The sequence below is a fragment of the Haliscomenobacter sp. genome, from assembly GCF_033763495.1.
GTDB lineage: Bacteria > Bacteroidota > Bacteroidia > Chitinophagales > Saprospiraceae > Haliscomenobacter.
In genome coordinates this window covers 1-47,487 of the sequence record NZ_JANRKL010000191.1, presented here as the reverse complement: position 1 = coordinate 47,487, position 47,487 = coordinate 1, and the positions used below count along the sequence as shown (strand labels likewise).

The 47,487-nt window shown below is 46.5% G+C and carries 39 protein-coding genes and 1 tRNA gene; 14 read left to right on the top strand and 26 right to left on the bottom strand.

The genetic code is table 11. The annotated features are described in order from the left end of the window. Window positions 1–188 precede the first annotated feature (188 nt). Window positions 189–2,324, bottom strand: coding sequence for an alpha-amylase family glycosyl hydrolase (locus tag SFV55_RS21865; protein ID WP_320031686.1), 2,136 nt, complete (start codon window positions 2,322–2,324; stop codon window positions 189–191). A gap of 213 nt (window positions 2,325–2,537) precedes the next feature. On the opposite strand from SFV55_RS21865, the gene SFV55_RS21860 reads away from it, so the two are divergent. Both SFV55_RS21860 and SFV55_RS21855 read left to right on the top strand, forming a co-directional pair. Then, on the top strand, window positions 2,538–3,551 hold the full coding sequence (locus SFV55_RS21860) for an agmatine deiminase family protein (RefSeq protein WP_320031685.1): 1,014 nt from the start codon (window positions 2,538–2,540) through the stop codon (window positions 3,549–3,551). 102 nt (window positions 3,552–3,653) lie between these two features. Continuing rightward, a tRNA-Ser gene (locus tag SFV55_RS21855) sits at window positions 3,654–3,740 on the top strand. 54 nt (window positions 3,741–3,794) lie between these two features. Here the strand turns inward: SFV55_RS21855 and SFV55_RS21850 are convergent. Next, entirely contained in the window at window positions 3,795–4,016 is a 222-nt protein-coding gene (locus tag SFV55_RS21850; protein ID WP_320031684.1) for a hypothetical protein, read from the bottom strand. 141 nt (window positions 4,017–4,157) lie between these two features. Here SFV55_RS21850 and SFV55_RS21845 point away from each other — a divergent pair, with 141 nt between their 5' ends. Then, window positions 4,158–5,516: an amidohydrolase family protein gene (locus tag SFV55_RS21845; RefSeq protein WP_320031683.1), complete on the top strand. Its 1,359-nt coding sequence runs from the start codon at window positions 4,158–4,160 to the stop codon at window positions 5,514–5,516. Window positions 5,517–5,581: 65 nt separating this feature from the next. Here the strand turns inward: SFV55_RS21845 and def are convergent, their stop codons facing one another. Both def and ruvX read right to left on the bottom strand, forming a co-directional pair. Next, window positions 5,582–6,133, bottom strand: a complete 552-nt coding sequence (gene def, locus SFV55_RS21840; RefSeq protein WP_320031682.1) for a peptide deformylase — start codon at window positions 6,131–6,133, stop codon at window positions 5,582–5,584. A 4-nt stretch (window positions 6,134–6,137) separates the two neighbouring features. Next, window positions 6,138–6,557 carry a Holliday junction resolvase RuvX gene (gene ruvX / locus SFV55_RS21835; RefSeq protein WP_320031681.1) on the bottom strand — a complete coding sequence of 140 codons (420 nt, stop codon included), beginning with the start codon at window positions 6,555–6,557 and terminating at the stop codon, window positions 6,138–6,140. Window positions 6,558–6,842: 285 nt separating this feature from the next. On the opposite strand from ruvX, the gene SFV55_RS21830 reads away from it, so the two are divergent. From SFV55_RS21830 to rluF, 5 genes are all read left to right on the top strand, one after another. Beyond that, window positions 6,843–7,637: a class I SAM-dependent methyltransferase gene (locus tag SFV55_RS21830; protein WP_320031680.1), complete on the top strand. Its 795-nt coding sequence runs from the start codon at window positions 6,843–6,845 to the stop codon at window positions 7,635–7,637. A 7-nt stretch (window positions 7,638–7,644) separates the two neighbouring features. Further along, window positions 7,645–8,850 carry a mannose-6-phosphate isomerase, class I gene (manA, locus tag SFV55_RS21825; protein ID WP_320031679.1) on the top strand — a complete coding sequence of 402 codons (1,206 nt, stop codon included), beginning with the start codon at window positions 7,645–7,647 and terminating at the stop codon, window positions 8,848–8,850. Between the two features lie 9 nt (window positions 8,851–8,859). Continuing rightward, entirely contained in the window at window positions 8,860–9,348 is a 489-nt protein-coding gene (locus tag SFV55_RS21820; protein ID WP_320031678.1) for a TlpA family protein disulfide reductase, read from the top strand. Between the two features lie 83 nt (window positions 9,349–9,431). Continuing rightward, window positions 9,432–10,049 carry a thioredoxin family protein gene (locus SFV55_RS21815; RefSeq protein ID WP_320031677.1) on the top strand — a complete coding sequence of 206 codons (618 nt, stop codon included), beginning with the start codon at window positions 9,432–9,434 and terminating at the stop codon, window positions 10,047–10,049. Between the two features lie 72 nt (window positions 10,050–10,121). After that, on the top strand, window positions 10,122–10,841 hold the full coding sequence (gene rluF / locus SFV55_RS21810) for a 23S rRNA pseudouridine(2604) synthase RluF (protein ID WP_320031676.1): 720 nt from the start codon (window positions 10,122–10,124) through the stop codon (window positions 10,839–10,841). A 122-nt stretch (window positions 10,842–10,963) separates the two neighbouring features. On the opposite strand, the gene SFV55_RS21805 is transcribed toward rluF, so the two are convergent. Together SFV55_RS21805 and SFV55_RS21800 are read right to left on the bottom strand one after the other, a co-directional pair. After that, entirely contained in the window at window positions 10,964–11,122 is a 159-nt protein-coding gene (locus SFV55_RS21805; RefSeq protein ID WP_320031675.1) for a hypothetical protein, read from the bottom strand. Between the two features lie 83 nt (window positions 11,123–11,205). Beyond that, a complete protein-coding gene (locus tag SFV55_RS21800) occupies window positions 11,206–14,364 on the bottom strand; it encodes a VPS10 domain-containing protein (RefSeq protein ID WP_320031674.1) in 3,159 nt (1,052 codons plus the stop codon). Window positions 14,365–14,771: 407 nt separating this feature from the next. On the opposite strand from SFV55_RS21800, the gene SFV55_RS21795 reads away from it, so the two are divergent. Beyond that, entirely contained in the window at window positions 14,772–16,931 is a 2,160-nt protein-coding gene (locus SFV55_RS21795; protein WP_320031673.1) for a histidine kinase dimerization/phosphoacceptor domain -containing protein, read from the top strand. Beyond that, a complete protein-coding gene (locus SFV55_RS21790) occupies window positions 16,928–17,542 on the top strand; it encodes a response regulator transcription factor (RefSeq protein WP_320031672.1) in 615 nt (204 codons plus the stop codon). Before SFV55_RS21795 ends, SFV55_RS21790 begins: the two co-directional genes overlap by 4 nt. A gap of 87 nt (window positions 17,543–17,629) precedes the next feature. Here the strand turns inward: SFV55_RS21790 and SFV55_RS21785 are convergent, their stop codons facing one another. The 5 genes from SFV55_RS21785 to SFV55_RS21765 all read right to left on the bottom strand — a co-directional run bounded on the left by SFV55_RS21785 (window position 17,630) and on the right by SFV55_RS21765 (window position 24,308). Beyond that, window positions 17,630–18,817 carry a DUF1343 domain-containing protein gene (locus SFV55_RS21785; protein ID WP_320031671.1) on the bottom strand — a complete coding sequence of 396 codons (1,188 nt, stop codon included), beginning with the start codon at window positions 18,815–18,817 and terminating at the stop codon, window positions 17,630–17,632. A gap of 59 nt (window positions 18,818–18,876) precedes the next feature. Next, the gene (locus tag SFV55_RS21780) at window positions 18,877–19,920 is read right to left on the bottom strand and encodes an adenylate/guanylate cyclase domain-containing protein (protein ID WP_320031670.1); all 1,044 of its coding nucleotides are present in this window, start codon (window positions 19,918–19,920) and stop codon (window positions 18,877–18,879) included. A gap of 41 nt (window positions 19,921–19,961) precedes the next feature. Beyond that, complete coding sequence (locus SFV55_RS21775; protein WP_320031669.1) at window positions 19,962–22,112, bottom strand: ATP-binding protein; 2,151 nt, start codon at window positions 22,110–22,112, stop codon at window positions 19,962–19,964. Between the two features lie 213 nt (window positions 22,113–22,325). After that, window positions 22,326–23,618, bottom strand: a complete 1,293-nt coding sequence (locus SFV55_RS21770) for an aminotransferase class V-fold PLP-dependent enzyme (protein WP_320031668.1) — start codon at window positions 23,616–23,618, stop codon at window positions 22,326–22,328. A 144-nt stretch (window positions 23,619–23,762) separates the two neighbouring features. Then, window positions 23,763–24,308, bottom strand: a complete 546-nt coding sequence (locus tag SFV55_RS21765) for a hypothetical protein (RefSeq protein WP_320031667.1) — start codon at window positions 24,306–24,308, stop codon at window positions 23,763–23,765. Window positions 24,309–24,457: 149 nt separating this feature from the next. Here SFV55_RS21765 and SFV55_RS21760 point away from each other — a divergent pair, with 149 nt between their 5' ends. After that, a complete protein-coding gene (locus SFV55_RS21760; protein WP_320031666.1) occupies window positions 24,458–24,808 on the top strand; it encodes an iron-sulfur cluster assembly accessory protein in 351 nt (116 codons plus the stop codon). A gap of 162 nt (window positions 24,809–24,970) precedes the next feature. Here SFV55_RS21760 and SFV55_RS21755 read toward each other — a convergent pair whose 3' ends face one another. From SFV55_RS21755 to SFV55_RS21740, 4 genes are all read right to left on the bottom strand, one after another. Next, window positions 24,971–25,846 carry a hypothetical protein gene (locus SFV55_RS21755; RefSeq protein ID WP_320031665.1) on the bottom strand — a complete coding sequence of 292 codons (876 nt, stop codon included), beginning with the start codon at window positions 25,844–25,846 and terminating at the stop codon, window positions 24,971–24,973. 46 nt (window positions 25,847–25,892) lie between these two features. Then, window positions 25,893–26,330, bottom strand: coding sequence for a MarR family transcriptional regulator (locus SFV55_RS21750; RefSeq protein ID WP_320031664.1), 438 nt, complete (start codon window positions 26,328–26,330; stop codon window positions 25,893–25,895). Between the two features lie 65 nt (window positions 26,331–26,395). Continuing rightward, window positions 26,396–27,661 carry a YeiH family protein gene (locus SFV55_RS21745; protein WP_320031663.1) on the bottom strand — a complete coding sequence of 422 codons (1,266 nt, stop codon included), beginning with the start codon at window positions 27,659–27,661 and terminating at the stop codon, window positions 26,396–26,398. Between the two features lie 204 nt (window positions 27,662–27,865). Next, complete coding sequence (locus SFV55_RS21740; RefSeq protein WP_320031662.1) at window positions 27,866–30,964, bottom strand: VPS10 domain-containing protein; 3,099 nt, start codon at window positions 30,962–30,964, stop codon at window positions 27,866–27,868. A 122-nt stretch (window positions 30,965–31,086) separates the two neighbouring features. On the opposite strand from SFV55_RS21740, the gene SFV55_RS21735 reads away from it, so the two are divergent. Both SFV55_RS21735 and SFV55_RS21730 read left to right on the top strand, forming a co-directional pair. Continuing rightward, window positions 31,087–31,656, top strand: a complete 570-nt coding sequence (locus tag SFV55_RS21735) for a Uma2 family endonuclease (protein WP_320031661.1) — start codon at window positions 31,087–31,089, stop codon at window positions 31,654–31,656. A gap of 119 nt (window positions 31,657–31,775) precedes the next feature. Further along, window positions 31,776–32,066, top strand: coding sequence for a hypothetical protein (locus tag SFV55_RS21730; RefSeq protein WP_320031660.1), 291 nt, complete (start codon window positions 31,776–31,778; stop codon window positions 32,064–32,066). A gap of 597 nt (window positions 32,067–32,663) precedes the next feature. Here SFV55_RS21730 and kbl read toward each other — a convergent pair. From kbl to tilS, 5 genes are all read right to left on the bottom strand, one after another. After that, complete coding sequence (kbl, locus tag SFV55_RS21725) at window positions 32,664–33,851, bottom strand: glycine C-acetyltransferase (RefSeq protein WP_320031659.1); 1,188 nt, start codon at window positions 33,849–33,851, stop codon at window positions 32,664–32,666. Window positions 33,852–33,979: 128 nt separating this feature from the next. Continuing rightward, window positions 33,980–34,939 (bottom strand): NAD-dependent epimerase/dehydratase family protein, encoded by a 960-nt coding sequence (locus SFV55_RS21720; protein WP_320031658.1) that lies wholly within the window; start codon window positions 34,937–34,939, stop codon window positions 33,980–33,982. 151 nt (window positions 34,940–35,090) lie between these two features. Continuing rightward, the gene (locus SFV55_RS21715; protein ID WP_320031657.1) at window positions 35,091–35,522 is read right to left on the bottom strand and encodes a type I restriction enzyme HsdR N-terminal domain-containing protein; all 432 of its coding nucleotides are present in this window, start codon (window positions 35,520–35,522) and stop codon (window positions 35,091–35,093) included. A 196-nt stretch (window positions 35,523–35,718) separates the two neighbouring features. Beyond that, complete coding sequence (locus tag SFV55_RS21710) at window positions 35,719–36,786, bottom strand: T9SS type A sorting domain-containing protein (protein ID WP_320031656.1); 1,068 nt, start codon at window positions 36,784–36,786, stop codon at window positions 35,719–35,721. Between the two features lie 36 nt (window positions 36,787–36,822). Continuing rightward, a complete protein-coding gene (gene tilS, locus SFV55_RS21705) occupies window positions 36,823–38,181 on the bottom strand; it encodes a tRNA lysidine(34) synthetase TilS (protein WP_320031655.1) in 1,359 nt (452 codons plus the stop codon). Window positions 38,182–38,322: 141 nt separating this feature from the next. Here tilS and SFV55_RS21700 point away from each other — a divergent pair, with 141 nt between their 5' ends. Further along, on the top strand, window positions 38,323–39,648 hold the full coding sequence (locus tag SFV55_RS21700; protein WP_320031654.1) for a DASH family cryptochrome: 1,326 nt from the start codon (window positions 38,323–38,325) through the stop codon (window positions 39,646–39,648). Window positions 39,649–39,660: 12 nt separating this feature from the next. Here SFV55_RS21700 and SFV55_RS21695 read toward each other — a convergent pair whose 3' ends face one another. From SFV55_RS21695 to SFV55_RS21670, 6 genes are all read right to left on the bottom strand, one after another. After that, window positions 39,661–40,641, bottom strand: coding sequence for an MlaD family protein (locus SFV55_RS21695; protein WP_320031653.1), 981 nt, complete (start codon window positions 40,639–40,641; stop codon window positions 39,661–39,663). 3 nt (window positions 40,642–40,644) lie between these two features. Then, the gene (locus SFV55_RS21690; protein WP_320031652.1) at window positions 40,645–41,424 is read right to left on the bottom strand and encodes an ABC transporter ATP-binding protein; all 780 of its coding nucleotides are present in this window, start codon (window positions 41,422–41,424) and stop codon (window positions 40,645–40,647) included. 3 nt (window positions 41,425–41,427) lie between these two features. Further along, on the bottom strand, window positions 41,428–42,222 hold the full coding sequence (locus tag SFV55_RS21685) for an ABC transporter permease (protein ID WP_320031651.1): 795 nt from the start codon (window positions 42,220–42,222) through the stop codon (window positions 41,428–41,430). Between the two features lie 149 nt (window positions 42,223–42,371). Beyond that, window positions 42,372–43,913: a M20/M25/M40 family metallo-hydrolase gene (locus tag SFV55_RS21680; protein WP_320031650.1), complete on the bottom strand. Its 1,542-nt coding sequence runs from the start codon at window positions 43,911–43,913 to the stop codon at window positions 42,372–42,374. A 3-nt stretch (window positions 43,914–43,916) separates the two neighbouring features. Continuing rightward, window positions 43,917–45,290, bottom strand: coding sequence for a T9SS type A sorting domain-containing protein (locus tag SFV55_RS21675; RefSeq protein ID WP_320031649.1), 1,374 nt, complete (start codon window positions 45,288–45,290; stop codon window positions 43,917–43,919). A 117-nt stretch (window positions 45,291–45,407) separates the two neighbouring features. Then, window positions 45,408–47,487: serine hydrolase (locus SFV55_RS21670; RefSeq protein WP_320031648.1), on the bottom strand; the 2,080-nt coding region annotated here is incomplete at its 5' end.

The following is a 47,487-nucleotide window of genomic DNA, read 5'->3' as shown; positions in this document are numbered from 1 at the left end:
CCACCATCGGGCAGTTCAATCCAGTCCTCGTCTGGAATGGGGTCACAATACCATCCCGAACGGCCAACGGCGTATAAGCTCTTGTCCTCAAAAACGTTCCCTTCAGTATCCGCGTATAGCACGTATGGCGAGTGCTTGAGTGTCATGTTGTGTTGTTTGAAGGGGCAAAGATAGGAAAAACTGGCAAATCATGGCATCACCTCCCGATCTTCCTCGGCCCACATCACCACTTTTCCATTCCGTACCCGTACCCATTTCCAGGCAAAACCCTGCCCTTTTAGGACCTCAAACCGTACCTTCCAATTCGGATAATCCTTTGGATCGGCGGTCAGCCCTTTGCTCCAATCCCAATTGCCCAACTCGGGTAAACTACCTGTTACGTAAATTTCTTCGCCGTATTCGGCGGGAACGTACATGTTCAGTTCTACCGCGATGGTTTTATTGGATTCCAGTTGCAGTGCTGGCCGCAACCAATACACCCCATAAGGCTCAATCAACAAATGATCGTTGACAAAACTCATCCCTTGTTGGCGCAAGGCATCGAAGTAGATGCCATTTTGCCATTCGGCGGGTAGTCCGGAAATGCTCATGCGTTGGGGGTTCCGGCTCAAGTTGGCGACTAGGAGCATTTTTTGCCCTTCGTAATTGCGTTCACAAACGAAGAGGGAATCATTGTCGACGATGATGATTTGATCACGAGAGCGACCATGCAAGGCCGGGCTTTGCCGCCGGGTTTCGATGTAGCGACGGTGCATTGAAAACACCCGTTCTTCCGGTGTACCAGCCTCGTGAATGCGGGCAGCTTTGGCCCAGTTCATTGGGGGGCGGTGCACCCAGCGGTTGTCGCCCGCTTTGAGGGGGTCGAGCAAATAGTTGTAATCATTCAGTTGAGCCACCTCGTCACCAGAGAAGATCAAAGGAATTCCTTTCATAAAAAAGATCACCCCGTTCAGTACCTCCAGGCGTTTGATGGCCAGGTCGATTTTGACGGGATCGGCTTCTACCAGGGCTTTTTGCAAACCCGTCAAAGCAGCGGCTGTACCCGAAGTACGTGCTTCACCGGTTTGGCGATCGCGTTGAAAAACATAACCTTCAGAATAACTCTGAGGCAGTACCCCTGCATAAAAGTCGGTGCAAAAATTACGGGTTCCCCGGCCACTTTGGCCTACTGCAGCGGCATTTTCATCCGAAATTCCCCAACCAATGTCATCATGGCAACGGATGTAGTTGATCCAGGTGGCTTCTTTGGGGATTGGGGGGAGTTGTGACAAGGTATTGCGCAACAATTGCGTGTTCTCAGATGCCAGGGCATGCCAAAGGTGATTCATCATGGTGGCGTTGTAGCCGATTTCACAGGCTTTACCTTCCAGTCCGCCACTACCTAGGTAACGAATGATGTCGTCAGGAGCAACAATGGCTTCCGATTTGAACAGCATGCCCGGTGCAACCATGCGCACCAGTGCCCGGTAAGCAGCGAGAATATGAATGGCTTCCTGCTGGTTTTGGCAATTGGTACCCATGTTTTTCCACAAAAACGGCACCGCATCTAGCCGCAGAACGTCTACACCCACATTTGCCAGGAAGAGCATTTCCTCCAGCATGGCCTCAAACACGTTGGGGTTTCGGTAGTTGAGGTCCAATTGAAAATCGTAGAAAGTAGTCCAGGCCCATTTCTGGATTTCGGGCTGCCAGGTGAAGTTGCCGGGCGCAAAATCTGGAAAGACCTCAGGAAGGGTTTTTTCATATGCATCCGGCAAGGTGCGATCTTCAAAAAGTAGATAAAAATCCTGGAAAAATGGATCACCTTGCAAGGCTGCCTGCGCCCACTGGTGCTCGCGGGCGGTATGGTTCATCACGTAATCGATCACCAGGATCATGCCTTCATCGTGCAGGCGGGAGGCCAATTCGCGGAGTTGGGCCATGGTGCCGAGGCGGGAGTTGACTTCCCGGTAATTGGCCACAGCGTAGCCCCCGTCATTGGGACCAGAGCGCGGCTGGAGCAGAGGCATCAGGTGCAAATAAGTAATGCCCAATTCCTTAAAGTAATCGATGCGGTCGATCAAACTCTGAAGGTTGCCTGCAAACAAGTCGACATATAGCATCATGCCGACGTGCTGCGGCTGCTGAAACCAATCGGCTTTCCATTCCCTATTTGCGTCAATTTGTTGGAGTGCGGCAGGGCGTTCCTTGTCCACTTGGGCAAGGATGTCCATCAGGCGTTTAATTTGTGCTTGACTGGCGTCAGGATACAATACGCGATAGCTACTCAGGAAATCGTCCATATACAGGCGAGTCCTGCGCTCAAGTGTTTTTGCTTGTTTCATACATTATTACAATACCACCGATAAAAGTCAACAAAATTAAGAAGTGGACCGGGTTGAGAAAATTTTTTTAATTATTTGTGCACAGAATTTTCTTCGGCATAGAAGAAAATTTGTTGATGGATCGGTTTTTTATTCCTGGAATAGTTTTTATGCGGATAAATATTTTCCAAGACCTTAGCTTTGCAGCCTTATTCATCTTTTAGCCACTACCACATGAATCGTCGTTTACCCGCTGAATGGGAACCCCAAAGCGCTGTACAGTTTACTTTCCCCCACGCTGAAACGGATTGGGCGGATATTTTAGAGGAGGTTTTGCCCTGTTTCATCGAAGCCATTGAAATCATCAGCCGCTACGAAAAAGTATTGGTGGTATGCCGGGATCAAAACGAAGTTCGACCATTGTTGAAAAATGCGGTGCAGGACAATTTGATTCTGGTGGACGTTCCCAGCAATGACACCTGGGCTCGCGATCATGGGGGCATCACGGTTTTTGAAGAGGGCAAACCCCTGATTCTGGATTTTGTATTTACGGGCTGGGGTTTGAAATTTCCCGCTTTTTTGGACAACCTCATTACGGGGCGATTGCAGCAGCAGGGCGTTTTTAAGGCAGCTCTTCAGCTCGGCGGATTGGCTCTGGAAGGAGGAGGAATCGAAAGTGATGGTCAGGGCACCCTGCTTACAACCTCGGAATGTTTGTTGTCACCCAACCGCAATCCCCATTTGGATCAAGCGGCTACTGAAGCCAAACTGAAAGAACTTTTCGGGTTAAAAAGGGTCCTCTGGTTGCACCACGGATACCTGGCTGGAGATGATACCGATTCCCACATCGATACCCTGGCGCGTTTTTGCAGCGCAGATACCATTGTCTACGTGCAATGCCTGGATACCCAAGATGAGCATTATGAGGCATTACAAGCTATGGAGAAGGAATTGCAAGCATTCACTACCCTTGAAGGCAAACCCTACCAATTGATTCCACTGCCCATGGCCACGGCCTGTTTTGCTGCTGATGGCCATCGTTTGCCTGCTACCTATGCTAATTTTTTGATCATCAACCAGGCGGTACTGATGCCTACTTATCAGGTGCCTGAAGATGAACAGGCCTTGGTTCAAATCAAAAAGGCTTTCCCGCAGCATGAAGTGATTGGCATCAATTGCCGGGCTTTAATTGAGCAGCATGGATCCTTGCATTGTATTACTATGCAATATCCAGAAGGGTGCATTTGAGGAAAAAAGTATGGTCGTTGGAACCATTTTGGGGCTCCTCTAGTTTTTTCCCAGAAAAAGCTGCTAAAACTAAGTCCCAATGTTTATTTTTGTTGCCCATTTGGAGATGTGCCAGAGTGGTTGATCGGGCTTGACTCGAAATCAAGTGTACTCGCGAGGGTACCGGGGGTTCGAATCCCTCCATCTCCGCAACTTTTAGTCGCAATGATTTGATTTCGAAATCATTGCGATTTTTTGTTACCCTCAATTTCCCCCATTTTTATACAACTCCACCTTGGTTCTGCCTCCGGTGATGCTGCAAGCGAAAACAAGTTCATTTACTGCTGGTTGGTAGTCATATTCTACCTCTTTGCACTGTTCCCCATCCGTGCAGATGTAGCGAAACCAATTATCGCCTACATTATCAGGCATATTTTCGAAAAGATAATAGCCCGTTACCAGGTTTTCATAAGCCGAGATGTCCATCTTGGTCTGTTTTAAGGATTGAAAGTGTATAAAAATTGCTTTAAGTTAGCCTTTTTACACTTCCCTAGCATGTGTCTGCTCACTTTTTTGGTGCATATCATTACATTTACCTACAACAATCACCTGTAAAACCTATGTGCCATGCGGACGATTTATACCCTGTTTCTGATCGGTTCAAACCTGTGTTTTTGTGCTGCCCAAGCCAAAATTAGCGCCATCACGCATGTTAACGTGCTGCCGATGACCTCCGAGGAGGTACTCAAAGACTACACGGTGCTGCTTAAAGATGGTAAAGTATTCAAAATGGGTCCTTCCAACAAATTGAAAGCCAAAAAAAAGAACCAGGTAATCGACGGAACGGGCAAATACTTGATGCCTGGTTTGACCGAAATGCATGCACATATCCCAACCCCCGAAAACGGCGACGATACCTGGGTACGCCAAGTGTTGTTTCTTTATGTTGCCAATGGGGTAACTACAATCCGAGGGATGTTGGGGGATCCTTATCATTTGACTTTGCGGAAAAACGTGGACAATGAACTCCTCATTGGCCCCCGCATTTTTACGTCCAGCCCTTCGATGAATGGCAACACCATCAAAACACCCGCTGAGGCACGGGAAAAGGTCATTCAGTATAAAAAAGATGGTTTCGACTTTTTAAAGGTGCACCCGGGAGTGAAACGGGAAGTGTTTGATACCATGGCCAAAATAGCCCAAAGCCTGAATTTGCCTTTTTCCGGGCATGTTCCGGTTGAAGTGGGCATCCGCCATGCTTTGGCCTCCCGTTATGCTTCGGTAGACCATCTGGATGGCTACCTGGAAGGGACAGTGCCTGCTGATGTACTAGCCCAAAACCCCAATGCTGGCTTTTTTGGGTCCAACTATATTCCCAATGCAGATGAAAAGCTACTGGATGTTTTGGCTGCGGAAACCAAAAAGCAAGGCGTGTGGGTGGTGCCTACCCAAAGTTTGTTCACCCGCTGGTTTTCTCCTACTGATGCCGCAGCCCTGGCCAATGAACCAGAGATGCAGTACATGCCCTCCAAAACCTTGTATCAATGGCGGCAAAACAAGAGCAACCTGACCGGAGCCAATTACAGCGAGGTACTATGGCAGCGCTTTATTTTATTTCGCCACAAAATTTTGCAGAGCTTGCACAAAGCCGATGTCGACCTGTTACTGGGATCGGATGCTCCCCAGGTGTTCAACGTCCCAGGTTTTTCACTGCGGCATGAAATGAAAAGTTTGGCCGAGGCCAATTTGCCTCCCTATGCCATATTGCGAAGTGGTACAGCTAACCCGGCACGCTTTTTTGGGCGGAGTGGAGCATTTGGAACCATCGTTCCCGGAGCATCGGCTGACTTTATATTGTTGGAAGCCAACCCATTGGAGAATGTAAGCAACACCTCCAAACAGGTCGGAGTCATGTTGAGGGGAAAGTGGTTGTCGAAAGAATTTATTGAAGCAGAATTGGAAAAGATTGCGGATAAGAATAAATAAATCCCCAAAACGGAAAACAAGATGAAGCGTTGTAGAAGGGCAGAATGAATACGTTTTTTCGCTCCTTATGCAAACTTCATCTTGTAATCCACCTTTACTTTGCCTTTGCGGATGTTCTCTAGGCGACCACGGATCATGGCTTTTTTTACTGGTTTTAGGTATTCTAAAAACAGAATACCTTCAGTATGGTCGTATTCATGCTGGATGACGCGGGCATTTATGCCATTGAAAGTTTCGGTGTGCTCTTCAAAATTTTCGTCCATGTAACGAAGTGTGAGGGTATCCAAGCGATCAACATCCCCGCGGATGTCGGGAATACTCAGGCAACCTTCTTCATAAGCCCATATTTTCCCTTTTTCTTCCACCTTTTGTGCATTGATGAAGACTTTTTTGAAACCAACTACATCTTTCCCTTTTTCTTCCAATTGCACGGTGTCAATCACAAAAAGGCGAATGGCACGGCCTACCTGGGGTGCAGCTAGACCTACGCCCTCGGCATGGTACATGGTTTCCCACATGTTTGCGATGAATTGACTTAACTCGGGGTAGTCAGGAGTTATTTCTTCGGCCTTTTTGCGCAAAACGGGCTGCCCATAGGCATAAATAGGTAACAACATGGTATTATGAATATTTGTATTTTTCTAAGTATTCCTGCAAAATGATGATGGCGCTAACTTTATCGATCAAACCTTTATCCCGCCGTTTTTGTCGGCTGGGTACACTTTGAACGATGGAACGGCTCGCGTCTTTGGATGTAAAGCGCTCGTCACGCAGAATAACTGTTTTTTCTGGAAAAAGGTTGCCCAATTGTTTGACAAAACCCATCACCAAATGATGAATCTGGGCTGGGGAATCATCCAGATTTTTGGGTTCACCAACCACAAATAGTTCGACCTCTTCTTCCTGGCAGTATTGGCGCAGAAAATCAAGCAATTTTGCTGTAGGAACAGTATCTAAACCAGTTGCTATGATTTGTAAGGGATCACTTACTGCGATACCTGTCCGTTTTGTCCCGTAATCGATTGCCATTATTCTTGCCAAAGGTGCACATTTTGAGCATCAAAGAAAAAATTCTTTCATGCCTGGGCGGCAAAGATAGGTAGGATTTGACAAAAAAAAAAGTTGTCAGGGATGAGCACGAATTCCGGGCTTGCTCCTGACAACCGTTCCCCTTTATTTACTAGAACGCTGTTTAAAGAAACAAAAAAACGAAACATATGACACAGATGCAAATTTTTGGAAAAATAATTTAGAAATAAATGCGTTGCCATAGCGTTTGAGTACCTTCACCGGACCAAACCTTGTTTAATTTGGAGACTTACTGCTATGTTTGAATTTCACCAGGACAAACGCGTCTATTTTGATTATCAATACCGTACAGCCAAGGAATACATTTTGCCTTACGTACGTCGACATCACCCTTTGCCCACAGACTCCAAAGTGCTGGAGATTGGTTGTGGCGAAGCAGGAGTGCTCAAGGCTTTTTTGGAAGAAAACTGCCGTTGTGTTGGGATTGAATTGCACGAAAGCCGGATTGAAACGGCCAAGTCCTTCATGCCTGAACCCGTAGCTAGTGGGCAACTGCAACTTATCGCCCGGAACATTTACGACATTGACCCTGAAAAAGAGCTGGATTTTCGCTTTGATTTGATCATCCTAAAAGATGTGATCGAGCACATCCCGAACCAGGATCGTTTCATGCACTTTCTGCAAGCTTTTTTAGCTCCAGGAGGGGTAGTGTTTTTTGCCTTTCCACCCTGGTACATGCCTTTTGGCGGGCACCAGCAAATTTGCCGCAACAAGTGGTTGTCAAAATTGCCCTACTATCACCTTTTGCCAACCCCTCTTTACCATCAGGTTTTGCGTTGGGGCGGAGAATCGGCACAAACAATCCAGGAATTGCGGGAAATCAAGGATACTGGAATCTCCATCGAACGATTTGAACAGATCGTACACAAGCGCAATTACAAGGTCCTTCAACGCCAGATTTTTTTGATCAACCCGATTTATCAATTCAAGTTTGGCTGGGCCCCACGCACTCAAAATACCATCCTGAGCAAGTTGCCTTATGTGCGTGACTTCTTGTCTACGGCGGTATACTTTTTGGTGACTAAAAAATAATCTCGATATGAATCTTACTGTGCCCTTTTTGCTGGAAGGTGTGGTGCAACACTATGCCTGGGGAGGATTGCATTACATTCCCGAATTGTTGGATCAAGGCAACCCTGAAGGAGAGCCCTGTGCCGAATTGTGGTTGGGAGCCCACCCACGAGGAATGGCCATGGTACAAAGAAATGGGGAGGCAGCCCGCTCTTTGCAAAACCTGATTGAAGAAGACCCAACATCGATTTTGGGTCAGGCCACTGCTCAGCGTTTTGCCAACCAGATTCCCTATTTGTTGAAAATATTGGATGTGGACAAAATGCTTTCCATTCAGGCTCACCCCAATAAGGCTGAGGCTGAACAGGGTTTTGCGGCAGAAAATGCAGCAGGCATTCCACTCGATGCCTTCAACCGAAATTTTAAAGACGACAACCACAAGCCTGAAATGATGATGGCTTTGACGGACTTTTGGTTGTTACATGGTTTTGCATCCCTGGATAAAATTCGGCAAAACCTTCAGCAAACACCAGAATTGCATAGCTTACTGGACTATTTTGATGGTGAGTCCATTCGGCCTTTGTATGCAAAGGTTATGAGCATGCCGCAACTGGAGATTGATCAGGTGTTGGCGCCTTTGGCGGAGCGACTCCTGCCTATGCTGGCTACCGACCAATTGCCCAAAGCCTCTGCTGATTATTGGGCTGCCAGGGCTTTGCGCGATTTTAGAATTCCTGGTGGTCGTTACGATCGGGGTGTCATTTCCATCTACCTGATGAATGTGGTCAATGTAAAGCCGGGACAGGGGATTTTTCAGGATGCTGGGGTGTTGCACGCTTACCTGGAAGGTGTCAATGTCGAATTGATGGCCAATTCTGACAATGTGTTCCGTGGCGGCCTCACCGATAAACATGTAGATGCTGACACTTTGATTCAGCACCTTTCCTTTGAGCCGATTGAACCGAAAGTTTTTGGAGGAGAAGCAATCAGTGATACCATGACCCAGTTCAAAACCCCTGCACCAGATTTTGAGCTGAGTTTGATTCGATTGAGTACAGGAAAAAGCCACATCCAGACTGCTGCGGCTGGCCCGGAAATTTTGTTGGTATTGGAAGGAGAAGTGCTGGTCAATGACAATTTGCAGCTTGGTAAAGGACAAAGTTTATTTTTTCCTGCCGGAAGCCATTATACTTTGAGTGGAAATGCTGAAATTTACAAAGCAGGCATGCCCTAATTGAAACATATGAGAAAACTGACATTACTGACTGCGCTCATGTTGATGCTCAGCATGGGTAAGGCCCAAACAATTTATGAATCGTTTGAGGATTTTGCACCATTGTTGGCGCAAACGGGAAATGATACGACTTATGTGATCAATTTTTGGGCCACCTGGTGTGCCCCCTGTGTAAAAGAGTTACCCTATTTTGAAAAGTTACATCAGGGAATGGTTGTTCAAAAAATCAAGGTCATTCTGGTTAGTTTGGATTTTCGTAAAGATTTGGAAACCAAATTGAAACCTTTTTTGGCGCAAAGACAATTTTCTGCTTCTATCGCAGCGTTAGTAGACAGTAGACAAAACCTGTGGATCGATAAAATTGATCCCAGTTGGAGCGGCGCTGTTCCTGCTACCTTGGTATATCGTGGGAGCCAAAGACAGTTCAAAGAAGGGGAATTTGAAAGTTTTGAGGACCTACAGCAGTTTGTACTTCATTTTTTTGACCCCAAAAACTAATTCATGCGTCACAATTATAAACTGCTTTTAAGTTTTTCAGCATTGATGGTTTAGCTGCACTCAAAATATGAAATTCGACTGCGATGAAAACAAAAACAGGTTTTGGAATTGGTTTTTTTGCCAGTGTTTTTTTCCTCCTGACCCTTTTCCCGTTTGGGCCAATTAATCCTGGCCTGAAAGTAGGGGACATTGCCCCCGACTTTCAACTAAAAAGCACTTCAGGAAAAATGGTGTCCTTGAAGGACTACAAAAATGTCAAAGGGTACATTGTCGTATTTACATGTAATACTTGTCCTTATGCTCAGGCTTACGAACAACGGATCATCGATTTGCACAATAAAATGGCCCCTATGGGATGGCCAGTGGTGGCCATTATGCCCAATGACCCCAGCGTACAGCCTGGTGATGGTTTTGACAAAATGCTTGAGCGCGCAAAAGTGAAAAAATATCCTTTTGAATACCTCCTGGATGAGGGTCAAAAAGTATTCCCTATCTATGGCGCGGTTCGAACTCCTCATGTCTTTTTGCTGGATAAAGACCGCAAGGTGCGCTACATTGGTGGGGTGGACGACAACAGCGAAGATGAAACCCTGATCACCCGCCGCTATGTGGAAGAAGCCATTGCCGCGGTAGAAAAGGGGGGCGAACCTGACCCAAGTTTGACTAAGGCAGTGGGTTGTATGATTAAAGTGAAAAAATAAACGCCCAGCCTGTGTATGAATTTGTGTTAAATTTGCCCACCAATTCATACACAGGCCAAGTCGTTGTACCGCATGGATTCTATTAGCTTAAACAAATACATCTCGGACACGGGGATTTGCTCGCGCCGAGAAGCAGACAAATTTATTGAAACCGGACGGGTGCTGCTCAATGGAGTAGTGGCCATCAAAGGCAATCGGGTAGTGGAGGGGGATGAAGTTCTGCTCGACGGAAAACCTCTACGCCAAAATCCCCAACGCATTTACATTGCTTTTCATAAGCCCCGTGGTCTAACTTGTACCACCGATTTGCGCGACAAGACGAACGTCATCAGTTACATTAACCACCCACAACGGATTTTTCCGATCGGCCGCCTAGATAAAGACTCTGAAGGCTTGATCTTTTTGACCAATGATGGCGACATTGTCAACAAAATCCTGCGTTCCCGCAACGGCCACGAAAAAGAATACATTGTGGTGGTGGATAAACCCCTGGCACCCGATTTTGTGCGCAAGATGAGCAATGGTGTTCCCATTTTGGGCACTACGACTAAAAAATGTAAGGTGGAGCAAAAAGGCCGTTCCATTTTTAAAATTGTCCTGACCCAGGGCTTGAATCGCCAAATCCGGCGCATGTGTGAATATCTCGGCTACGATGTGGTCAAGTTGAAGCGTACTAGAATTATGTCCATCAAATTGGATGATCTGGCACCAGGGAAATGGCGCTATTTCAGCGAAGCTGAGATGTTGGAGATTGAGACCTTGTTGGAGGAGAGTACGAATAGTTATGAGTGAATAAAAGCGAAAAGCGAAAAGCAACACACCAGTTGTTTTTCAACGGTTTGCTGTCTTTTTTTTTATGAAAATTTGGAGCATTTGTAATTGCCCCATAATTTTTCGCTTTTCGCTTTTCGCTTTTACATCATCTTTATTGCCCGTACAAAATAAGTCAGGACAAAAGGCAGCGCCAGCCAGAACCATTCGTCGGCAACGGCAAAGAGGATGATCATTGCTACCAAAGAGATCAAAAAGAGCAACCAGTCTTTGGTTGTGGAGGTATTTGTAGCTTCTTCCATTTTTCAATGTTTTAATATGCGAGGCGAAGGTAAAAAAAGCTTCGGAAACTTTTACACCCACCCCCACACTTTCACACTCAAACCTAGTACGTATTGGTTGGCGGGGCAAAAAACGGCGCCATGTCCTTCTCCTTAAAACTGCTCATAAAGCTCTGCATAGCCTGGTTGATGGCCTCATTGGCTGGTTTCTTGCGGTTCCAGATTTTACGGATGTCGTTAAAACGGTCGGTAACACCTTGGGTGAGGCGTGGATCAAGCGCGTCGGCGCGCATTTTGAGGTCGAGCAATTCGGCATGCAAGCCATGTTTGTACACAATGGCGTCCTGGGTGCCCTGATGCGCAGGTTGCGTAAGCCCTTGTTCCCAGTTGTTGATTTTGGCAATGATGTCCCGGGCAGTCCCAACCATTTCACTATGCTCGCTGGAGTTTTCATACAAATCGAGAAGGCCGTTCAACCAGTTGCGCCATTCCCTGCGGTTGCTAATGGTTCGATGCATTTCCCGAATCACATTTTCCATTTCCTCCAGCTTCAGGCTCTGCAAGGTGTAATCCTCTGCTGATCCTACTATTTTAGGGTTGGCCATCACCATCGCTTTGGCCATCACCGTATCTTTGGTACCGTACAATAAGATCGTATATTCCCCCGGAGGAACCATGCTCCCCCGAAGGTCACCCATAATGAAGAGTTCTGGAATGCCCGGCAACATATTGCGCCGCAAATCCCAAACCAATCGATTTAACCCTTTTTGATTTGGTAAACTAGGCTGCCCCAATGCCACATTGGTTTGTTCGTGCATTTCATCCACCCAACTGGTGTACTTACGCATCGCTTTACCATGGGCGTTGCGGATTTCCAGGCTCAGACTATCGATTTCTTCAGGCAAAATAAAACTGATGGTCATCCCTTCCGCAGAATTGCCTACACTGGACGCCAGGGTGGGGTCATCTTGTTGCTCTCCGGCAAATCTGTAGGCGGTTTTGGGTGGGCAGAGGGCAATTCCCGTTTTGCCCATGATGGTTTGGTTGTAGTGAAAACAGGCCAAATCATCCAGAACCCAGATACCACGACCAGCCGTAGAAGCAATCAAATCGTTGTCGTGAATCTGGAGATCGGTAATGGCACAAACTGGCATGTTGAGCTGGAATGGATGCCAATGTTCACCGCCATTGATGGAGATGAAAAACCCAGATTCGGTACCCGCGTACAACAAATCCTTTTGCCGGGGGTCTTCCCTCACTACCCGCACAAAATCATTGATACCAAACCCAGCGGTGATTTGTGTCCAGTTGCGCCCATTGTCGGTACTGCGGAAAACGTATGGTTTGCGGTCACCAAAACGGTAACGACAAGCTACAATGTAAACGGTATTGGGATCATTTGGAGATACTTCAATGGAGTTGATCAAACTCTCTGGCAGGTTTTTTGGGGTACGCTCTTCCCATGATTTGCCATCGTTCCGCGTGAAATGAACCCGTCCATCGTCGGTACCTACCCAAATTACACCTTCTTTATGAGGTGAAGGTGCAATGTAACTGATGGTATTGTAGTTTTCAGCCCCAGCCCCTTCATTCAAAAAGGGGCCGCCACCTTCCATTTGGTGGCTTGTATCGTTGCGGGTAAGATCAGGGCTGATTTCAGTCCAACTGATGCCTCCATTTTCAGTTCTAAGCAACAGTTGTGCACCATGGTACAGTACCTTAGGGTTTTGAGGAGAAACCACCAATGGGGCATTCCAGTTGAAACGGTATTTCAAATCGCGAGGCCGGGAAGCCAGCGCGATTTCTGGATAGGCCATAATGTCTTTGCTCGTCTCGGTGGGACGATGCCAGGCACTGACGTTTCCCTGATAGTTGGTACCGTAAACCCATTCAGGATGATTGGGGTCGAGGGCCAAAAATGCACTTTCGCCACCAGCAACCTGGTACCAGTTGTTGCCCAAAACTTCCGAGCCACTTACCCTACTGGGAATACCCATAGCCCCATAATCTTGTTGAGCAGTATAAATGTGGTAAGGAAAACCATTATCGCAGGCAATCCGGTAAAATTGACCAGTAGCTTGATTGTTTTGTGAAGTCCAGGATTTGCCGCCGTTAAAAGAAATGCAAGCTCCCCCATCGTTGGCAAGGATCATGGTTTGGGGATTGGTAGGATTGATCCACAAATCGTGCTGATCAGCATGGGGACTAGGCAGGCTACTAAAGGTTTTGCCCCCATCCATCGATTTGAGCAGGGGAATATTGAGCACGTAAATAAGGTCTTGATTTTTTGGGTCAGCCACTACCTTGTTGAAATACCAGGCCCTGGCGTAGGTTTGGCGGTCATTGCTGACCTGCAGCCAGGAATTACCACCATCGTCGGAGCGAAAAATTCCGCCATTGTCTGCTTCAACTACGGCATACAAACGATCCGTATTACTGGGCGCGACACAAATTCCAATTTTTCCCATTGAACCTGGAAATCCTTGGTCCAGTTTTTTCCAACTTTCACCGGCATCTGTTGATTTATACAGCCCTGAGCCCGCACCACCACTACGTATGTACCAAGGGCTCCGTTGGTGATCCCACATTGAAGCATACAAAATACGGGGATTTTGGGGGTCCATGACCAGGTCAGCTGCACCAGTACTAGGGTTGATGGATAAAATGTTTTTCCAGGTTTTTCCACCATCTGAGGTTTGGTACACTCCTCTTTCCTTGCTGTTTTTGTACAAAGCACCTTGCACGGCTACATAAACCAAATCGGGGTTGTTGGGATGAATACAGATGTCGGCAATGTGTTCAGATTGTACCAGTCCAGTGTGCTCCCAGGTTTTTCCACCATCAACTGACTTGTAAACGCCATCACCAGTGGAAGTCATGACGCCTCTTACCGCATGTTCACCCATACCAACGTACAATACGTTAGGATCGGAAGGAGCAATGGCAATGGCACCAACGGAGCCACTTTGAAAAAATCCGTCTGAAATGTTGAACCAACTCCAGCCTGCGTCTTCGGTTTTCCAAAGACCTCCACCAGTTGAGCCAAAATAATAGACCATTGGATTGTTAGGAAGCCCTACAGCAACAACACTGCGCCCACCCTGGTAAGGGCCGATACTGCGCCATTTGAGGGCCTGATAAAATGCGGCATGGAAGGGGCGGTTTAATCCTCCTAAGCCTTGGTACTTGTTTTGAGCCGACGCAACTTGGGAATAAAGTACAACGTATACTATTGCGATGCCGGCTACGAGTAATTTTCTCATAGTTGTCGCTTTGCCTTCCCTGTTCATGGGGGGAATGATTCAAGGTTTGATTACAGTGTGAAAAATTTAGGTTTTGGGAACAAATAACCCTGAACAGATACGATTTGTATTAGCTTGAACGATAAATAAGTACAGTTGCCTAGAGGGGAATAAAAAATCGATTGTCAAAAGTAGGTAAAGTTTTACAAAAAACCTAGCATTCAACTCCATGAAAAGCAATATTTTGATGAGTTGCTATTATTTAACGGTAGTTTTTAGAGCGCAAACGGAAGTGGTGTTTTAAACAGGTTTTTTCAATGTGAACTGGAAATGAACTTGTAGCACCTAAATTCCACCTGGATTCATATACGTAAAACTTAGATTTTTGATACACGAACGGATGATTTATTTTTGTTAAAGTTTTTCTCATGATTAACAATATGGCTAAATACTTCCTTTTTTTGATTTGCTGCATCGGATTTTTTGGTTTGCCCGCCCAATCCAGGTTGGATCCACTATTGAATTTAGATCCCATTTTTTCAGTCGCTTTCGACAGTTTGAATGCTGGGCGCCACCAAGCCACCATCAGCTTGTTAAACCAGGCAAAAAAGCAATATAAAGAGCAGACCCAACTCCTCAAATACACGGGTGCCTTGATAATGTTAGGAAAAGTTTATGCTGATCTTCAACAATTTGACAGCACACTGATCTTTCTCAACGAGGCACTGCGCATCACCCAAAACATTGGGCATGAAAAAATTGCAGCAAACATTGAAGAAGGCCTGGCGAGGGTATATCTACAGAAAAAAAATTATCCCTTAGCGAAAAAGCATTATTACCATTTTGCGGCTTGGTGTTTTAGAGAAGGGAAACCCAAGGCTAAGGTACAAACCTGTTTACAACTGGTCCAGATTTACACCCGGGCGGTTGAACCCGATAGCACCCTTAAATATTTGCGAAAAGGCTTAAGCTTTGCGAAAGGTCACGATTTTCCAGTTTTACAATACAAATTGAATCAGATGTCTGGATTGTCCCACAACAATCAGAACCATGCTGATTCAGCCTTGTACTATTTTCATCAGAGTTTGGCGCTATTGGAAAAAAGTGGCCATACTGAACGCAGTGTAAATGTCTACTTAAACATCACACATGTTTTTTTAGAGCATCACAATACCCAAAGAGCCCGAAAATACCTGGACATGGCGCGTAGAAACGCTCAAGGTAACTCCCCAGGATTTATTGCTGCCATGATCAAACACTATGAAGGCCGCGTTCTTGCCGCAGAAAAGAAGTATCCTGAGGCCATCAATGCCATGAATAAAGCCCATGCAGCATTTGAAAAACTGCCTGATGCCCATAAACACCCCCTCATGCAAGCCCGATGCCTCAAGGCATTGGCGGAGGTTTACCACGAGATGGGCGAGGATGAAAAAGCGCTGGAAAAGCTTCGTTTGTCCAAAGCAATGGACGTAAAAGTGTTCAAACGGTATAATGAAATGCAAACTGAGCTTCTGGAAGCCGCCATTCTTAGTGAGCAGGATGCCATTGATGCCTCTGATGATTTGTTGATGGAAAATTTGATCTGGGCGCAAAAATCCGAAAACTTCAGTACTCAAATCAAGTTGTACGAAACGCTGGCAGCTAATGCACGCAAAAAGAAAAACACCGAGCAAGCATTGGCTTATTTGGAAAAAGTTCGATTGTTGGAAGACCAATTAGACCCCGTTCTGCAAGCCAATAAACTCAATGAATTGGAAAGTAAAACCCAGGATGAATCCATTAAAAGCCTGCAGGTGACTAACATTCAGAATACTCGACAACTTAAATCTACACGAATAAAGGCAATATTATTGATCAGCGTATTGTTGTTGTTCGCTTCCATTGCATTGTGGCTTTATCGACGCAAAAAGCAACAAGCAGCACAAATCCAATTGGAAAAACAACAAATCGAAACTTCCCTACAAGAAAAAGAACTACTGCTCAAAGAAATTCACCACCGCGTGAAAAACAACATGCAGGTTATCTCTTCTTTGCTCAATTTGCAATCCAAGGGGGTTCAGGACCCCGTGGCCCTCAAAGTGATGCGGGATGGTCGGGACCGGGTACGCTCCATGGCTTTGATCCACCAAACCTTATACCAAAACAACGATTTCAGCAACGTTGCCACCGCCGACTACTTCCACAAACTGGCCGAAAACCTCTTCCATACCTATAACATTGATCAACAACGGGTGCAATTGGTGTCCCAAATTCAACCCCTGAAGTTCAATGTCGACATCATGATTGCCCTGGGACTCATCCTCAACGAGCTGATCAGCAACACCCTGAAATATGCCTTCCCGAATGAACAAAGTGGGGAGGTGCGAATATCCCTTTCTGCCAACGCAGACCAGGTAGAGTTAAAAGTGGAGGACAATGGCATTGGTTTTCCGGCCAACTTTGCTCCGGATACTTCACGTTCCATCGGCTTTTCCCTGATTAATGCATTTACCCAAAAATTGGGTGGCTCTTTGCAACTGAACAATGCAGAAGGTGGGGCCAGGGCCAGTCTGATTTTTCCAATCAATAATGCTACTTTAGCGGCATGAGTAAGTTTTCTGTTTTAATAGTCGAAGATGAACCAATGATTGCGCACGACCTGGAAGCTGCGCTCAACAACCTGGATTATTCCGTGTGTGGGATCGCCTACAACCCCAACATGGCCCTGGACAAACTGGCCCAACGCCAGGCTGATTTGGTCATTCTGGATGTACACCTCGGCAGCGGCCAGGCCGATGGCATTTCCATCGGGCAAGTCATCCACGATAAATACCACCTGCCCTTCATTTACCTGACTTCTTTTACCGACCGTGCCACCTTGGATCGCGCCAAACAAACTTACCCTATGGCCTATTTGGTCAAACCCTTTGAAGAAGACGAACTTTTCCGCACGCTCGAAATCGCCCTGCATACCTACAGCCGCCTCAATCCCAGCACCAGCAGCGACCTGCAACGTTTCAACGCCCAACTCAACGACCCACTAAGCAACAAAGAAATGGAAGTATTGGCCGACCTACTGGCCTGCATGACCAATCGGCAAATTGCAGAAAAGCATTTTTTGAGCGTGAATACAATTGGCACCCACGTGAAGAATATTTTTGGAAAATGTGGGGTGAATGGACGGATGGAGCTGATGAAAAGGGTGGGAGGGGAGTTATAATGACGAATTATTCGAATGACGAATGACGAATGCTGGGCTGCCCCAATTCGTCATTCGTCATTCGAATAATTCGTCATTTATCATCATTCACTCATACAACAAATACTTTTTCCGCATCTCTTTATACCTCGAAAGCCCTGGCTCCCAGCTCTTGCGGATTTCCTTTTCCTTTTTCCCCGCCATGATCTGCTCTTTGAATTTTTTGGTGCCTGCCAAAAAATCGATGTTGCCCATTTGGCGGCTTTGACTACGGTCGAAGAATTTTTCCTTGATCGGATAGGCCTTATACAGGTCGATCATCCAGCGGATGTTGATGCGGCCTTTTTTGCGGAAGGAGTCCAGTTTGTATTCCCGCAAGTCGAGGCCATAGCACTCCTGATCCTGGTGCAGCGGCGTTTCAGACATGCCTTTGATGCTTTTCGGCGTAAAGGAAAAATCGAAATTGCCCTTCAGTGCCGGGGCACCCAATATTGTAAAAGGCATATAAGTACCCCGGCCCTGGCTCACAATGGTGCCTTCAAACAAACAAAGAGAAGGATAGAGCAGGATCGACTGTTGGGTATTCAAGTTGGGTGAAGGTGCCACGGGCAAGGTGTAATCCCTACCGTGGGTATAATTTTTGAGCGGGATAATTTTGAGCTTACACTGCTGCTTGTTGGCGATCCAGCCTTCTCCGTTGATCATTTGGGCGAATTCGCCAATGGTCATTCCGTGGGTGATGGGGATCGGGAAACGGCCAATTCCGGATTCCAGCGCCATATCCAGAATGGGCCCGTCCACATAATCGTTGGGATTGGGCCGATCCAATATGATCATTTCTTTGCCCGCTTCGGCACAAGAGCGCATTGCGTCGCGCAGGGTATTGATGTAGGTATAAAAACGGCAACCAACATCCTGGATGTCAAAAACAAGCACATCGATTTGGGCCATTTCCTCCGGGGTAGGGCGGCTTTTTTTACCGTACAGGGAAACGATTTTGATGCCCGTTTTGGGATCTACTTCGTCAGCTACGTGATCACCATTGCTGGCGTTGTTGCGAAAACCGTGTTCGGGACCGAAGATGAGTTTGATGTCTACATCCAAGGCTTGCAAGGTATCTACACTCAGTTTTTTGCCAATGATAGAAGTTTGATTCACCAACATGCCCACTTTTTTACCTTTTAAGTAGGGCAAATAGGCCTCAATTTGCTCTGCGCCGGTTAGGATTGGTTCGTCAGGGCCTGGTTGATATACAATACTGCACAGGAGTAAAAACGGCAACCAAAGCAATTTCATGAGTGGGAGGTTTGACGGTTAGGAAAAAACTTTAATGGTCAAATGTAGGAAAAAATGCTTTATTCAACTACCTCGTACATGGAGACAGGCTGTGTTTTGTTCTTCACCTGAACATCCTCTTTTCGCTTGCAAACAAAGGCTTGTTTGATCAGTTGATAAGTATTTTCTCCCACCAATACTTCTCCAGGCCCTCCACTGGATTGGATGCGTTGGGCGGTGTTGACCACGTCACCGATGACGGTATAATCCAGGCGTTTAAGGGAAACTGAGCCAATGTTTCCGGACACCATTTCTCCACTGTTGATACCAACCGATACATTCGGACTATAATTAACCCCCACATTTTCTTCCTTTTGAATGGCACAAATTTTTTTTACCACCGCCAGGGAAGCCTCAACCGCTTTGTCTGCGTGAAATTCACCCCGGAACACGGCCATCACTGCGTCGCCCATAAACTTATCCACATAGCCTCCGTGATGGGTAACTTCTGTAACAATCAGATCGAAGTATTTATTCAAAATTTTAACCACCACGTCCGGTGCTTCGTTTTCGGCGATGGTGGTGAAACCACAAATGTCAATAAAAACGACACTTGCCTCAATGGTTTCGTTGGAAAAAAGACTACGTTCAAAATCACAGCAGGCCATAAAATTTAAAACGGTGGGGTCGACATACATCTTCAGGATGTTGTTCTCCCGCAGCGCCTGAACGGTGTTTTGCAATTGACTAACGTAGCCCAGGGTTTTGTCAATCGTAGTTTCGAGGTCATCAAAGTTGATGGGTTTACACAAAAAATCAAAGGCGCCCCGGTTCATGGCAAGGCGAATATTGTCCATGTCGCCGTAGGCAGAAACAATGACCGTTTTTATCAAAGGATTGATTTCGTGCAATTTGAGCAAAAGGCTGAGTCCATCCAGCTTAGGCATGTTGATGTCACTCAGAATGGTGTGAATAGTGGGGTCGTTGTTGATGATGTTGAGTGCCTCCAAACCATCACTGGCGAAGAAAAACTCGTATTTGCCCTCGCGAATTTGGCGACGTAATTTTTGTTTGATCAGGATTTCCAAATCTTGTTCATCATCAACCACCAGGACTTTATTCATAACGTTTTCTTTTAGCTTATCAATAATTGGTTATTTGTAACTCAGACAAGAGGTAGTTGAATGATAAAAGTAGTTCCCTGACCCTCTTGAGATTCAACCAGGAGGTTTCCCTGATGCCCTTTGGTAATGATGTCGTAACTGAGCGATAAACCCAACCCTGTTCCCTCTCCGCTCGGTTTGGTAGTAAAAAAGGGCTGGAAAATTTTGCCTTGCAAAGCAATGGGAATCCCCGAACCATTGTCGCTGATCCTGATTTCAATGCCCTGTTCATTTAGATGGCTACTGGCAATTACCTTGGGCTGGTAATCTTTGTCTCCACCTCGTTTAAACCGTTGATCAACACTATAAAAAGCATTGTTGAACAAGTTGAGTAAAACCCGGCCAATGTCTTGAGGGACCAAAGTTATTAAAGGCAACTGATCGGAAAGCTCCAAAGCGAAATCAGCCTGGAAACCTTTGCTTTGGGCCCGCAAACCATGGTAACTCAATCGCATACACTCATCAATGAGGGCATTGAGATCGGTGGCTTCTTTTTTGCCCGTGCTGGTACGCGAGTGGTCCAGCATGTTTTTGACGATGCTGCTGGCCCGTTTACCGTGATGATTGATTTTATCCAGATTTTGTTTCAGGTCGGTGGCAATACTTTGTACTTCTTCCGTATTGCCCTGATTGAGCTCTGTTTGCAACTCATCGATCATTTCACTGCTGACTTCGGCAAAGTTGTTGACAAAGTTGAGCGGATTTTGGATTTCGTGGGCGATGCCCGCCGTGAGCTCACCCAAGGAGGCCATTTTTTCGCGTTGAATGAGCTGGGTTTGGGTACTCCGTAAGGTTTCGAGGGATTGTTGGAGCTCGGTGGTGCGTTCAGCTACCTGACGCTCAAGGGTTTCGTTTTGGGCGGCGAGTAGTGCTTGTTTTTCCTGTTCCTGAGCCAAGTTTCGTTGGGAGAGCAGCTCCACTTCCTTTAACTTTTTAGCTAAGGATTGGCTGGCGAAAGAGGACTCTAAGGCAAGGTAAATGGAAACTGCTACCGGTATGCTGATAAACCCAAGGTTGATCGCAAGACTACCCCAAATCCAATTGGGGCCGGCTGGGATATAGCCCCAAGCAAACATATAGAAAAGGAATAAAAAGACCCAATAACCAATTGAACCTACAAGGATGATCTTTGCCCCTCTTTGTTTCTTTCGGGTAGCCACCCAAGCGATGCGGCCAATTTCGAAAACAACCAGTGTGCTTGCCAGCATAAAGCCCAGGTCATAACCATGGTGGTAGTTACCATACAGGATGAACACACTTGCACATAAGTAAAGCGACAAAAACCAGTAAATCAGACCTTTTGGGGTGGTAAAAATAGAATAGGTTCCTTGTAAAAAGAAAAACCAATTGAGTCCATATGAAATGCTCACGGTGCTTAGAAAAAACATTTTGGTACTAGCCAAGTCGACGTGTCGATACACTACTGAGATGATAAAAAGCAATAAAAGGTTAATCAGCGCAAACAAGAAGAAATATAAGTTAGCCTTTTCTTTTTTGTTAAAGTAGAATAAAGCAAAATGAATCACTGCCATAATGAGGTAAAGGCCAAAACGACTAAATTCAAAGTATGGGGTAAGGTCATTGAGTAAATACCTGCCCAAATTATGGATTTCGAATAAACGCAAAGAAAGGGCAACATTTCGCCGGCCTGCAAAAACAATGTACGGCAGATTTTTTTGCACCGCAAAACGAACTGCCAATACCTGTGCTCCAGATTGGTAAAGGGGAAGCCCCAACGCAGTCCCATTCCTGGGCGTGAAGGCCACTACCTTACCATCTTGATCGCCTATTTTTCCAAAGCTTCCGATCATTTTACCATTCAAAAATATTTCCGAAGCCCCGGTTTGGGCCACGATACAAGCCAATGTTTTTTGCGTAAAACTGCTGTCAATAGTGAATTTGAGCCGAAACCATACTGTTCTGGATTTCCAGAGTTCAGGGATGTTTTTAAAATCTTGAGTAGGATCAATGGCTTTCCATTGGGAATCATCGTAGTCCGTTTTCGTCCATTCCGGATCGTCGCCCACCTGCATTTTCCAGCCCTGATTGAGCACAAGACCATTAGTTGGGATGCTATCAATAGACAATAAATCCTGCTTTTGAGCAAAAGAAGAAAAGGAACACAACAATAAAAATAAGGTAAAATATCTCATGCTCAGGCATTGGTGCTTGGAAGATTCCATTCAAAGATAATTATAAATCTTCCGGGAATTATAGGATTATTCTCCCAATGGATAGAATTGGTTTCCGAATGAATAGAAATACACTCCGAATAGATTAGCATTTAAAGTGGGTTTAAGGTTTATTGAAAAAACAGCACGCCACAAAGGTATGACATACTGTTTTTTCTATGGTAAATCCTAAACTCACACCTGCTTGCTCAACTGTTCAATCGCTTTCACCAAGGTATCCAATTCCCTCGTAGTGGTATACACATTCGGAGTCAAACGCACCCCTTTGATGTTTTCCCACTCGATGGCTACGTTGTGGATTTTATAGTTTTGGTGTAAAAAATTGGAAACTTCAGCGGGTTTTTTCCCTTCAACAGTAAGCAAACCAATCGCACAGCCGTATTCGAGCTTGAGCGAGGTTTTGACTTTCACTTTGGGCATGGCATTGGCTTTTTCGGCCCAGTAGTTTTTTAGGTAATGCAAACGTTTTTCCTTGCGTTCGCCTCCGATCATCTCGTGGAAGTCGATGGCCTGGTTGATGCCCTGCTCAATGGCGAAGGAACGGGTGCCCAGGTTTTCAAACTTACGGATGTCTTCACTTTCCGCATCTGGAGCAGCCAACAGCGGGTAGAGGTTTTTGATTTTTTCCTTTTTTACATACAACATCCCACTGCCAAATGGCGCACAAAGCCATTTGTGTAAACTGGTTCCAAAATAATCGCAGTCCAGATCAGCCACGGAATATTGGAAGTGGGCAAAGGTATGCGCGCCATCAACCAGTACTTCAATGCCCCGTTTGTGGGCTTCTTTGGCGATTTCTTTAACGGGCAGGATTTGCCCCATCCAGTTGATGAGGTGGGTAATTTGTACCACCTTGGTTTTGGCGCTGAATGCGTCTACAAAACTTTTGACCAGGTAGTTTTTATCCTCCGAAGGCAATTCCAGGTTGATCCATTTCAGGACGATACCATCCCGTTTTTCCCGCTGCTTCCAGGCGTTGATCATGTTGGGATAATCCTGTTTGGTCAATACGACCTCGTCTCCAGCTTGCAGGCGCAGCCCAAAAATAATGGTTTCCAGAGCTTCAGAAGAGTTGCGGTTGATGGCTACTTCTTCTTGAGATACTCCGGCCAAATCTGCCAGACGCCGGCGCAAGGGTTCACGGCCTTCATCCAGGGTGCGCCACATGTAGTAGGAGGGCGTTTCGTTGCTGAGGCGATTGTAACGCTCCACGGCTTCTTGTACCACCTTGGGTTGCGGGCAAACGCCACCATTGTTGAGGTTGATCAGGGCCGATGAAACAGTATAAGCTTGGCGGACCTGGTACCAGAAAGTTTCATCCTGGATGCTATCTTCCAGACTCAGCCCATTGATGCGCTCGATGCTTTGCAAAAAAGATTTCCCTTGTGCGCTGTCCAAAAAGGGCGGAGTTGCCCCTAATGCAGCCAATGCACCGAATTTTTGGAGAAAATTCCGACGTGTTGTCATGGCAAATTTGGTTTTTCCGTTTGGTCTTTATGTATCCAGGACAAGATAACGAAAAAATGCAAAACCATGAGTGGAATGACGAATGGTTCGAATGACGAATGACGAATTTTGGGCTACCCTGAAATTCGTCATTCGTCATTCGAATTATCCCAAAAAGCTCGCTACCTCGGTTTTCAAAGCTTGCAGAGCTTTTTCGGAAGCCCCCCCTCCGCGTTGACCAGAGATACTGATGATGTTGTCATGCAATTGGCGCGCATCAGATTTGTTGTCCAACCCCTCCGATGCATGGGCAATTACGTTTAAGGTATCCTCTCCAGCCATTTTGATGATCTGCCACAATTGGGACGAGAGGTAGATTTGTTGGGTCACATTGTGCTCGTATTCCTGGCGTATATTGAGCATTAAAGCCAGCTTGTATTCTGCAACATTTACACCCTCCGGGCGAAGGCGCATTAGGAGGTTTTCGGGAGCAATGCGCTCGCAATATAGCGCCATGCGCTCATAGGCCTGCAAACGTATGGTAAGCAAGTTGTCATTGACAGGTTGTGTGGGAGTTGTTTGTTGAACCGCCTGGGGCAAGGCCGCCCTGGATTCAAAGTAATTTTTTAATAAATCTTTGAGAATGGCATACACAATCAAGGCAGCAATGGCAAATTTCAAAACCTCTAGCAAAGCGGGCATCAAATCCATAGTGGTATTTTTTCTGATAAAAACGAATACAAAGGTAGCGGCTTCAAACGATTTTACTGAAATTTTTCTTGTGTCTGCAACCAAAAAAGGGCTGCTGGTGTTTCAAAAATTGTATCTTTGCACGTAGATTCAATCTAAATAACTACAGCATGAGCGAAGTTTTGACTGAAGCAAAACCGATTTCCCTGACCGCTGGCGCCGTTAAACAACTACAACGCATCAAAGCGGAACAAAATATTCCTGATCATTACGGCCTGCGCGTAGGCGTGAAAGGTGGTGGATGCTCGGGTTTTTCCTATATGTTGGGCTTCGACGAGTCCAAAGACAACGATTCCACTTACGAGATCGAAGGCATCACCGTATTGATGCAAAAAAGCCATGCCATTTATTTGCTGGGTATGGAAATAGATTGGCAAGAAGGTTTGCAAAACCGGGGATTTGCCTTCAATAATCCAAATGCCAAGGAAACTTGTGGCTGCGGGACGTCGTTTTCGGCGTAAGCGGAACACAATTTTCCCTAAGTAGCTTTTTATTGCCACAGAGGAAAAAAAGAGGGCACAAAGGACACAAAGTTAGACGTTGACAACGCTTTTCTTTGTGTTCTTTGTGCCTTTTTTTTTCCCATTTGTGATAAAAAAGTGCCGCTTTTGCCCCAATTAACCTCATAGTGCCATTGTCTTAGGTTTCCCCAAAAGCACCCAAGCCACCACAAATCCCCAAATAAAGGTAGAGCTGGCAGTTTCCAAGAAATGTGGATAACGAATCTCCGCTGGCATATAAGGATTGGGCAGCAACAATTGCGCGCAATGCAAAACACTGAACAGAGCTCCCAATAGAAAAGCACCTTGTAACCGGCTCCCTCTAAAATAGAATAAAAACGGCCAAGCCAGGAGAAACCACAAAAAGGCCCTCCCTACTTGCAAAAAGTACAATCCATCCATAAAAAAGCCCAAAAATCCAGCTACCATTCCCTCATTGTTGGCATCACCAGTATAATATTGGCGGATAGCCTGGAACTGCCAGGCAATAAAATAACCAGCCAGCCAATAGAGGAGGGGATAAACGACTACAACCAAAAGCAGCACTTTTCCTATGGTCAGCTGGATCAGCGATCCACCTGTAGTCGCTTGATTTTTATGCTTTTGCGTAAAGACCAACTGGCCTGAAACCAGCAGGGCAAACAAAAAACCACCCACCACTGTTTGTAACATCTCTTTTGAGCTCATCCCCACTGCCGACTGAAAAGCCCAGGCTTCAATTTGACTCATCACAAATTGGATGCCAAACAAAAAACTGAAAATTGTTAAAAAACGCTGAAACCTATTGCCGTCCAATCGGCGATGCACCCAGAGCAATACCCCAATTTCAAGTGCGATCATCAGGAATAAAAGAATTAGGGTTTTTCTTGAATCTTCCTCGGTTTCAGGAAGCGAAACTTTAAATAGGGCCTGACTCAGGCCGAAGCCCAAAATCCAGCACAGCATAGTGCCAATGCACATCAGCAACCAGAGCCCTATACTTGATACTAGTGTTTTCATGCGTGAAATTATTTAGTTGCATATGCAACTGTTAGGGTAAATTTTTTTAAACCTGTTTGAGCATTTGGGACAAAGTACCACAAGCGACCTGCACCTGTTCCACGGATAGGCCCGCCAAAATTTCGAAGTACAATGCACCTGAAATTTGGACCATTTGTTCTTGTTTTTGTTTGCCCAAGGCAGTGAGAGCTACTCTTTTGCTGCGTTTATCCAGGGCGTCATCCGCTCGTTCCAGCAGCAATTCTCTTTCCATGATGTGCAAAATGCGGGTGATGGTAGCCTTGTCACGCCCCAGTGCTTCGGCAATTTCCTGTTGGGTCAAGCCGTCCTGGTAATAGAGTAAGGCGAGCACACTAAATTGTTCGACAGTAACACCTAATTTGGCCGTACGAAAAGCATGGGTAAGCCGCTTGTGGAAGCGGTGGGTCAGTTCACCAGCGAGATACAAGGGGTTTTCGGAAAGACTGTTTGGGTTGGGCGTCATAAATGGTTGCGTATGCAACCAAATTTAAGGCGTAATTTTGTAAAATGCAAATCGAGTTTTACATTTTAGCGAAACAGGAGGTAAGCCAAAATCAAAGTAACGATGATGTTGAAAAACTGAGCGATCAAAAAAGCCCAAAATGGCTTCCTGAATCCATCCTTAAACAAATCAGAAAACTTCGTTTCCAAACCAATACTCGTGAAAGCCAGTCCAAACCACAAAGTTTGAATATTCTTCAAATGGCCTTTCACCTCTTTGACGGTATCAGGCTCCAGCAAAAAAGAAAAGATTAGAGAAGCTACCAGAAAGCCCAAAACAAACTTGGGGAAACGATCCCAAATCACTCTTACCGTAGGTTTCTCTACCGGCATTCCTTCCGCTTGTTTTCCCGTCAAAGTCCAATACAAGCTAATAAAAAAGGCGGCAATACCCAGCAATACGTTTTGTGAGAACTTCACAATGGTACTCACTTCCAGCGCTTTTTCACCTACCATGGAGCCCGATGCGACAACGGCCCCTGAGGTATCTATGGTACCACCCAACCAGGCCCCGGTAATCTCTTGCGACAATTGCATGTAATTGGCCAAAATGGGCATAAAAATCATCATCGGGATGGCTACGATCAATACCAAAGACACTACAAAGGACAATTTTTTGCTATCGCCATTGATGGCACCTGCAGTCGCAATAGCGGCCGATACCCCGCAGATGGACACCGCACTGGACAACATAAAGGCCATTTCTTCGTCAATTTTCCAACGGCGGCACAACCAATAAGAAAAATACCAGACGCTAAATACCACTACCAGAGATTGCACCAAACCTAGGGTGCCATTTTTAACAATATCGCCAAAAATGACGCTACAGCCCAGCAGCACCAGACCAATTTTGACAAACAACTCCGTGGTTAAAGCAGCACTGAACCAGGCTGGTATATTAAACAACTGCCGAATGACCAAACCCAGTAACAAACTGAAAATCACCGCCTCCAGGTTGAGGGATTTAACAAAGCCATTCCCGGTAATGATTTGTGCAATCAAGGTGAGCAAAAACAACAGGGGGAAGCCCTTCAAAAAACCAGTCAATTTTCCTCCGGTAAGCAGCACGCCCAGTGTTCCTCCAACGTAGACAAACAAAAATTGCGCAGCAATTTTACCCAGATTGGACAAAGAAAACACCCCACTGAACAGCTCAGCTCCGGTTTTCCAGCCATATTCCGGAGCAGGTAGTACAAACAAGCCAACGGACAGTGCAATAATGGTAAATCCGATGGCGACAGAGGCCCAATCTTCGTGGAGGATGACCCGTTTCGGAGCGGTAGAAACTTCCATTGAACAAGTTTTGTGAAGGATGGATAGATGAAGCTTTGACAAATGATGAGTCCAAAACTAGTTTATTTTTTGAAGGAAGAAAATTAAACATGAGTCATCCCAAATTTTTGAAAAGCCAACCGCGGCTATGCAAGATTGAATCACTCCGTGATTCTAATTGCCTTCTAAAGCTAAACTTCGGGATGACTCATGTTTAAAAAGGGTTTACTTTTCAACTTTATCCTTGATCTCCTTCAATTGCAAAGCAGTCAATTGCTTGTTCAAGCCCGGCAGCGCTCCCGAAATGGTAGTTTCCAGCTTGCTCAAATGGCCGTCCAACTCTTTGCTCAACTCTGCAAAAACCTTGTGTACACCCGCTGTTGGTTTGGCATCGCCAGATTCAAGACTGCGGCGAACAGCGGAAATCCGGTTGCCCAACTTGATCGGGAAGTTCAAAGGATCCTGCCCACTCTGGTTTTTGGTTTGGTACAAATCCTCTTCAATGACGGTGAGTTTGGCATTCAAGTCCTTGGCGGCGGTTGTGAAGCTGGCATCGGTGGTTTCCTTCATCCGCGCTTCCATTTGTTTGCGCAGATTGCGGATTCGAATCACTGCTTCGTTGTTTGCACTTTCCTTTTCCCGAATTTTCATGGCTACCTCAAATTGTTCCTGCAAATCGGCAGCCGTGATGCCTTTCAGGTTGGGGTTCATCAAAATTTGGAAAGGGTAGGTTTGGGAATAAGCACCAGCTGTAAATTTGACCTGGTACTGGCCCAAGGGGGCCTTAGGTCCATTTTGAGGACGGGCACCCCACATGATCATGCCATCGAATACCGTAGCCCCAGGGTAACGCAGGTTCCAGGAGAAGGTGTTGAGTCCGGCTTCTGCACCAGGCTTGGGACCAGCGCCCGGACCACCCGATCCACGTTGTGCGGGTGCATTATCACCTTTGAATGCCTGAATCAGTTTTCCTTGAGCATCCAGGACTTCAATTTTCACAGAGTCCACTTTTTCCTGCAAATAATACTGGAACACTGCGGTAGTTATGCCCCGAATGGCGTCGGCAGGTTTGAACAAAATGGCTGCCTGTTTCCGGTTTTCCGGGGTGAGCTGGCGGAAAGGATGGATGTCGTCCAGAATCCAAAATCCGCGTCCGTGTGTACCCAATACCACATCATTGTCCTTGATTACCAAATCGCGGATGGGGGTATCGGGCAAGTTCAATTGTAAAGGCTGCCAGTGGTCGCCAGCATCGAAAGACACATATACTCCGTGCTCGGTGCCCAAAAACAGCAACCCTGGTCGCACATGGTCTTCTCGTACTGCCCGGGAAAAATGGCCATCGGCGATACCGGTGACGATTTTGGTCCAGGTTTTGCCAAAATCACGGGTGCGGAACACGTAAGGTTGGCGGTCGTCCACCTGATAGCGGAAGGCGGCCACGTATGCGGTACCTGGTTGGTGTTTGGATTCGTCAATGATGCCTACTACGGAGTTTTTGGGCAAATCTTTAGGCGTAATATCCTGCCAGGATTTGCCACCATCGCGGGTGATATGGATTTTGCCATCATCCGAACCCGCCCAAATGGTGTTGATGTCGTGGTTGGAAGGGGCCAGGGCAAAAACAGTTGCATATATTTCCGGCCCATTCATGTCTTTGGTGATTTCACCACCCGTAGGCCCGAGGGTTTCGGGGTCGGCATAGGTCAGGTCTGGGCTGATTTTTTCCCAACTTTGCCCGTCGTCTTTGGTGCGCCATACGTGCTGAGAGCAGGTGTAGAGTACGTTGGGGTCTTTGGGTGAAAAAACGATCGGATAAGTCCATTGCCAACGTTCGGGCAGCGCACTGGCAGGTTCGCCAGAGAAAAACAGAGGATACACTTGAATATCCCGGATTTGACCATTACTGCGGTCGTAGCGGGTGAGCAGCGCCCCTTGGCTGCCAGCATAGAACAAGTCTTTGTTGGTAGGGTGTGGCGCAATGTAACCACTTTCGCCGCCACCTACCGCATAATACCATCCGTGATTGGGGCCGCCAGCCTGCATGAAGTCCCAGCCGTCACTGGGCATGGCCAAAGTACTGTTGTCTTGTTGGGCACCCGCTACATGGTAAGGCACATCGTTGGTAGTAGTAACGTGGTAAAACTGGGTGGTGCAGTAGTCCTGTTCCGTCCAACTCTCGCCGCCATTGACCGAAACCACAGCTCCTCCATCGTCGGAAAGGATCATCCGTTGGGGGTTGTTGGGATCGATCCATAGGTCGTGGTGATCTCCGTGCTGGGTACTGATTTCTTTGTCAAATTTGACCCCACCATCGGTGGATTTGTAAAAATCTACATTGAGGCAATAAACCCCATCTTTGTCAAATGGATCGGCATAGATGCGGGAGTAATAAAAGGCGCGTTGACGCAGTTTACGCTCATCGTTGACCTTTTTCCAGGACCAGCCGGCATCGTCCGAACGGTAAACCCCTCCATCATTGGCTTCCACAATGGCCCAAAGGCGGTTGTTGTCTACGGGAGAAACCGTGATGCCAATTTTACCCAAAGTGCCCGTGGGCATACCCGGGTTGCGGCTCAGATCGATCCAGGTATCGCCACCGTCGACCGACTTCCAGAGTTTGCAGTCGGGCCCACCGCCCCACATTTTCCAGGTTTTGCGGTATACCTGCCAGGTTGTGGCGTAGATGATTTTAGGGTTTTTGCGGTCGATGATCAGATCTGCTACCCCAGCTTTAGGACTAACGTAGAGGATCTTTTTCCAGGTGTTGCCACCGTCCATGGAGCGGAACAGGCCCCGTTCTTCATTGTCGCCATAAGGATGCCCCAGTGCGCCCACGTATACGATGTCAGGGTTGGTAGGGTGTACTCTAATGCGGGAAATGGCCTGGGTTTCTTTCAGACCGAGGTGCCGCCAGTTTTTGCCTCCATCGCTGGATTTGTAAACCCCATCGCCTTGGGTGATGCTTCCGCGCAACTGGGTTTCACCACCACCAATGTACACTACATCGGGATTGGTTTCGGCCACGGCCACCGCCCCGATTGAAGAGCAGGAGATTTTTCCATCGGTAACGGGAAGCCATTCCTGACCGCCATCGGTGGTTTTCCATAATCCACCGCCGGTAGCACCGAAGTAGTACTCATTGGGTCGACCAGGACTTCCGGCACAACCCAGAGAGCGGCCACCACGCAGGGGGCCAATGTTGCGCCATTTGAATTTTTCGAAGTATTTGGCTTCGTAAGGATTGGAGTAAGCATTTGGATTTTGAGCCTGTAGGCTATTGGAAAGGACCAGGCCAAAAATCACCCACAACAGTTTTTTCATACTAAAATGGTTAGGATAGAGGTGAGTTTCAAAACTAAAAGGATTTTTTGGATTGGCAAAAAAGGGGAGGATTGTCTTTGTCAAATGTTTGCTGTATTTTTGTAAAAACCAAATCAATAACCATGACTACCAGGAGCGCTACTCAAGAACAGGTTTTGCCCGAAAAAATATCCTGGGAAACATTCCAGAATGAATACCTCGCTCGTGAGGACAATTATAAGTATGAATGGGTCAATGGCCAAGTAGAAAAAACGGAGCGCTCAATGGATAGAACTCAATTATTTATTTCACGTAATTTGACCCAATTTCTCTATCGCTTGAAAGCCATTAATCCAAGTGTTAACGGAGAGTTGATTGCCGAAGGAGATGTGTTTTTTGCGGGAAACCACCGCCATCCTGATATTGCCTATTTTACAGATGAACAAATTGATGCGGCTCGGTATAATGCAGACATCCACCCCGATTTTGTCATTGAAGTAATTTCCAAAAATGACCAGTTGGAGCGAGTGGCTGAAAAAATGGAGAATTACCGAAAAGCAGAAGTTGAGGTGGTTTGGCACGTTTTTCCTACCCGCAACGAGGTACACGTGTACCGGGGGAAACAAATGATGGTATGTACTGGCGAGGATTTGTGTTCAGCTGAGCCAGTGATTCCGGGCTTTGTGATCAGTGTGAATGAGATTTTTAGGTAAAAGGCTTATTTTTAATTAATATTTCGTGCCCAATCTCCTTATTCCGCTCTTGGCTTCGAAAGAATTGGAGGAAGTATTTGGATTTTCAGTTTTTAGGCTATTGCAAACATAAAACGAAAATGGATTTTAGTACTTTTCAAGAATCGTTTCAGCAACTTACTCCGCCTGATTTTTCCAATCCATTGCTCCTGGCTCTCTGGCACGAAGGCCGCGGCGATTGGGATGCTTCGCACAATATCGCCCAGGATGTGCATTCCAAAGAAGGTTCCTGGGTCCATGCCTATTTGCACCGCAAGGAAGGGGACATCTGGAATGCCGATTATTGGTACAATCGGGCTGGGCGGAAGCGGCCCTCGTATGGCTTGGAGCAGGAATGGCGGGAAATGGTGGAGTGGTTTTTGGAACACTGAGCAAGCAAATCATTCGAATTGTTGGTGATTATTGTTCCAATAGGCTTCAATAAAATCCCATTTGTCGCTGTAATACCCAGCTTCTCTTGAGTTTGTGTTCAATAATCTTCATCGGGTCGTCCTGGCAGACGTAATAATTCTCCTCCCCAATTTTCAAGGAATCTTTTAGCATGGGGTAGGCTGTGGCATCGACTGTGTTAAGCTTGTTTTCTGAAATATTGTTGCTGCTTGTACTGTGTGCACAACTGAAAAACCAAAGAAGAAAAAGGATGAGAATAAACTTTGAGTCAATTAATTGAGGGCGTAAATAATTGTCAATCATTTGCTCGCTTTTGAGCTCTTTCACAAAAATCATAAGACTATAATATAGTGTGATCAATACTTATTTTCTAAAACAACATGTGGCTGCTTTCTTCGATTTAAAACTCTGTAGAACTCATCTTAAGTATACATTCGGCACATTTCTAAGCACATCTTTGGGATAAAAGAAAAGGACAAAAGGAAATACAAGCCTTTTAAATCCTGCTCTTCCCTTTTGCCCTTTTGATTAATTGGCTCGACTATAAATATGGTTGAGTGGAATTTGAAATCAATTTTTTATTTCAAAACGCCCAATTCTCCACCCACACTTGTAAACGCAGCCACAGCCTTTTCCAAATGCTCCAACTCATGTGCAGCTGACAACTGCACCCGAATCCGCGCCTTGCCGTGTGGCACCACCGGATAAAAGAAGCCGATTACATAAATGCCCTCTTCCAGGAGCCGGGCGGCAAATTGCTGAGCCAGTTTGGCGTCGTACAGCATGATCGGCACGATGGGGTGCTCACCGGGAAGGATGTCAAAACCAGCAGCAGTCATGGCAGTGCGGAAATATTTGGTGTTGGCCTCCAGTTTGTCGCGCAGGGCGGTGGAGGAACTCAACAAATCGAGCACTTTGATCGACGCTCCGGCAATAGAAGGCGCCAGCGTATTGGAAAACAAATATGGCCGTGAACGTTGGCGCAGCAACTCGACAATTTCTTTACGCGCAGCGGTAAAGCCACCTGATGCACCACCTAAAGCCTTGCCAAGGGTGCCCGTGATGATGTCCACCCGCCCCATTACGTTGCGGTATTCGTGGGTGCCGCGGCCGGTTTTGCCCAAAAAGCCGGTGGCATGGCATTCGTCGATCATGACCATAGCGTTGTATTGTTCAGCCAGGTCGCAGATTTTATCCAATTGCCCAATTGTGCCATCCATCGAAAAACAACCATCGGTGGAAATCAGGATGCGGCGGGCACCTGCACTTTTTTGGAGTTTGTCCTCCAGGTCGTTCATGTCGTTGTGGCGGTAACGGTGCCGTTCGGCCTTGCAGAGCCGGATGCCGTCGATGATGGAGGCATGGTTGAGCTCGTCGGAAATGATGGCGTCTTCAGCACCGAGCAGGGGTTCAAACAAACCACCATTGGCGTCGAAGGCAGCTGCGTAAAGGATACTGTCTTCCATGCCTAAAAACTCGGCGATTTTTTGTTCCAATTCCTTGTGGATATCCTGGGTTCCACAAATGAAACGCACCGAAGACATGCCAAAGCCATGGGTATCAATGGCCTCCTTGGCAGCCTTGATCACTTCAGGGTGGGCTGATAAACCGAGGTAGTTGTTGGCACAAAAGTTGAGCACTTCTTTGCCCGAATTCAGGGCGATTTCAGCTCCCTGGGGGCTGGTGATGATGCGCTCGGCTTTGTAAAGGCCCGCGTCGCGCAGGTCCTGTAGTTCTTGTTCAAGGCTGGTTTGAGCAGTGTACATGTATGAATGGTTGAGGAGTTGAGGAGGTTGAGAAGGTTGAGAAAGGTTGAGAAGGTTTAGGCTACCGCAGAGACTTAGACAAAGGCATTGTCAAAATTGCTGCGGTAGCCTAAACCTTCTCAACCTTCCTAAACCTTCTCAACCCCCACCAAATATTGTTCTTGCAAATGGCTCAACATATCCGCAGTCATGCGAGCCAAATCGAATTGAGGTTGCCAGTTCCAATCTTGGCGTGCGCGCTGATCGTCGATGCTTTGTGGCCAGGATTCGGCGATGGCCTGACGGAAATCAGGGGCATAGTTGATTTTAAAATCAGGCAAGTGTTTTTGGATTTCTGCGTAAATCTCGGCTGGGGTAAATGATACTCCTGCCAGATTGTAACTGGTATGCACGCTGAGTTTGTCTTTGGGAGCATCCATCAATTGCAATACGCCTTGGATGGCATCGTCCATGTATAACATCGGAAGGCGGGTATCTTCCTTTAAAAAACAGGTGAATTCTTCCCCCTGAATGGCTTTGTGATAAATGTCAACTGCATAATCGGTGGTACCGCCACCGGGCAGTGATTGGTAGCCGATGATGCCAGGAAAACGCACTGAACGAACATCCAAGCCGTATTTCAGGAAATAATATTTGCACCAGTTCTCTCCTGCAGCTTTGCTAATGCCATACACAGTTGTTGGTTGGGTAATGGTATCCTGAGGTGTATTTACCTTGGGTGTATTTGGGCCAAATGCAGCGATGGAACTTGGGAAAAATACCTTGATGTTGTGTTCCCTGGCTGCATCCAGCACGTTGAAAAGACTGTCCATGTTGATGTCCCAGGCGATTTTGGGATTTTGCTCCCCGCGGGCAGAAAGGATGGCGGCCAGGTGATAAATTTCCTTAACGTGATACCGTTTTAGCAATTCGTTTAAACGATTGGCGTTAAGGGCATCTAATAATTCAAAAGGCCCTTCGCCCAATTGGGTATTGCGAATATCAGTAGCAATTACCGCATTGGCGCCATAAGCATCGCGCAGTGTTTTGGTCAGTACCGAGCCGATCTGCCCTCCGGCCCCGGTAATCAGGATGGTTTTTTTGGTCATTTTTGGTTAGGCTACAGGTAAAAGTTGAAAAGTTGAAAAGTTAAAGAGTGGTGTTGTTGTCTAAGTCGCTGCGGAAGCCTAAACTCTTCAACTTTTTAACTCCTCAACTTTTCAATGCATAGGACCCAGCAAAGGTATGTTGCCGGAAGCTTTATGGCAAGTCCTGGAGGAGGGTATATTCTTGATTTTCGACATCAATTTTGCAAATGTAACTTGCTCCCCCATTGCTCATCATCAGGTAAGGGACCCGCAACTGCATGTTGTACACAGCAATTTGGTGAAAAACATTGGCGTCGAGCTGGATTTCGGGGGCTTTGCATTCGATGAGCAAGAAGGGCTGCATGTCCTGATCGAACACGAGGATATCACAACGTTTAGCCAGGCCATTGACTTTGATGCCCCTTTCGATGGCGATGCGGTTGCGGTTGTAACCTTTATTTTGGAGGAGGTATTGAATGATGAGTTGGCGGACAAATTCTTCGGGCTGAAGCACCAGCCACTTTTTACGGATGGGGTCAAAAATGTAGCGCTTTTGATCCTGGAGTTTGATTTGGAGGGTGTCAGCGTAGGTCAGAAAATCCATCACAGTGTCTTTTAACACAAAAGAATATTTAGGAGATGGACGTTTTTCAGAGCGACATTTTTTAGCACAAAGGACACCAAGGAGGGCACAAAGAACACAAAGTTAGACGTTGACGAATCTTTGTGTTCTTTGTGCCCTCCTTGGTGTCCTTTGTGCTATTAAGTCGCTTGTGCAACAAAAGGCAGTGAGAGCGAAATTATTGCACCACCGCTTGCCGCGTTGCAAACTGTCCATCCACTTGCAAACGTACAAAATAAAGCCCTTTGCTGCTCACTTGCTGGCGATTCAATTGAAACTGGTGCTTACCAGCTGGCAAACTGCCACTGAAAATGGTGGCGACCACCTGGCCCTTGACGTCATAGGCCTGAACCAATACGTTTTTGCCCGCTTTAGGTAGGTTGAACTCCAGATTGGCTTTTTCCTGAACGATATTGGGGTAAATGGTATAGGCAGCCTTTAAGGCTTGATTTTCTTTTACACTTGTTGTCACGCTGCTCACCTGATCAGTCCAGTTGGCATTAACCATGCTGTAAGTGTTCTCGCCCGTTTTTTGCCATAGGATGCTGGCTATGATGATATTGGCAGGATTGATTTTGCTCGAAAGGGTGGTTTTGGTCGAAATCGTTTTAAAGAATCCGTTCATCATGGTGCCAGAACCGATTTCAAAACCAAATTCACTGCTGCCAAAATGGGTGCGCAGTACGTTGAGGTGATCTGCCATGGAACCCCGATTAGACTGCTGTTCGATGACCGATTTTTCGATTAAATAAATTCCAGTGGAATAAGTACCACTAGCTGTTTTAAAAAACTCCGTTTTTGCAGTCACTTCCAAATCACGGGTAGTCGGGTTGAATTTGACCGACAAACCCGTTTGGGCAACTGGAGTAGCCGCTGCAAAATTATCCACGGCTTTTTGCATGTCAGCTCCGGTTGTGCCGTCTCCTTCCCCAATCAGTTTGGTATTGAAAAAGAAATAAGGTTGATAAAAAACAGGTTCGTAGGCATTCAACACCTTCTCGGCGGTTGCGCTATACAAGCGACTGCTGGAACTGCGATGCGCTACCATGACCAAAGACTTTGAGCTAAGGTCAGAAACCATGGTTTTATAAGTATCCCAGGCCAAACTTCCGCAAAACGGGCACCAGGTGGCCGCGAGTTTGGTCACTACTCCTTTTTGGGTTTTGGGCACAGTGATATTGGTCGTCTGACTGTTTACGATAGTGGCACTCGCCAAAAAAATGAGTGAATAGATGATCTGTCTCATAATCGGTGGGTTGATTTTTTCTTTCCCAAAATTAGTTTATTCTTTGGATAAATCAAGCTGGGGTATAAGTTGAAACTCCGCAAAATGGGTACTGTCCTCCCGAATTTTGAAGCGCTCATCCACCCGAAAACCGAGTACCCAAATGATTCTCCCATCGCCATTTACCAACAACCAAATGCGGTCTTTAGCAAAACGGTCGATCTTTTCATCGGTGAAATAATCCTGAATTTTCTTAGGTTTTCCGGCCATTCCGAGGGGGTAAAATACATCACCTGCACGCCAGTGCCGCAGCTCCAGCGGGAAGCTCAACTCGGTAGCGTCTACCCAGGCAATGTCAGCTTGATTAGGGATTGATATTGGGCCTTTTGTATATGTGGAAAATGTTATTTTTTGTCCGTACAACGACAGGCTGGATTCACCCCTTGGCCACAATTGTGGGAGGCTTGGAGGGGTGTTTTGTACCTCAATGATCAACTTGCCCTGATGGATGAGCGCTTTATGACTTTTGCTCAGAAACAATTTGCCTTGCTTTTGCTCCAAAACTGCTGCATGGATACCGCTGATTTGTTCCGCCACAAAACCAAATCCCTGTAGCCAATGAAACAACAAAGTCAATAATGCCGGATGGTTTTGAATGGAGCTGAGCTGGAGGGTATGGCGGAGGGGCTCAGTTCGCCAGATTTGTGCCTTGAGTTGTTGGGCTTCCTGTTCAAACCAGGCATTGATTTGTTGCCAATACACCAGGTTTCTGCTCACGGTTTGTTCAAATGAAGGGTTCAGTTTCTGGAGTTTGGGGACCACTTCATGCCGAATCCAGTTGCGGGCATACCCTGATTCTGCATTGCTGGCATCCTCGCGGTGAACCAATTCCTCCTGGTTATAATAGGCATCGATTTCCTGGCGGGTGGCAAAAGATAAAGGCCGGATCACCCGCCCATTCACTGCAGGAATCCCCAACATTCCTTTGATGCCACTACCTTTAGTGAAGTTGTAGAGGATGGTTTCCACGGAATCGTTGAGGTGGTGGGCCGTAACGATGTAATCGAAGCCGCCCTCTTGGCGGATTTTTTCCAACCATTTGTAACGCATTTTGCGGGCGGCCATTTGGGTAGACAATTGGTGCTCAGTTGCGTAATTTTTGGTGTCCACCGCAGTAGTAAAGCAGGGGACTTCACAGCGTTTGGCAAAAGCTTGGACAAATCGTTCATCCCCATCGGATGCTTCCCCACGCAATTGAAAATTCATGTGGGCGATGCCAAAGGGAATACCCGCACAGTAAAACAAATCACCCAAAACAATGGAGTCCTTCCCACCACTTATAGCGAGCAAAAAACGGTAATTGGCGGGGTTGTCCTGGAGTAGCTGTGAAAAATAGTCCTGAAATGCTTTTAACATGGTTCATCAATTGTGCGCAATTGTACAAAGGTCGTCACTGAAATTGATTTTAAAAAAAATTCCTTTGCATTCCTAAACCAGCCCCAAACGCTTTTGTTATGTTTGTCGAGCCCAACACCAGTACAAAAAGGATGATTGACCATGAGAAGAAGAGCCATTGTGTGGTTTCGGCAGGATTTGCGCTTGCACGACAACGAAGCACTCCAGGATGCACTCCGCAATGTGTATGAAGTGATTCCCGTATTCGTTTTTGACGAACGGGTTTTTAAAGGTCAAACCAATTTTGGCTTTCCCAAAACGGATAAATACCGTACCAAGTTTATCCTGGAGAGTGTGGCGGATTTGCGCCAATCTCTACGCCGACTCAATTGTGAACTGATCGTACGAGTGGGCAAACCCGAGGAGGTGCTTTTTGAATTAGCCAAAGAATGCAAAACAAGTTGGGTCTTCTGCAATCGGGAACGCACCGCAGAAGAACTAAAGGTACAAGATACCCTGGAGCAAAAACTATGGAGCGTTGGCCAGGAGATGCGCTACAACCGAGGCAAAATGTTGTATTACACGGCAGATTTGCCCTTCCCAGTGCAACATACACCCGATGTGTTTACCCAATTCCGCAAAGAAGTTGAACGCATTGTACCCGTACGGGAACCTTTGATCCGGCCGGACAAAACCTTCAGCCCCTGGACTGTGGAGGTGGCGGCTGGAGAAATCCCCAGCCTGGCCGATTTTGGACATGAGGAGTTTGAACTGGATTCCCGCGCAGTTTTATCCTTCAAAGGAGGTGAAACCGAGGGTTTAAAACGATTGAACTACTACCTCTGGGAAAGCAACCTGATCAAGGATTACAAAGAAACCCGCAATGGACTGTTGGGCGGGGATTATTCTTCCAAGTTCAGCCCCTGGCTGGCTCAAGGCTGCCTTTCTCCCAAGATGATTTACCACGAGCTGAAACGTTACGAAGCGGATCGGGGGGCCAATGAATCGACTTATTGGTTGTTCTTTGAATTGTTGTGGCGGGATTTTTTCCGCTTCATGGGTAAAAAACACGGCAGTAAAATTTTCCAACTTGGCGGAACCCGCGGAGTCGCCGATCCCAAATGGAAAAATGACTTTGATGCTTTACAAACCTGGATCGACGGGAAAACGGGCATCCCCTTTGTTGATGCGAATATGCTGGAGCTCAAACACACCGGCTTCATGTCCAACCGTGGCCGCCAAAACGTAGCCAGCTACCTGGTCAAAGACTTAGGGGTAAACTGGCAAATGGGCGCGGAATATTTCGAATCCATACTGATCGATTACGATGTGTGCAGCAATTGGGGCAACTGGAATTATGTGGCTGGTGTTGGCTCTGATCCGCGGGAAGACCGCTATTTTAATACCGAAACGCAGGCCAAACGGTATGACCCGAATGGGGAGTATGTGCGGCACTGGTTGCCGGAATTGGAGTATTTGGCGGTGTGAAGCTGCACTAATTTATTTCAACATCAATGAGTCCTGCTTCGCTTTTTTAGCCTTCTTTTTAAAAAAGCCGCGCAGCAAAAAATTGTGCTGCAAGGCTTCCATACTTTCTTCTAGTTTTTGAGAACTGCCTTCCATGTTCTTGATGATGCCTTTCATTTGGGTGCCCGATTGCTCATTTTGGATCAAAACTCCCATGGGCGTATTGGGATTGGCACTCACAGCTTTGAGGTTAGCCACCATGGCTGCGGCATTTTCGGTAGCTTGTTTAAGTTGAACAACCGAGGCTTTCACCGATTTGAACACCGTTGTATCCGTGGTCAATTCTGAAGCAAGAGTACCTTTTTTGTTGAGGCCTGAACTAAAATCCACCAGTGAATTGACCAATACTTCAGCCCTCACTGAAGTGTTTTGTAGGGAAGCTGTGGTGGAGTTGAGTTGATCGTACAAGGTGTTTTCTGCCAACAATTTTCCAATCGTGCCTTCACCTGCCGCAATTTTTTTGCTGATGTTTTTAAAATCAGAGGTGATGGCCAACACATTTTTATTGTTTTCCTGAAACATGTTGAGAATCTCCTCCGAAGAAAAAGTTTTTTCAACCAATAAGGTGTCGCCTTCCTCTACTGCTCCCGCGCGGGTGTGGCCTCCAAAAATCACCAATATTTTATTGCCAATTAGCCCATCAGCACTGATTCTGATTTTGGAATCTTTTTTAATGTATTGCCGATGTTTCGTGTCGATTTTAATGCCCACGGCTACCTGGGATTTTCCATAAAAAGCCAGGCTACTGACGGTCCCGATTTTTACCCCGGAAAACCAGATGTTGTTGCCTTCCTCCAAGCCATTTACATCGTCAAAAAGGGTGACAAGTTCTATTTTTCGTTTAAAGGTATCGTTGATGTCGCCGACCATAAAGATCGCGACGACAAGTAGCAAAAGCCCTGCTAAAACAAAGACTCCCACCATTACTGCGTGTTTATTTTGTGGATCTTGCATGGTCTATTGGATGAAATTGTAACTGAAAAAATCTTTTACCTGTTGGTTGTCGGATTTAAAAATTTCTTCAAATTTCCCACTTGGTAAAAACTTTCCTTCAACCAGCATAACGATGCGATTGCAGGTGTTTTTGGCACAAGTGAGGTCGTGAGTAATGATGATGGAGCTAGTATTGTATTTTTCCTGCACTTCGTTGATCAATTCATTGATTTCGGCGGAGGTAATGGGGTCCAGGCCAGCCGTGGGTTCATCGTACAACATGATTTCCGGTTTCAAAATTAAGGCCCGGGCGATACCGACCCTTTTCCGTTGTCCCCCGGACAATTCAGCGGGCATATGCTCCGCTTTGTCTTTCAGCCCCACCGCCTCAAGGGCTTCTTCCACTGCATCGGCTACCTCCTTTTTGGGGAGATGTTTCACATTCATGGTCAGGGGAAAGGCCAAATTTTGGAATACACTCATGCTGTCGTAGAGCGCACTGCCTTGAAAAGAAAAGCCGATGCGCAAGCGCAGTTCATCCAGCTCTTTTCCTTCCAATGCTTCAACTTCTTTTTCCAGCACCTTCAAGCTGCCGCTATCTGGCTTCAGCAAGCCCACAATAATTTTGATCAGCACCGACTTCCCGGAGCCAGATTTGCCAAGCACGGCCACATTTTCACCTTTGTTCAGGGTCAAATCAATGCCTTTTAAAACCTCCAGTTGACCAAATGATTTGTGGAGCCCCTGGATGGAGATCACTGGTTCTCCTTGGTTTTTGTCCGCTTTATAGTTGGTTTTTTCCATGGTTTAAAAATAACGCAGCCAGTTGGATACCTGAACAATGATCACCTCCTCCAAAAAGACCAGAAACATGGCCAATACCACCGCTTCATTGGCTGCTTTGCCTACGCCGTGGGTTCCTTTGGTGGCATTGTATCCTTTGTAACATCCAATGATGCCGATCGTAAAGCCATAAACAGTTGCTTTGGCGGTAGCTGCGGATAAATCGATGAACGTGATGCTCGAAAAGGCATCTTTAAAAAAAGTGGTGAAGCTGGTTGTTTCTCCGGCGTGCACGTTGATGTAGGAGCCAATTAGCCCAATAAAAACACAATACATGGCCAGCAAGGGAACCATTATGGTCGATGCAACAACGCGAGTCACTACCAGGTATTTAAAGGGGTTAATGGCCGATACCTCCATGGCCTCGATTTGTTCGGTGACTTTCATTGAGCTCAATTCGGCCCCAATGCTCGATCCCACTTTTCCGGCACAAATGAGGGCTGTCAGGACAGGCCCCAAGGCCCGGATGATGGCAATGCCCACCAAGTTGGGCAACCAGGACGCCGCGCCAAAATCTTCCAGAGAAGGGCGCGATTGTTTGGTGAAAACGATACCGATGATGAAACCCGTAACGGAAATGAGCGCAAGTGATTTGACCCCAATTTCGTAAGACTGGGTGATGATCGCGCGTAAGTGGAAAGGGGGGACAAATACTTCTTTAAAAAAGCGAATTACAAATTTATAGGCCGAATAAACGCCTATAAAATATTGGTCAAGCTGCTCAGAAAGGATGATTTTTGGGGTGCCACCTTTGATCATTTGAAGTTTGGTAAACTTGTCGTAACCCTCAGTTCACGGTATTGTAAACGAGTTTTCACAATGCTACAAAGGTGGGGGATTTATGGGAGGAATGTTTTACACAATTGCAAAGGATTGTTGCAGAATTCACAGGTTTAGTGGGAGCAAAATCACCACTTCATCAGCATCACCGCCGCCACTGTCTCAATGCCCTCCCACAAACAGCCAATTCGCAAGTTTTCATTCTCGCCGTGCTGGTTGTTGTCGTAATTCACCACCGGGATCGTGATCGGCGGCACACTCAAGACTTCCTCGAATAAATAAAGCGGCAAACTTCCACCCGCCGAAGGCATCAACACAATTTCCTGAGCACTTGTCGCCCGCACCGCTTTAATCACAGCCTGTGAAATGGGCAAATCCATCGAAGTGCGTTGAGCATTGTAGCCTTCGCCGTTGCGGATTACGGCAATGTTGGCGTGTTGCAGGCGTTCCTCTTCCGTTGGCTCACGATCCAGGACATAATAGCCCTGCTTTTTGACGTGGTCAATTACTTTTTGTACCTGTCGTTTGGTGTCATTGCCTTTTACCAGCCTCAAGTCCAGCGTAACTGTTGCCAAAGTTGGAATGATGTTGCTGGCCAGTCGGCCCACGTTGGCACTTTCAATGCCGTTGATATTCAGTGTGGGTAGGGTAGTGATGGATTCCAGGTAGCTGCGCTGCGGGTTTTCTGAGGCCGCAAAAGCTAGTTCCTTTTGCATGATGGGTGCAGGATCGGGAATCGCAACTAAGGCCTGGCGTTCACTTTTGCTCAAAGGAACCACATCGTCGTAAAAACCTTTAATCAACACTTTACCTTTGTTGTCTTTCATGGAAGCCAGGAGGTGCACCAGTTTGAGGGCGGGATTCGGGGCCCAGTTGCCATAATTGCCACTGTGCAAAGGGCGTTTGGCACCGAAAACCGTCAAATTCATGTTGACATCTCCACGTACCCCAAAGGTGATTTGTTTGCGCCCTGAGGCATGCATGGGGCCATCCACGATGATCCAGGCATCGGCTTTCAGCAAGTCTTTGTTGGTGGCTAAAATGGCTCCCAAATTGGTAGAGCCGCGTTCCTCTTCGCCTTCAAAAAAGAACTTAAGGTTGATGCCAGGATTTAACCCACTGCGGCGAATGGCGTCATAGGCATTAAGGATGGTGAAAACGCCCGCTTTATCGTCGGCGGTAGCCCGGCCATATAGCCGCCAATCGTCGTCGAGTGGGCCGTTGGCGGTAGGCAAATCGATGAATTTTCCACCTTTATCCAAAGCGGCAGTGGCCAGTTGGGGTTTGAAGGGCGACAAACCTTCCGCCCATTTGGCCGGGTTGACAGGTTGGCCGTCGTAATGGGCATAAAATACCAGGGTGCGGGTAGCACCAGGGCTGAGGATTTCCCCATACACCGCCGGGATGGCGCCAGGTACATTGGCTTCAATGGTACGGGCATTGCTGATGCCCCGTTTTTTCATCATCTCCACGATGAAGACGGCGTTTTGGCGCAGTTGTTCGGGGTCGTTCCAAGTATTGGGCAGGGCACAAAACTGGGTGTACTCTTTGAGGAGTTCTTGATGACGGCCCTGGTGACTACTCCTAATGGCTTGAATAAATTGGTCTTGTCCAGATATGGAATGAATGTGCAAAACTGACAAAAATAAAACGAACCCCAACTTTTGCATACCCTAGTATTTGATGATTTTTTGGGCAGAACTTTGCCCATTTTCATCAGTAAAGATCAAAAAATAAATTCCTTTTGGGAAATTCGAGACACCTACTTTTTGCAAATCATCATCTACTTGGCCTTGGGACATCTTTTTTCCGTCAGCTGCAATGATTTGATAACTCAGTTTACGATCAACCAGCTCCTGAGTTTGGATAAAAAATGCATCATTTACTGGATTGGGAAAAGTTTGAATGTTAAACTCTTTCAGCGGGGTGTCAAGACTGGTGGAGATGACTTCTTTGTTCATTTTAACTAGTTTAAACCCGTTTTGCGTTTCTCCCCACAATAAAAAAATCAGATCTTCTTTTTTGGTAATCAGCATTTTTTGAAAACCAATAAAACCAGGTTGCTCATAATAATCACGCCAGAGGAATTTTCCATTTGCATCAAATTTAGTCAAGGAGAGAAAAGCCTTGGCTGGTGAAAAATCCGGGATGTACAAATTTCCACCCACAAAAACCTGCCCACTGCTATCTATACCCAGACCTGTAGCGGAAAAATTTCGGTCCTCTCTGGAGGTTTCCCACAAGGTTTGTCCATTCAAGGCAGAAATTTTTTTCAAAAGGAAAGTGTTGAAATTGTTTCTAATTCCTTCAATAGTATAAATGAAGGGAGTTTTAGGATTTGAAGCGAGGTGATAAACGCCACCAGTAAGATTGCGCCAAAGTGATTTCCCGTCTTTATCAAAACACTCCAGATAAGTTTGTCCTGAATTCAATCCATCCCGGTATAAAATGGCCACCTTTCCTTCGGGTAAGGCTACCAGTTGTGGCTGTATGCCAATTTCTCTAACTTTGATGCGCCGACTCCAGATTTTTTTCCCGGAGTAATCTCTTTTTTGCAGAATAAAATCGTTAAGCGAGAACTGACCTGCAAAAACGAACCCATCGGCGAAGGTTTGTACGGCATTGACATAATGAATGGTGTCGATACACAGCGGAAAACCCCACTCAATGTCAATACCCGTAGTGTGTTTGGAAAGGTAGGCACAAGGAGGATAATACGTCTCGTTGAAGCTCAAAAGTTCCCCTTTGGGACTTTCAAAAAGGTGTTCAATCCAACTACGGTCATTACAAGATGGTCCACTGGGACATCTCTCCAATTTTAAGGAATCACCAGTGCTTCCGTTGATTTTCAGCATAAACAGATTTCTACTTCCACTGGATTGGGTGCCGAAGGTATAGCCACCGATCAAAAAATCACCATTTCGGGTTTCGATGAATGCTCTGCTGGTGGTAGAGCCTTGGAATTCATAACTTTTTGACCAGATGATTTGCCCCTGAATAACACTTGTAAACAGACAAATCAAAAGAGAGAGGTAAAAACTACGCATAAGGAAGGATTTAGATTCAAAAAGATAAGGGGTTGTTGCCCAACAACAACCCCTTATCTGAACCCAAAATTATAATGTTATAGTATGCTGATTGTGGAAATTATTTTTGGTGAGGCCCTATTTTATACTCTTATAGATCGCGTCCCCAATCCCCGTCCGAATGTTCAAACTACTCACTTTCCCATTGTCCCGCGTTGGATACACCCGATTGCACAAGAACACATACACCGTTTGGGTTTTCGGATCAATCCAGGTAAATGGGCCTGTAAAACCCGAGTGCCCATAACTTTCTGGTGAAGCCAAACGTGGCCCATTGCTGACGCTGGGGTTCAAATCCAGTTTGTCAAAAGCTATGCCCCGGCGGTTGCCCAACTCTGGGAACTGGTAGCGGGTGCAGGAATCTACCACTTCTGGTTTGATGAATTGTTTGCCGCCATAATATCCCTTTTGCAAGTACAATTGCATCAGTTTCATCAGGTCATTTGCACTGCCGAATAAACCCGCATGGCCCGACACACCATTCAACTGAGCGGCAGCCTCATCGTGTACGCGCCCATGTACGAGGGTGTTGCGGAAAAGGGAATCAACCTCAGTAGGTGCAATGCGGCTTTTGTCGTAAAAACGCAGTGGATTGTAAGTCAGGGTGTTGGCGCCAATTTCGTGATAGGTCTGTTTCAGGAAGCTTTCCCACTCCATACCTGCAATCCGCCCCATCATGGTGGGGTAAAGCATGTAATGCAAATCGCTGTACACATAGCCCTGTTCGGGTTTGATGGGCGATTTTTTGATGGCCTCAAAAATGCTTTGAGGGTAGTCCTTGTGGAGCCAGAGGTTCTCAGTGAGTTGGATTGGATATGCTTCTGAAGCTGTTTCTGCATAAAGGCCAGGTTTCCAAGTTTTGGAAGCTGCGTTGAGGCATTCTTTCCACATGGCCTTATCCGTCCGAATGGCACTAAGTATTTTGCGATCCAGTTTCTTTTTTCCACCAAACAAGCGTTGGAAAAAATTCAGGCGCAGTTGTGCAGCATATTTATCGCGGTAAGCCTGGCTATTTTTGACCGTTTGAACTGAATCAATATCTGAGGTCCAAAAAGGAATAAAAGCACGAAGGCCCGCCCGGTGGGTCAACATATTGCGGAAGGTCAGATTGGCTTTGTTGGAGTTGGCAAACTCTGGGTAATAATCCGCAAAGGTTTTGTCGAGGTCAAATTTGCCCGCGCTCATCAGTTCCATAACGGCCAGCGCAGAGGTACTGATTTTGGTGACCGAGGCCAAGTCGTATAGGTCGGTGAGTTGTACTGCTCCATTGTTGGCCCCTTTGCCATTGGGGAGGATGGCGCCTGTATTGTTATTGAGCAACACCTTTTCGTCCATTACGTCGTTTTTGTTGTTGGCCTGAAAGCTAATGTCCTGAGTACTGGTACTCCGGGCTTTGGTGGCGGCTTCGTAAGTATGGAAGCCGTAATTTTTTTGGTAAATGACCCGGCCTTCTTTGGCAATTTGGACCACAGCACCGGGATAAGCTTTTTCGCGGAGCCCCAAATTGATGATCGAGTCGACCCGCCCGATCAGCTCTTTGCTGCTGATTCCGACCATTTCCGGAATGCCGTAAGACAACCGACCAATGGCTTGAGTGGAAATCCCCATGGCCAAGGGGAATTTTTCATTGACCGTCACTGGCAATTTGCCCTTGAACGGAATAGCCCCAAACACAGCTTGTGCCGCCGCTTCTTCGAAGTAATTGGTGAACTGATAAGCCATGACCACCGCCTTAGCGTTGTCCAAAGCCGGGATTTTATCCAGGGTATAAGGGTTGCCAAAAAGTACAACGATGCCCTTGCCACTCCCACATAAAACATTCAAAGCTTTGAGGTTGCTTTCGGTGAGGCCATATTTTGCTCCTGGACGGATGTTTTGCAGGTGCACCCCAATGAGTAGGACATCATGGTTCTGGGTTGCTTTTTGGACGTTTAAAATGCTGGTATCGTTCGCATTGATGGGGATCAAAAAATGGTCAACACTGGTGTAGTTGCTGGCCATTTTTTGGAAGGCCGTTGCTTGGCTGGCGTCAATGGAGACCACCGCAATTTTTTGGGTCAAATCGCGGATGGGCAAGGCCTCGTTTTGGTTTTTGATCAGGGTTAGGGCTGCTTCGGCCATTTGGCGATTCAAGAGATCCGATTCGATGGTATTCAGG

Coding starts and splice junctions, on each gene's coding strand:
- SFV55_RS21820 (WP_320031678.1), top strand. CDS start 8,860: ATGAGAAAACTGACATTACTGACTGCGCTCATGTTGATGCTCAGCATG.
- SFV55_RS21805 (WP_320031675.1), bottom strand. CDS start 11,122: ATGGAAGAAGCTACAAATACCTCCACAACCAAAGACTGGTTGCTCTTT.
- SFV55_RS21715 (WP_320031657.1), bottom strand. CDS start 35,522: ATGGATTTTCTGACCTACGCTGACACCCTCCAAATCAAACTCCAGGAT.
- SFV55_RS21765 (WP_320031667.1), bottom strand. CDS start 24,308: ATGGATTTGATGCCCGCTTTGCTAGAGGTTTTGAAATTTGCCATTGCT.
- tilS (WP_320031655.1), bottom strand. CDS start 38,181: ATGTTAAAAGCATTTCAGGACTATTTTTCACAGCTACTCCAGGACAAC.
- SFV55_RS21830 (WP_320031680.1), top strand. CDS start 6,843: ATGTTTGAATTTCACCAGGACAAACGCGTCTATTTTGATTATCAATAC.
- SFV55_RS21760 (WP_320031666.1), top strand. CDS start 24,458: ATGAGCGAAGTTTTGACTGAAGCAAAACCGATTTCCCTGACCGCTGGC.
- SFV55_RS21710 (WP_320031656.1), bottom strand. CDS start 36,786: ATGAGACAGATCATCTATTCACTCATTTTTTTGGCGAGTGCCACTATC.
- SFV55_RS21685 (WP_320031651.1), bottom strand. CDS start 42,222: ATGATCAAAGGTGGCACCCCAAAAATCATCCTTTCTGAGCAGCTTGAC.
- SFV55_RS21700 (WP_320031654.1), top strand. CDS start 38,323: ATGAGAAGAAGAGCCATTGTGTGGTTTCGGCAGGATTTGCGCTTGCAC.
- kbl (WP_320031659.1), bottom strand. CDS start 33,851: ATGTACACTGCTCAAACCAGCCTTGAACAAGAACTACAGGACCTGCGC.
- SFV55_RS21860 (WP_320031685.1), top strand. CDS start 2,538: ATGAATCGTCGTTTACCCGCTGAATGGGAACCCCAAAGCGCTGTACAG.
- def (WP_320031682.1), bottom strand. CDS start 6,133: ATGTTGTTACCTATTTATGCCTATGGGCAGCCCGTTTTGCGCAAAAAG.
- SFV55_RS21815 (WP_320031677.1), top strand. CDS start 9,432: ATGAAAACAAAAACAGGTTTTGGAATTGGTTTTTTTGCCAGTGTTTTT.
- rluF (WP_320031676.1), top strand. CDS start 10,122: ATGGATTCTATTAGCTTAAACAAATACATCTCGGACACGGGGATTTGC.
- SFV55_RS21795 (WP_320031673.1), top strand. CDS start 14,772: ATGATTAACAATATGGCTAAATACTTCCTTTTTTTGATTTGCTGCATC.
- SFV55_RS21780 (WP_320031670.1), bottom strand. CDS start 19,920: ATGAATAAAGTCCTGGTGGTTGATGATGAACAAGATTTGGAAATCCTG.
- SFV55_RS21865 (WP_320031686.1), bottom strand. CDS start 2,324: ATGAAACAAGCAAAAACACTTGAGCGCAGGACTCGCCTGTATATGGAC.
- SFV55_RS21785 (WP_320031671.1), bottom strand. CDS start 18,817: ATGAAATTGCTTTGGTTGCCGTTTTTACTCCTGTGCAGTATTGTATAT.
- SFV55_RS21690 (WP_320031652.1), bottom strand. CDS start 41,424: ATGGAAAAAACCAACTATAAAGCGGACAAAAACCAAGGAGAACCAGTG.
- SFV55_RS21755 (WP_320031665.1), bottom strand. CDS start 25,846: ATGAAAACACTAGTATCAAGTATAGGGCTCTGGTTGCTGATGTGCATT.
- SFV55_RS21775 (WP_320031669.1), bottom strand. CDS start 22,112: ATGAGATATTTTACCTTATTTTTATTGTTGTGTTCCTTTTCTTCTTTT.
- SFV55_RS21740 (WP_320031662.1), bottom strand. CDS start 30,964: ATGAAAAAACTGTTGTGGGTGATTTTTGGCCTGGTCCTTTCCAATAGC.
- SFV55_RS21850 (WP_320031684.1), bottom strand. CDS start 4,016: ATGGACATCTCGGCTTATGAAAACCTGGTAACGGGCTATTATCTTTTC.
- SFV55_RS21675 (WP_320031649.1), bottom strand. CDS start 45,290: ATGCGTAGTTTTTACCTCTCTCTTTTGATTTGTCTGTTTACAAGTGTT.
- manA (WP_320031679.1), top strand. CDS start 7,645: ATGAATCTTACTGTGCCCTTTTTGCTGGAAGGTGTGGTGCAACACTAT.
- SFV55_RS21770 (WP_320031668.1), bottom strand. CDS start 23,618: ATGACAACACGTCGGAATTTTCTCCAAAAATTCGGTGCATTGGCTGCA.
- SFV55_RS21735 (WP_320031661.1), top strand. CDS start 31,087: ATGACTACCAGGAGCGCTACTCAAGAACAGGTTTTGCCCGAAAAAATA.
- SFV55_RS21730 (WP_320031660.1), top strand. CDS start 31,776: ATGGATTTTAGTACTTTTCAAGAATCGTTTCAGCAACTTACTCCGCCT.
- SFV55_RS21845 (WP_320031683.1), top strand. CDS start 4,158: ATGCGGACGATTTATACCCTGTTTCTGATCGGTTCAAACCTGTGTTTT.
- SFV55_RS21695 (WP_320031653.1), bottom strand. CDS start 40,641: ATGCAAGATCCACAAAATAAACACGCAGTAATGGTGGGAGTCTTTGTT.
- SFV55_RS21720 (WP_320031658.1), bottom strand. CDS start 34,939: ATGACCAAAAAAACCATCCTGATTACCGGGGCCGGAGGGCAGATCGGC.
- SFV55_RS21750 (WP_320031664.1), bottom strand. CDS start 26,330: ATGACGCCCAACCCAAACAGTCTTTCCGAAAACCCCTTGTATCTCGCT.
- SFV55_RS21745 (WP_320031663.1), bottom strand. CDS start 27,661: ATGGAAGTTTCTACCGCTCCGAAACGGGTCATCCTCCACGAAGATTGG.
- SFV55_RS21790 (WP_320031672.1), top strand. CDS start 16,928: ATGAGTAAGTTTTCTGTTTTAATAGTCGAAGATGAACCAATGATTGCG.
- SFV55_RS21800 (WP_320031674.1), bottom strand. CDS start 14,364: ATGAGAAAATTACTCGTAGCCGGCATCGCAATAGTATACGTTGTACTT.
- SFV55_RS21680 (WP_320031650.1), bottom strand. CDS start 43,913: ATGCAAAAGTTGGGGTTCGTTTTATTTTTGTCAGTTTTGCACATTCAT.